The following is a 56536-nucleotide window of genomic DNA, read 5'->3' on the forward strand; positions in this document are numbered from 1 at the left end:
TAAGCGTTTTCTTCCAACAACGAATGCAACTCCACAAACTGCTGGGTCAGCTTGTGCCGTGGTTCCAGGTGAATCAGCGGCAAGCTGGCGTGGTGCGACTCGCGCATCTTCACCGAACTGCCCAGGTAAACCGGTAGCACCGGCAGGCCTTCGGCCAGCAGTTCGTCGAGCATCTGCTGGGGCAGGCTCGCGCGGGACTGGAACTGGTTGACCACGATGCCCTCGACCAGCAGGTCCTCATTGTGGTCATCTTTGAGCTCTTCGATTTCCGCCAGCAGGCCGTACAGGGCCTGGCGCGAGAAGCTGTCGCAATCGAAGGGGATGAGCACGCGATCGGCTGCGATAAGCGCAGAAACCGCATAAAAATTCAGCGCCGGCGGCGTGTCGATGTAGATCCGCTCGTAATCCTCGTCCAACTCGTCGAGCAACTTACGCAGCTTGTTGATCTTGTGCTTGGCCTCAAGCTTGGGCTGCAGGTCAGCCAGCTCGGCGGTGGCCGTCACCACATGCAGGTTGTCGAACGGCGTTTCGTAGATATCGACCTTGTTCTTCTTGCTGAAGGGCCCGCTGGACAGGCTTTGCTTGAAGAAGTCGGCGATCCCCATGGGGATATCTTCACCCGTCAGGCCGGTGAGGTACTGAGTCGAGTTTGCCTGGGCATCCAGGTCGATCAACAAGGTCCGATAACCTTCGCTGGCACTGACCGCCGCCAGGTTACAAGCGATGCTCGACTTGCCCACGCCACCTTTCTGATTGAACACCACGCGCCGCATGAGAGAACTCCGTGTATCAACGAATGCCCGAGTATGTGGTGGCTCGCCAGCTAAGGCCAGCGGCAATTGTCGGGTGATGATGGCGAACTGATCGCGATGCCCGAGCGTGCCTACGAAGGCTTCGTGACCTGCCCGGTCAACAGCTCGGCAAACGCCTTGGCCATCGCTGAGCTGCCGTGTTCGCGCTGCACCAGCCATACTGCGGTCATCGCGCCTTCATCCAGCAAGGTGCGGTACACCACGCCCTCGATGCGCATGCGCTGGAACGAGGCCGGCAATACCGAAACCCCTAGCCCCGCAGACACCAGGCCGATGATGGTCATCGCCTCCCCCGCCTCCTGGGCAAAATGCGGGCTGAACCCGGCGTGCCGCGCCAGGCTGAGCAATTGCGCATGCAGCCCACTGCCATAGCTGCGCGGAAAGAACACGAACGGCTCATGCGCCAGGGAGGCCATGTGCACCCCCTGCTCGGTGCCCACGGCCAAGGGGTGCGAAGCATTGATCACGGCCACCAGCGGCTCGCGAAACAGCTCAGTCGCCACCAGGCCCTCCGGCAACGGCATGGGCCGCATCAGCCCCACCTCGATGGACTCGTCAAACACCGCTTCAGCCACATCACGGCTACTCAACTCCTTGAGGTTCAGGTGCACGGCCGGGAAGCGCTGACGAAAGGCATGGATTGCCTTGGGGATTTTCGAGGTGAACGGCGCCGACGAGGTAAAGCCGATCTTCATTTCGCCAAGCTCGCCAAGTTGCGCCCTGCGCGCCACATCGGCTGCCTTCTCCACCTGTGCCAACACCTGGCGTGCTTCTTCCAAGAACAACCGCCCCGCCTCGCTCAATTCGACCCGACGATTGGTACGGTCGAACAAACGGGCACCCAGCTCCTGCTCCAGCGCCTGGATTTGTTGGCTCAACGGGGGCTGCGAAATACCCAGCTGCTGGGCCGCGCGGCCAAAGTGCAGCTCTTCTGCCACAGCAATGAAGTAACGCAGATGGCGCAGTTCCATGATCGGCTCCAAACAAGTCGCTAAACGTCTTAAATAGGTCGAACAATATATTGGATCTAATCATTAGCCAGCTATATGCTTTTTTCATTGCGCCAGAGGTACCCGCCCGTGAAAACTGCTGTAGCTCCCCTTCCTGTCGACCCAGAACCTGCCCCCCTTAACGAAATGTGGATCGAGAAAGGCACCCCCGCCTTCATGAAGACCGTGCTGGCCCTGTTCAGCGGCGGCTTTGCCACCTTCGCCCTGCTGTACTGCGTGCAGCCGATGATGCCCCTGCTGTCGCAGGAGTTTTCCATCAACGCGGCACAGAGCAGCCTGGTGTTGTCGGTGTCGACTGCCATGCTGGCGTTCGGCCTGTTGATCACCGGGCCGATCTCCGACCGCATCGGGCGCAAGCCGGTGATGGTGTTTGCGCTGGTGTGCGCGGCCCTGTCGACCTTGGCCAGCGCGGTGATGCCGACCTGGGAAGCGGTATTGGCGACACGTGCACTGGTCGGCCTGTCGTTGAGCGGCCTGGCGGCGGTGGCCATGACTTACCTGAGCGAAGAGATCCACCCGCAGCACATCGGCCTGGCCATGGGCCTGTACATCGGCGGCAATGCCATCGGCGGCATGTGCGGGCGCCTCATTACCGGGGTACTGATCGACTTCGTCAGCTGGCACACAGCGATGCTGACCATCGGCGGCCTGGCACTGGTCGCGGCGCTGGTGTTCTGGAAGGTCCTGCCCGAATCACGCAACTTCCGCCCGCAGGCCGTGAACCCACGCAGCCTGCTGGACGGCTTCGTCATGCACTTCAAGGACGCCGGGCTGCCTTGGCTGTTCCTCGAGGCATTCCTGCTGATGGGCGCCTTCGTCACGCTGTTCAACTACATCGGCTACCGCCTGCTGGCAGGGCCCTATCACATGAACCAGGCGTTGGTCGGCTTGTTGTCGGTGGTGTACCTGTCGGGTATCTACAGCTCTGCGCAGGTCGGCGCACTGGCGGACAAGCTGGGGCGGCGCAAGGTGTTCTGGGTCAGTATCGTGGTGATGGCGGGCGGCTTGCTGATGACCTTGGCAAGCCCGCTGCTGATGGTGATTCTCGGCATGCTGGTGTTCACCTTTGGCTTCTTCGGTGCCCACTCGGTGGCCAGCAGCTGGATCGGGCGGCGGGCATTGAAGGCCAAGGGGCAGGCTTCGTCGCTGTACCTGTTCTGCTATTACGCGGGGTCGAGTGTGGCCGGGACGGCAGGTGGGGTGTTCTGGCATGCATGGGGGTGGAATGGCATCGGGCTGTTCATCGGCAGCCTGTTGGCCGTGGCGTTGCTGGTGGCGTTGCGCCTGAGCAAGCTTCAGCCGAAAACGGCTTGAGGGCCATTCGCGGGTAAACCCGCTCCCACAGGTATGGCGCTGGCCTCAAGGGTAGTGCAATCCTGTGGGAGCGGGTTTACCCGCGAAAGGGGCCTCGGATCAGTTGATGATCTCGACGATATCCACATCCACTTCACGGCTCATCAGGTGCTTCTCCACCTCACCGGTCAGCTTGACCTTGGTCTTGTCGTTGAACGGGGTCGGTGGCAGGTCCTCATCGTCGATCTCGACGGTGATGGTGCCGGTGTTGTCCTTGAATTCGTACTTGTCGTCGTTGTTGATCTTCTTGGTCACATAACCCTGCAGCACCACCGGGGTGTCATCGGCTGCGTCGTTGGCGGCGGCGACAGTAGTGACCGACTGGGCACCTGGGCCGGTATAACCAGCGGCCAGTGCAGCGGTGCTGAACAAAGGGGCGAGGATCAGGGCGAGGTAACGAGCTTTCATGGGGATCAGGTCCTGTTTCGGTTTCGATGGGACCAGATTAACGACGATCGCTGAATTCAAACTTAATACAAAAAACCCGGCATCAAGGCCGGGTTTTTCGTGCAGTGCATCACATCACTGGTGGTATTGCGCCGACAACTCGTGCACGGCGTTGATGAACGCACCCGCGTGCTCTGGGTCGACTTCCGGGGTAATACCGTGGCCCAGGTTGAACACATGGCCGGTGCCCTTGCCATAGCTGGCCAGAATACGCGCCACTTCCTTGCGGATGGCTTCGGGCTTGGCGTACAGCACGGTCGGGTCCATGTTGCCTTGCAGCGCAACCTTGTCACCGACACGGCGGCGGGCATCGCCGATCTCGCAGGTCCAGTCCAGGCCCAGTGCATCGGCACCGGCTTCAGCGATGCTTTCCAGCCACATGCCGCCGTTTTTGGTGAACAGAATGACCGGCACCTTGCGCCCGTCGTGCTCGCGGATCAGCCCGCTGACGATCTTGCGCATGTAGGCCAGGGAGAACTCCTGGTAGGCCGCCGCCGACAGGTTGCCACCCCAGGTGTCGAAGATCTGCACAGCCTGGGCACCGGCCAGGATCTGGCCGTTGAGGTAGCTGGTGACCGACTGGGCCAGCTTGTCCAGCAACAGGTGCAGGGCTTGCGGGTTGTCGTAGGCCATGGCCTTGGTCTTGCGGAAGTCCTTGGACGAACCGCCTTCGACCATGTAAGTGGCCAGGGTCCATGGGCTGCCCGAGAAGCCGATCAGCGGGACACGGCCGTTGAGCTCGCGACGGATGGTGCTGACGGCGTCCATCACGTAGCCCAGGTCCTTTTGCGGATCAGGGATCGGCAGTGCCTCGATGTCGGCCGGGGTGCTGATGACTTTCTTGAAGCGCGGGCCTTCGCCGGTTTCGAAGTACAGGCCAAGGCCCATGGCATCGGGGATGGTGAGGATGTCCGAGAACAGGATCGCCGCGTCCAGTGGGTAGCGGTCCAGCGGCTGCAGGGTGACCTCGCAGGCGAACTGCGGGTTCATGCACAGACTCATGAAGTCACCGGCCTTGGCACGGCTGGCGCGGTACTCCGGCAGGTAACGGCCAGCCTGGCGCATCATCCAGACCGGGGTGACGTCTACGGGTTGCTTGAGCAGTGCACGCAGGAAACGATCGTTCTTCAGGGCAGTCATGTCGGCATCCGGCAAAAAAGTGCGGGCATTTTCTCAGACGCCAGCACAAAAGGCACGGCCAAGGCCATGCGTTTTGTCTATTGGGTGCCTTGGATCAAGCAATTTTGTATACAAAACGCCAAAGGGGCTGCTTTGCAGCCCATCGCGGCACAAGGCCGCTCCCACAGGGAAATGCATTCCTCCTGTGGGAGCGGCCTTGTGCCGCGATGGGCCGCAAAGCGGCCCCAGCATTCAATCAGACTTCCAGGTAATCCAGGATACCTTCAGCAGCCGTGCGGCCTTCGAAAATGGCCGTTACCACCAAATCCGAACCGCGCACCATGTCGCCGCCGGCGAAGATTTTCGGGTTGCTGGTCTGGTGCTTGAACTTGCCTTTTTCCGGTGCCACCACGCGGCCCTGGCTGTCCATCTGGATACCATGCTGCTCGAACCACGGCGCCGGGCTCGGGCGGAAACCGAAGGCGATCACCACGGCATCGGCCGGCAGGATCTCTTCAGAACCCGGGATCGGCTCAGGGCTGCGGCGGCCACGGGCGTCCGGCTCGCCGAGACGGGTCTCGACCACCTTCACACCTTCGACCTTGTCTTCACCGACAATGGCGATCGGCTGGCGGTTGTAGAGGAACTTCACGCCCTCTTCCTTGGCGTTCTTCACCTCTTTGCGCGAACCCGGCATGTTGGCCTCGTCACGACGATAAGCACAGGTCACCGACTTGGCGCCCTGGCGGATCGAGGTGCGGTTGCAGTCCATCGCGGTGTCACCACCGCCCAGCACCACGACCTTCTTGCCCTGCATGTCGACGAAGTCTTCCGGCGATTTCTCGAAGCCCAGGTTGCGGTTGACGTTGGCGATCAGGAAGTCCAGCGCGTCATGCACGCCCGGCAGGTCCTCGCCCGGGAAGCCGCCCTTCATGTAAGTGTAGGTACCCATGCCCATGAACACCGCGTCGTACTCGGCCAGCAGCTGCTCCATGGTGATGTCGGTGCCCACCTCGGTGTTCAAGCGGAACTCGATGCCCATGCCGGTGAAGACTTCGCGGCGGTTGCTCAGCACGGTCTTTTCCAGCTTGAACTCGGGGATACCGAAGGTCAGCAGGCCACCGATTTCCGGGTTCTTGTCGAACACCACCGGGGTCACGCCGGCGCGCACCAGCACGTCGGCACAGCCCAGGCCCGCCGGGCCGGCACCGATGATGGCGACACGCTTGCCAGTCGGCTTGACCTTGGACATGTCTGGGCGCCAGCCCATGGCGAAAGCGGTGTCGGTGATGTACTTCTCCACCGAGCCGATGGTCACCGCGCCAAAACCGTCGTTCAGGGTGCAGGCACCCTCGCACAGGCGGTCCTGCGGACAAACACGGCCGCACACTTCAGGCAGGGTGTTGGTCTGGTGCGACAGTTCTGCCGCTGCCAGGATGTTGCCCTCGGACACCAGCTTCAACCAGTTGGGGATGAAGTTGTGCACCGGGCACTTCCATTCGCAATACGGGTTACCGCAGCCCAGGCAACGGTGCGCCTGCTCCACGGACTGCTGCGGCTTGAAGGGTTCGTAGATCTCGACGAACTCTTTCTTGCGCTGGCGCAGCAGCTTTTTCTTTGGGTCTTTACGCCCCACTTCGATGAACTGGAAGTCGTTGCTCAGACGTTCAGCCATTTTTCAAAACCTCTTTACCGCAGTCGCAAGCTACAAGCCGCAAGCTGCAAGTCGATCACTTGGGTCCGGCAAACCTCGCACTGCGTTTACTCGCAGCTGAGGCTTGCCACTTGCAGCTGTTGTTACTGCGGGTTGGCACGGGTGCTGGACAGCAGTTGCTTGAGGTTGGCCGCCTTCGGCTTGACCAGCCAGAAGCGCCGCACGTAGTCGTCCAGGTTCTCGAAGAGCTCACGCCCCCACTCGCTGCCGGTCTCGTCCACGTATTCGCCAAGGACGCGCGCCAGGTGGCTGCGGTACGCCTCCATCGCTTCACCACTGATGCGCTGGATTTCCACCAGTTCATGGTTGAGCTTGTCGACGAAGCTGTTGTCCATGTCGAGCACGTAGGCGAAGCCGCCGGTCATGCCAGAGCCGAAGTTGTAACCGGTCTTGCCCAGGACGCAGACAAAGCCGCCGGTCATGTATTCACAGCAGTGATCGCCAGTGCCCTCGACAACAGCGTGGGCGCCAGAGTTACGCACAGCGAAGCGCTCGCCCGCGGTACCGGCGGCGAACAGCTTGCCGCCAGTGGCACCGTACAGGCAGGTGTTGCCGACGATGGCGCTGTGCTGGGTTTCGAACGGGCTGCCGGCAGGTGGCACGATGGTGACCTTGCCACCGGTCATGCCTTTGCCGACGTAGTCGTTGGCGTCGCCTTCCAGGTGCAGGTTCAGGCCACCGGCGTTCCACACGCCGAAGCTCTGGCCCGCAGTGCCCTTGAAGCGGAAGGTGATCGGCGCAGCGGCCATGCCCTGGTTGCCGTGCAAGCGGGCGATCTCACCCGAGATGCGCGCACCGATGGAGCGGTCGCAGTTGCAGATGTCGAGGCTGAACTCGCCACCGGACTGGTCGCGGATCGCCGGCATGGCCATTTCGACCATCTTCTCGGCCAGCTCGCCCTTGTCGAACGGCGGGTTCTTGTCGACTTCGCAGAACTGCGGCTTGTCCGCCGGAATGTGCGAACTGCCCAGCAGCGGCGACAGGTCCAGGTACTGCTGGCGCTCGGTGTCGCCTGGCAGGATGTCGAGCAGGTCGGTACGGCCGATCAGCTCGCCCAGGCTGCGCACACCCAGTTTGGCCAGCCACTCGCGGGTCTCTTCGGCGACGAAGGTGAAGAAGTTGATCACCATGTCGACGGTGCCGATGTAGTGGTCCTTGCGCAGCTTGTCGTTCTGGGTGGCGACGCCGGTGGCGCAGTTGTTCAGGTGGCAAATACGCAGGTATTTGCAGCCCAGGGCGATCATCGGCGCGGTGCCGAAGCCGAAGCTCTCGGCGCCGAGGATGGCCGCCTTGATCACGTCGAGGCCGGTTTTCAGGCCACCGTCGGTCTGCACCCGCACTTTGCCGCGCAGGTCGTTGCCGCGCAGGGTCTGGTGGGTTTCGGCAAGGCCGAGCTCCCACGGTGCGCCCGCGTACTTGATGGAGGTCAGTGGCGAAGCACCGGTACCGCCGTCGTAGCCCGAGATGGTAATCAGGTCGGCGTAGGCCTTGGCCACGCCGGCGGCGATGGTACCCACGCCTGCTTCGGCAACCAGCTTGACCGAGACCAGCGCCTGCGGGTTGACCTGCTTGAGGTCGTAGATCAGCTGGGCCAGGTCTTCGATCGAGTAGATGTCGTGGTGCGGCGGCGGCGAGATCAGGGTCACGCCCGGTACCGCGTAGCGCAGCTTGGCGATCAGGCCGTTGACCTTGCCGCCCGGCAACTGGCCGCCCTCACCCGGCTTGGCGCCTTGGGCTACCTTGATCTGCAGCACTTCGGCGTTGACCAGGTATTCCGGGGTCACGCCAAAGCGGCCGGTGGCCACCTGCTTGATCTTGGAGCTGCGCACGGTGCCGTAGCGCGACGGGTCTTCACCGCCCTCGCCCGAGTTGGAACGCGCGCCCAGGCGGTTCATGGCCTCGGCCAGCGCCTCGTGGGCTTCTGGCGACAAAGCGCCCAGCGAGATACCGGCGGAATCGAAGCGCTTGAGGATGGCCTCCAACGGTTCGATCTGCTCGATCGCCAGCGGCTGGTCAGCCACTTTGACCTTGAGCAGGTCGCGGATCATCGACACCGGGCGCTGGTCGACCAGCGAGGTGTATTCCTTGAACTTGGCGTAGTCGCCCTGCTGCACAGCGGCCTGCAGGGTGTTGACCACATCCGGGTTGTAGGCGTGGTATTCGCCACCGTGGACGAATTTGAGCAGGCCACCTTGCTGGATCGGCTTGCGCGCACTCCAGGCTTCGGCGGCGAGCAGCTTCTGGTCGCTTTCCAGGTCTTCGAAACGCGCACCCTTGATGCGGCTCGACACGCCCTTGAAGCTCAGGCCGACCACGTCCTCGGCCAGGCCGATGGCTTCGAACAGCTGCGCACCCCGGTACGAAGCGATGGTGGAGATGCCCATCTTGGACAGGATCTTCAGCAGGCCCTTGGAGATGCCTTTGCGGTAATACTTGAACACCTCGTCCAGATCGCCCAGCACTTCGCCGGTACGGATCAGGTCGGCCAGCACTTCGTACGCCAGGTACGGGTAGACGGCCGAGGCACCGAAGCCCAGCAGCACAGCGAAGTGGTGCGGGTCACGGGCGGTCGCGGTTTCGACCAGGATGTTGCTGTCGCACCGCAGGCCCTGCTCGGTCAGGCGGTGGTGTACGGCACCCACGGCGAGCGAAGCGTGCACCGGCAACTTGCCCGGGGCGATGTAACGGTCGCTCAGCACCAGTTGAGTCTTGCCACTGCGCACCGCTTCTTCGGCTTGGTCGGCGATGTTGCGGATGGCCGCTTCCAGGCCGACGCCTTGCTCGTAGTTGAGGTCGATCAGTTGGCGGTCGAAGCCTTCGCGCTCCAGGTTCATCAGCGAGCGCCACTTGGCAGGCGAGATGACCGGCGAGCTGAGGATGACCCGCGAGGCGTGCTCCGGGGATTCCTGGAAGATGTTGCGCTCGGCGCCCAGGCAGATCTCCAGCGACATGACGATCGCTTCGCGCAGCGGGTCGATCGGCGGGTTGGTGACCTGCGCGAACTGCTGGCGGAAGAAGTCATACGGCGAACGCACGCGCTGCGACAGCACAGCCATCGGCGTGTCGTCACCCATCGAGCCGACCGCTTCCTGGCCCTGCTCACCCAGCGGGCGCAGCACCTGGTCACGCTCTTCGAAGGTGACCTGGAACATCTTCATGTATTGCTTGAGCTGGTCAGCATCGTAGCTGGCCGCGCCCTGGTCGTCGGTCAAGGTCGCCTGGATACGCGTGGCGTGCTGACGCAGCCAGCGCTTGTACGGGTGGCGCGACTTCAGACGGTTGTCGATGGCGTCGGTGTCGAGGATCTGGCCGGTTTCGGTGTCCACGGCGAAGATCTGGCCAGGGCCGACACGGCCCTTGGCGATGACGTCTTCAGGTTTGTAGTCCCATACGCCGATTTCCGACGCGATGGTGATGTAGCCATTGGTGGTGGTCACCCAACGCGCCGGGCGCAGGCCGTTACGGTCGAGCAGGCACACCGCGTGGCGGCCTTCGGTCATGACGATACCGGCCGGGCCATCCCACGGTTCCATGTGCATGGAGTTGTATTCGTAGAAGGCGCGCAGGTCGGCGTCCATGGTCTCGACGTTCTGCCAGGCCGGCGGTACCAGCATGCGCACGCCGCGGAACAGGTCGATGCCACCGGTGACCATCAGCTCGAGCATGTTGTCCATGCTCGACGAATCGGAGCCCACGCGGTTGACCAGCGGGCCGAGTTCTTCGAGGTCAGGGATCTGGTCATTGGCGAACTTGGTGCGACGGGCCATGGCCCAGTTGCGGTTGCCAGTGATGGTGTTGATTTCGCCGTTGTGGGCGAGGAAGCGGAACGGCTGCGCCAGCGGCCATTTCGGCAGGGTGTTGGTAGAGAAGCGCTGGTGGAACACGCAAATCGCGGTCTGCAGGCGCTCGTCACCCAGGTCTGGATAGAACGCCGCGAGATCGCGCGGCATCATCAGGCCTTTGTAGATGATGGTCTTGTGCGAGAAGCTGCAGATGTAGTGGTCGGTGTCGTGGGCGTTGGCCACGGACGAACGACGACGGGCACTGAACAGCTTGATGGCGAATTCCTGATCGCTCAGGCCTTCACCACCGATGAACACCTGCTCGATCTGCGGCAGGCGCTCCAGCGCCAGGCGACCCAGCACGCTGGTGTCGATCGGCACCTTGCGCCAGCCAACCAGCTTCAGGCCAGCGGCGAGGATCTCGCGGTCCATGTTGGCGCGGGCGGCTTCTGCTTTGACCGGGTCCTGGTTGAAGAACACCATGCCGACGGCGTACTGCTTGGGCAGCTCGACGGCAAACTGTTCCTGGGCCACGGCCCGCAGGAATTGATCGGGCTTCTGCATGAGCAGACCGCAACCGTCTCCGGTTTTGCCGTCGGCGTTGATACCGCCGCGGTGGGTCATGCACGTCAGTGCCTGCATGGCGGTTTGCAGAAGGTGGTGACTTGGCTCGCCCGTCATATGGGCGATCAGGCCAAAACCACAGTTGTCCTTGAATTCTTCGGGATGGTACAGACCTGTTTTCATAGACACTTTCTCACCAGGTTCACCTCTCAACGGAGGCAAATCTCTTTTTTAACAACCACTTACCATCCACGCCGATCAAACGCCAGCTTTTTTGCGGTGGTCATGGAAAACCATTGTTGCACAGCGACAGCGATGCCCACAAATTTTCATGTCTCACCATTGAAAATTTATGTCGCAAATTTGAATGTTTTTGCGCCATGCGCCGTGATAGCGGCTTGGCTCGAGTCTGAAGCGTTTCAGCCATGACTGCAAGAGAGGCTTGTGGCCGGCAGCCTGGGACAGAAAAGCCTGCCGCGCTCGGGCGCAGCAGGCTAGTCGAAAGCTAGAATTCGCTCAGCAACTGGGCGGCGGGGTGGTGCCGCCCGGCAGGTATCAGCGGGCCGTGGCCAGCTCTTGTTGGACGCTGGCGACGGTACGTGGCCAAGGTTTACCAGCCTGGACCTTCGCTGGCAAGTTCTTGATTGCCGCAACCGCTGCGTCACGGTTGGCGAAGCTGCCGTAAGTCACGACATACAGCGGCTTGCCCTGCAGGTTTTTCTTGAAGTAGCGATAGTCGCCACCCTGGGCTTTGACGAAGGCCTGGGCCGAGGCTTCGGAGCTGGTGCCGAGGATCTGCACCACGTAATTGCCCGGCTTCTGGCCTGCATACCAGCCACCACCGCTGCTGCCGGTAGCCGCAGGCTTCTCGACAGGCTTGGCAGCTGGCTTGGCTGTGGCGACCTGGGTTGGCGCAGGCGCAGGCTTAGCAGGTGCAACCGGTTTTGCAGGCTGGGTTGCGACGGGCTTTGGCGCAGGCGCAACCGGCTGAACCGGTGCACTGGCAGTCGGCTTGGACAGCGTCGGTGCCGGGCCGGCAGGCACGCCTTGCGGCGGTGCGATGGTGGTCACGGTCGGCGGGTTGCCAGGCTGCAGCGCGGTATTGCCGGCCGGGCTGCCCTCTTCGCCATCCCCCATGCCAGCGGCCTGGGCCAATGGTTCGCGCATCACCGGCTGCGACTGCCCTACCAGCGGCAGTGGCATCGGCTGCGACGAGCCGGAGAACTCGATGGCCGGGTTGCCATTATTGGCCTGGGCGGCGCCCGGCTGGCCTTCACCTAATGGCAATTGAGCCTGGGCAGCCGGCACCTCGGCAGGTGCCTTGTCGCCTTTCTTGGGCATGAGAACCGCGGCAGCAACGGCGACCACAACCACAGCGGACAGCGCGAGCACATGTTTCTTAGGCATTTTCAACCCCATGGATGGTCGCTTGGCCGTCGAACGGCTGGCGATCATGGCTTCGATCAAAGTGTCACGGGCGACCTGGTTGATTGTGCCAGGCCAACCGTCGGAGTGTTCATGGATATCGACGATCTGTTCGCGGGTGAACACCTCGATGCCCCGGCCGGCGCCATCCAGACGCTGCTCCAGGTACTCGCGGGTCTCCTCTTCGCTGTAGGGGGCGAGCTCGATAACGTGGAAACGCTCTTCCTCGATACTCAGCTCATCCAGCCCGGCAATCAGCGACGGTTCGCCGAACAGGAACACGTGCGGGCGCCCTTCCGGAACACCCGCCGCCAGCTCCAGCAACGCTTGGAGTGCCGACTCGTCGAGTTGTTCCGCATCGTCCACCAGCAAATAGACTTCCTGCCCGGTCAGCGCCAGTTGCACCACCTTCGACAGTATGGCCTGGACCTCAGGCTGGGCGACCTCAAGCGACTGCGCGACCTGGGCGAGCACGCTGGCCGCATCGCTGGCGCCACGGGCAGAAACCACCACGCTCTGCACCGATTGCTTGTTGGTACTGGCCACCAGGGCCTGGCGCAGCAAGGTCTTGCCGCTGCCCAGGGGGCCGGTGACCACCAGCATCAGCTGGCTGTAACGGGCCAGGTGATGCAGCTGGCCCAGCACAGGCTTGCGCTGTGCCGGGAAGAATTTGAAGCCGGGCACGCGGGGCGCGAACGGATCGTGGCTCAACTGGTAATGGTCGAGAAAGGCCTCATCGGCATGCAAACTGGTCATTGCGCTGTCACAACCTCAAAGCTGGGCCACGATCGCGCGGTAATCCGCCGACAGCGTGGCCTGAAGAATCTCTTTCGGATAGTCGTCGGTGATCACGGCCTCGCCCATCTGGCGCAACAGCACCAGACGCAGACGCCCGTCGAGCACCTTCTTGTCGACCGCCATGTGCTCCATGAAATGCGCCGGGGTCATTTCCTGTGGTGGCACCACCGGCAAACCTGCATCCTGCAACAGGCGGATTCCGCGATCGCGCTCGGCCTGGTCGATCCAGCCGAGCCGCATGGACATTTCCAGGGCCATCACCGTGCCCGCCGACACGGCTTCGCCGTGCAGCCAAACGCCGTAGCCCATATGGGTTTCGATGGCATGGCCGAAGGTATGCCCAAGGTTCAGGGTCGCCCGCACGCCGGATTCGCGCTCATCGGCACCGACCACCGCAGCCTTGGCTGCGCAGGAACGGCGGATGGCTTCGGTCAGGGCCGTGGAGTCCAGGGCACGCAGGGCCTTCATATTGTCCTCGAGCCAACCAAGGAACGGCTTGTCGCAGATCAGGCCGTACTTGATCACTTCGGCCAGGCCTGCGGACAGCTCACGCGCCGGCAGGGTCTTGAGGCTGGTGGTGTCGATCAGCACCGCGTTGGGCTGATAGAAGGCACCGACCATGTTCTTGCCCAGCGGGTGGTTGATACCGGTCTTGCCGCCGACCGAAGAGTCGACCTGGGACAACAGGGTGGTCGGCACCTGGATGAAATCGACGCCGCGCTGGTAGCAGGCAGCGGCAAAGCCAGCCATGTCGCCAATCACACCGCCACCAAGTGCCACCACGGTGGTACGACGGTCGTGCCGGGCAGTGAGCAGGCCATCGAAGATCAATTGCAGCGTTTCCCAGTTCTTGTGGGCTTCGCCGTCAGGCAACACCACGGGCAGCACCGAATAGGCACCCAGGGTCTTGGCCAGGCGTTCGAGGTACAGAGGCGCGACGGTTTCGTTGGAAACGATGGCGACCTGCCGCCCGGCAATGTGCGGCGCCAGCAACTCGGGCTGGTCCAGCAGGCCTTCGCCAATGTAGATCGGGTAGCTACGCTCGCCCAGGTCGACCTTTAGTGTCTGCATGTATCCCCACAATGTACTTGGGCGCGGCGCCGCTTGGGCGACGCACGCGGTAAGTTGAACCTCGCCTCGGCGCTGGTGGCCGAGAATAGTCCCGGCTTATCGGGGCGGCAACTGCTGCAAGCGTTCGAGAATATCGATCACCACCATGCGCGGTGGCCGCTCGTCGGTTTCAACGACCAGGTCGGCGATCTCGCGGTAGAGCGGATCACGCGCTTCGAGCAGGGCGCGAAGGGTCGCTTCCGGGTTGGCGGTACGCAACAGGGGGCGATTGCGATCACGTGCGGTGCGACCGACCTGCTGCTCCACCGAAGCATGCAGGTAGATCACCCGGCCGCCCTGGCGCAACGCCTGACGGTTGGCATCGCGCATTACCGCGCCGCCGCCGGTGGCCAGGACCACGCCGTCAAGCCCGCAGAGCTCGGCGATCATCGCCTGTTCACGGTCACGGAAGCCCGGCTCGCCTTCCTTGTCGAAGATCCACGGGATGTTGGCGCCGCATCGCAGTTCGATTTCCTTGTCGGAATCTTTGAACAGCAGGCGCAGCTCTTTGGCCAATAGGCGTCCAATGGTGCTTTTACCAGCGCCCATTGGCCCCACAAGTATCAAATTTCGCACAGAATCAACGACTCACAGCAATCGCCTGGTCACTCATGATACGCGGAGTCAGGAAGACCAGCAGCTCGGATTTTTTCTCTTGTAATACATCGCGTCGAAACAGCCGCCCAACATACGGCAGATCGCCGAAAAATGGCACCTTGTCGACCACATTGTTTTGCGTGGTCGAGTAGACGCCACCGATCACGATGGTCTCGCCGTCCGCCACGCGAACCTTGGCATTGACCTCGTTCTTGCGGATCGGCGGTACGTTGTTCAAGGCATTGACGTAATCAGGCTCGTCCTTGGTCACCCTGACCGTCATGATGACCTTGTTGTCCGGGGTAATCTGCGGGGTGACTTCAAGCGACAGGGACGCTTCGCGAAACGACACGGACGTGGCGCCGCTCTTGCTGGTTTCCTGGTAAGGCACCTCGGTACCTTTGAGGATCCTGGCCGTTTCCTTGTCGGCCGTGACCACCTTGGGCTGCGAGATGATTTCGCCATTGCCGCTCTTTTCCATAGCGCTGAGCTCAAGGTCCAGCAGGATGCCGCCACGCAGCAGGCCCAGGCCGACACTGGAGCCGGCACGCTCCACCCCAAGGTCGACGAACAGCTCCTTGCCTGGCCTTACATTCTCACCGTACAAGGGCCCACCCCAACGCACCCCAAGGCTCTTTTCGTAATCGACATTGGCCTCGACGATGCGTGCCTCGATCGCCACCTGACGCACCGGCACATCCAGCTGCGCCACCAGGTGGCGCAGCTCGGCAAGGCGGTCAGCGGGCTGGTAGGCCACCAGGGTATTGGTGCGCGCATCCACGCTCAAACTGCCTCGCCCAGTGAGGATGCCGTCGTCTGCCAGGGTTGCCAGCAACAGCTCTGCGAGCTCGGAGGCTACGGCATGGTGGATCGGCATCAGTTCACGCTGCAGCGGTTGCAATTGCGCATCCAGCGCCTGGCCTAGTCGGGCGTCGAGCGATTGCCCAGCAAGCTCCGCCGCCGGCGCCACCAGCAGCACATTGCCCTCTTCACGCCGGGCCAGGCCCTTGCTGCGCAGCACCAAATCCAGCGCCTGCTCCCAGGGCACATCCTGAAGCCGCAAGGTGATATTGCCCTGCACCGAATCGCTGGCAACCAGGTTCACGCCGGCATGGTCTGCCAGCACCTGCAATACGGCGCGCACCTGCACATCCTGAAAGTTCAGCGACAGTGGCTCACCCCGAGTGGGCGCTGCCGTCGCTAGCGGGATCGACAAGACGAACGCCGCCGCCCCCATCCATAGCCTTTTCATCCTTGTCCATGACCTCCTTGTCCAGGGGTTTTCGGAGGGTGAGTACGGCTGTGCGCTCATGCCACTCACGCGCCACGAACCACCGCTCGCGCACGTCGACCCGCTGCTCGTCGATGTGCACCACAACACCCTCATCGCGCCCGAGCCGGTCGCCCAGGCGCACGCGATACAACTGGCCTGCAGACAACAACAGCGCTTCATGCGCGCCGCCTTGCGCCAGGCTCCCAACCATTTCCAGCTGCGCCAAGGGCACACGGCCCAATTCGCCAGGTGCCACTTTCGCCGGGGCTGCAGAGAACGGATCGACCAACGGCGGCACGGCCACTGCCCGAGCGGGCAAATGCGCCAATGACTCAACGGCCGGCGCCGCTGCATCGGCATGATGCGCGTGAACCCTTAGACGCAAGCGCAACAACCCTGGCCGCCCATCGACTTCGTTTATGCTCAAGTCACCGACACGCAGCAGCCGCAGCTGCCCAAGCCATTCGTCCAACCACAGGCGCAGTGCTGCATACCGGCCCACCACCTGAACATCGAGGGGAATGGTTCGGTAGTGCGCCTGCTCCACCGCCTCATGCACATCGAGCCGCTCGAACAGCAGGCCAAATTCATGCCCTGAGGCGGCAAGCGAATCGAGCAGGTCACTCATGCCCTCGCCTGCGGCCAGACGCCACCGGGCAACCTGCAGCGCCTGCTGTGCGGCGGCCAGCGCAGCGCGCATGCGTGCCAGCTCCCGCACCTGCGCTGCCTTGGCCGAATGTTCCTCGCTCAACTGCTCATGCTGCGCATTCACTTGCCCATGGGCGTGCCGCAACTCCGGCAGGCGTAGCCCACACCCCAGCGCCAATACCAACACTCCCAGACCGACCGAAGCGCCCCACCTGAAGCGAGCGGAACGTTCGGCCATGCCCTGCCAGCTCACCCACCAGGCTGCATTCACGACCAAAACGCCGACACACGCGCTGTCAGGACAAACTCATCGCCCGAAGGCAGGTGCTTCACATGCTTGAGCTCCAGGCCTTGCAGTACAGCGGACCGCTCGAGGTCGCGCATGAACTGAGCGACCACAGCACCGGACGCGGCCTGGCCGGTCACCTGCAAACGGCCGCCCGCCAACGTGAGCTCAGTGAGCTGCAGACCAGCAGGCAACGCGGCCTCCAGGTCGCTAAGCAACGCGGGGAATACACCTTGATCGGCGCGCAGGCTGGCCAACACCGCGGCCTGTACCTGGGCAGCATCGTGGGCGGCACGGACATCGGCATGCTGCTCCAATTGTTCATCCAGCAGCGCAACGGCGGATTGACGGCTAACAGTGCTCAACCCTTGCTGCTGCGCACGTTGGCGTGCCAGTTGATCGATCAGCATCACGGCGCACAGGGCCAGCGCCGCACTGCCAAGCAACATCCACTGAAAGCGCCGAAGCATCGACCGGCGCTGCCGCTCGCGCCAGGGCAAAAGGTTAAAACGCATCATGGCTGTATGCCTCCGAGCGCCAAGGCGCATGCCAAGAGCATCTCGCCCCCACCAGGCTCCAACCCCACAATAGAAGGCAGGGGCCGACAGGGCAGCTTCACCTCTGCACTCAGGTTATCCAGCCACGCTTGCTCGATCGGTGAACTGCCGGCGACCAGCACGCATTCCAGTTGACTGTCGTCGCCCAGAAGCGCCGGCCATTGGCCAAGTGCTTGGCCAAGGTGCACTTCGCGGCGCTGCGCGGGCATGCCCTGCCGCCAACAATGCAGCGTCGCGCCTTGCGCTTCGATGCGCAGCAATGCCGAACCCGCAAGCGCGCCCTGCGGCAGCATCCGCTGCAACGCGATACTGTCGACCTCCATCGCCTCGGCCTGCAGCCCGGCTGCATCAAGCAGGGCTTCAACGGGCTCCAGCGCACGCTGGCGACAGGCCGCCACCATGACCTCCTGGCAATCGGCCTGGGCCTCGGAGGCCCCGAGCAACTGAAAGTCCAGCGCCAGATCATCAAGCGGAAATGGAAACAGGCGATCCGCATCAGCCAGCAACTGGGCCTCGATATCGGCTTCACTCAGGCCCGCTGGCAGTTGGCACACCTTGCAGATCACCTGATTTGCCGGCAGCGCCACCGCAACGCGCCGCTGCCGACTGCCGCTGCGCCTGCAGGCACGGCGCAACGCAGCCACTAGCCGGGCAGGGTCGCTCGCCCAATCAGCCCCACTGTACGGTTCATACGGCTCGTGCGCCCAGGCCGCGACCTGGCAACGCCCCTTGCGTCGCTGCAGCTGCACAATCCGAACGGAGTCGGGGGCAATTTCCACCCCCAAGAGTGAACCGGCATCCATGCCGAAACGTCCAAGCATCGCTGTTCCTTTGCTGTATGCCGCAAACCCGCGTCAGCGCTAGGCCCCAGCGGCCAAACGGTTCGACGGGCCACCTGGCCGGTCACCCGGCAAGGCGAAAAAATGCTTATAATGCCCAGCGTTTTTGGTCCGCCGGACCCGTACGCAATTCACTTATCAACCTGGACGCCCAAAAGCCTTGATACGTCTGCTGAAGTTCTTCTGGTGGTCTTCCGTCGCAGTCATTAGCGCGCTCGTACTCGGTGTGAGCGGTGCGTTTCTGTATCTTAGCCCTAGCCTGCCCTCGGTCGAGTCCCTCAGAAGCATCCAGTTGCAGATCCCCCTCAGGGTGTACAGCAGCGACGGCAAGCTGATTGCCGAGTTCGGCGAAATGCGCCGCTCGCCGATCCGTTTCGCGGAAATCCCCCCACAATTTATCCAGGCGCTTCTGTCAGCCGAGGACGACAATTTCCTCAACCACTACGGCGTTGACCCCAGCAGCCTGATGCGCGCCGCGACTCAGCTGGTAAAAACCGGCCATATCCAGACGGGCGGCAGCACCATCACCATGCAGGTGGCGAAGAACTTCTTCCTCACCAGCGAGCGCAGCTTTTCGCGCAAGACCAACGAGATTTTGCTGGCCCTGCAGATCGAGCGTGAGCTGACCAAGGACGAAATCCTTGAGCTGTACGTGAACAAGATCTACCTGGGCAACCGGGCGTACGGCATCGATGCCGCCGCACAGGTTTATTACGGCAAGTCGATCCGCGACGTGAGCCTGGCGCAAATGGCGATGATCGCCGGCCTGCCCAAGGCACCTTCGCGCTTCAACCCCCTGGCCAACCCGGTGCGCGCCAAAGAGCGTCGCGACTGGATTCTTGGCCGCATGTACAAGCTCGGCAAGATTGACCAAGCCAGCTACCAGGCCGCCCTGGCCGAGCCGCTCAACGCCAGCTATCACGTGCCGACACCTGAGGTGAATGCCCCGTACGTCGCCGAGATGGCCCGCGCCGAGATGGTCGGCCGTTATGGCAGCGATGCCTACACCGAGGGCTTCCGCGTCACCACCACGGTGCCGAGCGACATGCAGGAGATGGCCAACAAAGCCATTCTCACGGGCCTTTCCGATTACGATGAACGCCACGGCTACCGCGGCCCCGAGGCACGCTTCCCAGGCAAGACCCACGCAGCCTGGCTGCTGGAACTCAGCAAGCAGCGCACCCTGGGCGGCCTTGAGCCGGCCATCGTCACTCAGGTCGACAAGACCGACCTCAAGGTGCTGACCCGCAGCGGCCAGGAAGAAACCGTCGCCTGGGACACCATGAAGTGGGCGCGCCCGTTCCTCAATAGCAATTCCCAGGGCCGCGCACCGCAAAGCCCCGCCGATGTTGCCCAGGTAGGTGACCTGGTGCGCCTGCAGCGCCTGGACGACGGCAAGCTCAAGTTCAGCCAGGTGCCGGGCGCACAAAGCGCGCTGGTCACCCTCGACCCATACAACGGCGCCATTCGTGCCCTGGTAGGCGGCTTCTCGTTCGAGCAAAGCAACTACAACCGTGCCATGCAGGCCAAGCGCCAACCTGGCTCGAGCTTCAAGCCCTTCATCTATAGCGCGGCGCTCGACAGCGGCTACACCGCAGCCAGCCTGGTCAACGATGCACCGATCGTGTTCGTCGACGAGTACCTGGACAAGGTCTGGCGGCCGAAGAACGACACCAACACCTTCCTCGGCCCGATCCGCATGCGCGAGGCGCTGTACAAGTCGCGCAACCTGGTATCGATCCGCCTGCTGCAGGCCATGGGCGTCGACCGCACCATCGACTACATCGCCAAGTTCGGCTTCAACAAGCAGGACTTGCCGCGCAACCTGTCGCTGGCACTGGGCACCGCAACCCTCACGCCGATGGAAATCGCCACGGGCTGGAGCACCTTTGCCAACGGCGGTTACAAGATCACCCCGTACTTGATCGACCGCATCGAGAGCCGCAGCGGCGAGACCCTGTTCACCGCCAACCCACCCCGCGTGCCGCAAGGCGCCCAGGACCAGGCAGGCCTTGCCGCGCCAGAGCAGCCGATCAGCACCGCAGCCATGCCGGGCGAGGCGCCGGCCGCCTTTGGTCAGGTCACGCCAGCACCGCAAACGCCGGCAGTGGCGGAACAGATCATCGACGGCCGCACCACGTACATCCTCACCAGCATGTTGCAGGATGTAATCAAACGGGGCACTGGCCGCCGTGCGCTGGCCCTGGGCCGCACCGACCTGGCCGGCAAGACCGGTACCACCAACGAGTCCAAGGATGCCTGGTTCTCCGGCTACAACGCCGATTACGTGACCACGGTATGGGTCGGCTTCGACCAACCCGAGACCTTGGGCCGCCGCGAATACGGTGGCACTGCGGCGCTGCCGATCTGGATGAGTTTCATGGGCGCCGCCCTCAAGGACAAACCCAACCACGTACCGGCTGAGCCGGAAGGCATCCTCAGCCTGCGTGTCGACCCGGTCAGCGGCCGCGCGGCCTCGCCGGGCACGCCGAACGCCTACTTCGAGTTGTTCAAGGCCGAAGATTCGCCACCATCGGGGGATGAACTGGGCAACGGCGCGGCACCGGGAAGCCCGCTGCCAGCAGACGAAGCAGCGCCGATGGACCTGTTCTGACCCCTGACAGGCTAGCGCCGCCTGTGTAGGAGCGGCCTTGTGTCGCGATGGGCTGCGCAGCAGCCCCTTGCGAGACCTTCTGCTTTCGAGATCCTGGGGCCGCTGCGCAGCCCATCGCGACACAAGGCCGCTCCTACAGGGATCTACGCTGCCGACAAACGCACAATAAAAAGCCCCGGCTCATACGAGCCGGGGCTTTTTTGTGTCACTTACGGCAATCAGCCGTTGAACACTTCATCCACGCTGTTCAGCGGGTAGTGCTTAGGATACGGCAGGGTCGCCACACCGGACTCGATAGCAGCCTTGGCGACAGCATCGGAAACAACGGTGATCAGACGGGCATCCAGAGGCTTCGGAATGATGTACTCACGGCCGAATTCCAGGCCTTCGACGCCGTAGGCTTCGCAAACTTCCTTAGGAACCGGCAGCTTGGCCAGGTCTTTCAGAGCGATGGCGGCGGCAATCTTCATTTCTTCGTTGATGCGCTTGGCACGTACGTCCAGGGCGCCACGGAAGATGAAGGGGAAGCCCAGTACGTTGTTGACCTGGTTCGGGTAGTCGGAACGACCGGTGGCCATGATCACGTCGTTACGGGTGGCGTGAGCCAGCTCTGGGGAGATTTCCGGATCGGGGTTCGAGCACGCGAACACGATCGGGTTGGCCGCCATCGACTTCAGGCCTTCTGCGCTCAGCAGGTTCGGGCCGGACAGGCCAACGAACACGTCGGCACCGTTCAAGGCGTCAGCCAGGGTGCGCTTGTCGGTCGCGTGGGCGAACTGCGCCTTGTACTGGTTCAGGTCGTCGCGGCCAGCGTGGATCACGCCGCTGCGGTCGATCATGTAGATGTTCTCGACCTTGGCACCCATGCTGACCAGCAGCTTCATGCAGGAGATAGCGGCAGCGCCGGCACCCAGGCAGACGATCTTGGCTTCTTCCAGCTTCTTGCCGGCGATTTCCAGGGCGTTGATCATGCCGGCCGCGGTGACGATCGCGGTGCCGTGCTGGTCATCGTGGAAGACCGGGATGTCGCACTGCTCGATCAGGGTGCGCTCGATTTCGAAGCACTCTGGAGCCTTGATGTCTTCGAGGTTGATACCACCGAAGGTGATCGAAATGCGGCGAACGGTGTCGATGAAAGCTTGCGGGCTTTCAGACTCGACTTCGATGTCGAATACGTCGATGCCAGCGAAACGCTTGAACAGAACACCCTTGCCTTCCATGACCGGCTTCGAGGCCAGTGGGCCGAGGTCGCCCAGACCGAGGATGGCAGTACCATCCGAAATCACCGCAACCAGGTTGCCTTTACCGGTGTATTTGTAGGCCAGCTCTGGATCACGGCCGATTTCGCGCACGGGTTCTGCAACACCTGGGCTGTAGGCCAGGGCGAGGTCACGGGCGGTGGCGGTGGGCTTCGAGAGCTCGACGCTCAGTTTCCCCGGACGAGGTTGAGCGTGGTATTCGAGAGCGGCGGTTTTCAGGTCTGACATGGTGGGCATTCCGCTATTTACTGTTCTGACGGACCGCCGAGGATACGCAAAGAGCCGGGGAGTCACAAGACTGGTCGGTCACTTGTGTCAAGGCCTTTAGCCTACGACTTTACGCTATAACCCACGGGGCATACGAATCACAGTGTGTACAATCTAATACCGAAATGTCTACATCTTTTCAGCCTGAAATGCGTTCTAACATGCTCGGATCGGTCAATGGCAACACCCAGCGTCGCTGCCCAGGCTTCAGGCCGCCCTTGCGGGAACGATCCAGCACCCAGCCACGCGCCTCGACTTGGCGCCCTTTGAGATTATCGAAGAAGCTGGCCGGGAAGTTGCGTTGCAGACGAGCGGGAACCTGCAGCACCACGGTGCTATCCAGGGTCAGCCAGACGCCGCCGCGGTTACGTTCGACCGCCTCGATTCGGCCACCGATGACAGCGAACCCAGACTGCCTGACATCCCGCGCGCGCAGCACCGGGGAGCTGCGCCACAGGCCGACACCCGCCTTGCGCGCCGCTTGCTCGGCCAATTGCTGGCACCCCACCAGGCGCACATTGGGGGCAACGGCAACGCGGTAGCCGAGCCCCTCGCTGAGCAGTTGTGCTTCCAGATTGTTGCCAGTGCGGCCGTAGATGTGCGCCAGTGTGCGGCCGTATTTGTCTTTGCCCTCAACGCCCTGCACCAGCCCTACACGCCCGTCACTGGCTTTGACCAAGGCCTGCAAACGCCGCTTGGCCGCCTCGGCATAGGGCTCGCTGGTCCGCCCTTTGCGACCAATCTCCGGGGCGTTGATGCCGATCATGCGCACGCTGCGGCCGTCGGTCAGGCGCAAGGTATCGCCATCCACCACCTGCCGCACTGCTACCTGCTGAGGATTGGCCGGCAGCGGGCAGAACGCCTGGGCAGGAAGATGCCAAATCGCGCCGACAAAAAAAGCGCCCACAAGGGGCGCTTTTTTTTGCAACAGCGCGAAACCCGAGGGATTCGCCATGCGCATTATTACTTCTTGGCACCGAACATGCCGAAGCGATCGGCAAACTTCTGTACGCGACCACCGGTGTCCAGGACTTTCTGCTTACCGGTGTAGAACGGGTGGCACAGGTTGCAAACGTCGATCGACAGGGTGCTACCCAGGGTCGAACGGCTTTCAAACTTGTTGCCGCAGCTGCAGGTGACTGCAACTACTTCGTAGTTCGGATGAATATTTGCTTTCATGGTCACTTCCTCGAGCTGCGTGCCGCCACCCAACACCAATTGTTGAATACCGCACGTAATTAGGCGGCGAATAATACCAGAGCCCAGCCTCAGCGCAAGTTGTCGCTTGCACCGACTGTCGTCTGCTAGGCTCGCCAGTCTTTGAAATGCCCTTGCGAGACCTTCCGCGTGTCCGACGTCATCCTGCGCCTTGCCCTGCCCTCCCCGCTGCGTCGCCTGTTCGACTACAGGGCGCCGGCGAGCATGGCGCGCCAGCCCCTCACACCGGGCATGCGCATTCGTGTGCCATTCGGGCGCCGCGAGATGATCGGCGTGCTGGTGGAGGTGTGCGACCAAAGCGAAGTGCCCGCCGACAAGCTCAAACCGGCCATTGCGCTGCTGGACCCGGTATCGCCGCTGCCGCCGGCCCTGCTCAAGCTGTGCCTGTGGACGGCCCAGTACTACCAGCACAGCCTGGGCGATACCCTGAGCTGGGCCCTGCCGACCCTGCTGCGCCAGGGCGAACTGGCCGAGATGCGCCAGGAACGCTTCTGGCACGTCGCCGCCGATGCCCGCCACGATGACCCCCGCATCGCCCGCGCACCGCGCCAGCGCGATGCCCTGAAAACCCTGGCGCAGCACCCACACGGCGTGGCCCACAGCCTGCTGGGCAAGCTCAACCTGAACAAGGACAGCCTCGACCTGCTGCTGGCCAAGGAACTGGTCACCGTCGAAGTACGCCGCCACCTGCCGACGCCGCGCCACGAGCACTGGCTGGCGCAGCCCGAACTGCCCCTCAACGAAGAGCAGCGCAACGCCTTCGATGCCGTGTGCCTGGGCCTTGGCAGTTTCAACGCGTTTCTGCTGGCCGGGGTTACCGGCAGCGGCAAGACCGAGGTCTACCTGCAGTTGATCCGCGAAACACTGGAGGCCGGCAAACAGGCGCTGGTGCTGATCCCGGAAATCAACCTCGGCCCGCAGACACTGGCGCGCTTCGAGCAACGCTTCAACGCCCGCATCGCCTTGCTGCACTCGGCGGTCGGCGACCGCGAGCGGCTGGACGCCTGGCTGGCAGCCCGTGACGGCGAGGCCGACATCATCATCGGCACCCGCTCGGCGCTGTTCACGCCGATGAAAAACCCCGGCCTGATCATCATCGACGAAGAGCACGACGGCTCTTATAAACAGCAGGAAGGCCTGCGTTACCACGCCCGCGACCTGGCCCTGGTGCGCGCCCACCAGGAGAACATCCCGATCCTGCTCGGCTCGGCCACGCCGTCGCTGGAAACCCTGCACAACGCCCAGACCGGCCGCTACACCTTGCTGCGCATGAACCAGCGCGCCGGCGGTGCGCGCCCGCCGCGCATGCTGCGCCTGGACGTGAAAAGCCTGCCGCTGGACAGTGGCATCAGCGGCCCACTGCAGCAGGCCATCCGCCAGACCCTGGAAGCAGGCCAGCAAGTGCTGGTGTTCCTCAACCGCCGCGGCTTTGCCCCGACGTTGCTGTGCCACGATTGCGGCTGGTTGTCCGAATGCCCTCGCTGCGATGCGCGCATGACCGTGCACCAGCGTTCCGGCGTGCTGCGTTGCCACCACTGCGGTTATGACGAACGCCTGCCGCACCAGTGCCCGCAGTGCAACCATGTCGACTTGCGGCCGGTGGGCGCAGGCACCGAGCGCGCTGAAGAGCGCCTTAAGGTGCTGTTCCCGGACTACCCGATCCTGCGCGTGGACCGCGACAGCACGGCGCGCAAAGACGCCATGCACAACCTGTTCGGCACCATCCAGCGTGGCCAGCCGAGCATCCTGGTGGGCACCCAGATGCTCGCCAAGGGGCACCACTTCCCACGCGTGACGTTGGTGGCCATCCTCGACGCCGACGGCGGGCTGTTCTCCGGCGACTTCCGTGCCAGCGAGCGCATGGCGCAATTGATCGTGCAGGTTGCCGGGCGTGCCGGGCGCGCCGAAGAGCCCGGCAAGGTGATCATCCAGACCCACCTGGCCGACCACCCCTTGCTGGTCCAGCTGACCGAACAAGGCTATTTCGCCTTCGCCGAGCAAGCCCTGGACGAGCGCCGCGCCGCCGGCCTGCCGCCTTTTTCGCACCTGGCCTTGCTGCGCGCCGAAGCGCACAAACCGGGCCAGGCCGAAGGCTTCCTCGACGAAGCCTGCAGCGCAGCAGAGCGCCTGGTGGCCGAACAGCGCCTGCCGGGCATTGAACTGTTGGGCCCCGTACCGGCTCCCATGGAGCGCCGAGCGGGCCGCTTCCGCGCCCAATTATTGATACAGGCCAACACCCGGGCACCCCTGCATCGACTGATCAGCGCCTGGTTGCTAGTGTTGGAGCAAATGCCGAGCGGCCGACAGGTTCGCTGGTCGCTGGACGTGGACCCGGTAGACCTCTACTGACACCCTGAGCCTTGGCAAAGGTTGGCAACCCGCTCCCGGCAACGGATAATGCCCAGTTTTTCCACCTGCGCATCGAAGCGCTCCACCGCGCTTGCGGTCGAAAAGAGAACCCCATGAAAGACACCATTCGCCAGCTGATCCAGCAAGCCCTCACCCAACTCGTCACCGACGGTGTGCTGCCTGAAGGGCTATCGCCGGCGATCCAGGTGGAAAACGCCCGGGACAAGACCCACGGCGACTTCGCCAGCAACATCGCGATGATGCTGGCCAAGCCTGCCGGCATGAAGCCGCGCGACCTGGCCGAAAAACTGATCAACGCGCTGCCCGCCAGCGACGACATCAGCAAGGTCGAGATTGCCGGCCCAGGCTTCCTCAACTTCTTCCAGAACACCAGCGCTCTGGCCGACCGCCTGGACGCTGCCCTGGCCGATGACAATCTGGGCGTGCGCAAGGCCGGCCCGAGCGAAAAGGTCGTGATCGACCTGTCGGCCCCCAATCTGGCCAAAGAGATGCACGTCGGCCACCTGCGCTCGACCATCATCGGTGACAGCGTGGCGCGCGTGCTGGAATTCCTGGGTGACAACGTCATCCGCCAGAACCACGTCGGCGACTGGGGCACCCAGTTCGGCATGTTGATGGCCTACCTGCAGGAAAACCCGATCACCAGCGACGAGCTGTCGGACCTGGAAAACTTCTACCGCGCCGCGAAGAAACGCTTCGACGAGTCCGAAGAATTCGCCACCCGCGCCCGCGGCCTGGTGGTCAAGCTGCAGGCCGGCGACCCTGAGTGCCTGGCCCTGTGGACGCGTTTCAAGGACATTTCCCTGTCCCACTGCCAGAAAACCTACGAGCTGCTCAACGTCAAGCTGACCATGGCCGACGTCATGGGCGAAAGCGCCTACAACGACGACCTGGCCAACGTAGTCAGCGACCTCAAGGCCAAGGGCCTGCTGGTCGAGGACCAGGGCGCGCAGTGCGTGTTCCTCGAAGAATTCAAGAACAGCGAAGGCGAACCCCTACCGGTGATCGTGCAGAAGGCCGACGGTGGTTACCTGTACGCCACTACCGACCTGGCCGCCGTGCGCTACCGCAGCAATGTGCTCAAGGCCGACCGTGCCCTGTACTTCGTCGACCAACGCCAGGCGCTGCACTTCAACCAGGTGTTCGAAGTGGCGCGCCGTGCAGGCTTCGTCGGCCACCCGATGCAAATGGAACACATGGGCTTCGGAACCATGAACGGCGCCGACGGCCGCCCGTTCAAGACCCGTGACGGCGGCACCGTGAAGCTGATCGACCTGCTCACCGAGGCCAAGGAGCGTGCCTACGCCCTGGTCAAGGAGAAGAACCCGAGCCTGGCCGAAGACGATCTGCGCCACATCGGTGAAGTGGTCGGGATCGGCGCAGTGAAGTACGCCGACCTGTCCAAGCACCGCACCAGCGACTACAGCTTCAACTTCGAGCTGATGCTCAACTTCGAAGGCAACACCGCGCCGTACCTGCTGTATGCCTACACCCGCGTGGCGGGCGTGTTCCGCAAACTGGGCAAGGGCTTCGACGAGGTCGACGGCAAGATCGTGCTGCAGGCCGAGAAGGAGCTGGACCTCGCCGCGCGCCTGGCGCAATTCGGCGAAGTGCTTAACAGCGTGGCCGACAAGGGTACGCCGCACGTGCTGTGCAGCTACCTGTACGACCTGGCTGGCCTGTTCTCGAGCTTCTACGAGAACTGCCCGATCCTCGCCGCCGAAACCCCGGAGCAGCAACAGAGCCGCCTGCGCCTGGCTGCCCTGACCGGTCGTACCCTCAAGCAAGGTCTGGAACTGCTCGGCCTGGAAACCCTGGAGCGCATGTAAGTTGGCTGCCAAGAAAAAACCTGCTCCAAAACGCGGCGCCAGCCGCCAACAGGCGCCGGCCAAGCAGCCGATCCCAGGTTGGGTATGGCTGGCAGTCGGGTTGACCGTGGGCGCTTTCATCGTCTTTTTGATGAAGCTCGAGCCAGGCGGTGCGGACATCAAGCGCACCAAGCCTGAACAGCAAAAACCGGAAAAGGTGGCCGAAGCCAGCAAGACCACCCCGGCCACCCCGCAGCAGCCGGTGAAGCCGAAGTATGACTTCTACACCCTGCTGCCGGAGTCCGAGGTCATCGTGCCGCCGGAAGCCGTGCCAGAGAAGACGCCACCGGTGCCTGCCCAGCCAGTGACCCCGGTTACCCCGGCAGAAGCAGCGAAGATCGACACGGCACGCGCCCAGGCCGCCTTGCTGGGCCAGACGCCACCACCGGCACCGCCGGTGATCAAGCCTGCGGCCACTACGCAGTTCTTCCTGCAGGCCGGCTCGTTCCGCAAGCAAGCGGATGCCGACAAGGTCCGCGCGCAGATCATCCTGCTCGGCCAGTCGGTGAAGGTGGAGTCGGGGACGGTCAAGGATGAAACCTGGTACCGCGTACTGGTCGGCCCGTTCAGCAACCGCGAACAACTGACCGGGGCGCAGAAACAGCTTGCCGGCGCAGGCTTCAGCAACCTGCTGCTGCAACAGCGCCAGACCCGCCAGTAAAACTCGGTAGGCGCAGCCTTGTGCTGCGAAGAGGCCGGTGCAAACACCAAGGATGTTAGGTGTTTGTACCGTCCTCTTCGCAGCACAAGGCTGCTCCTACACGATCTGCAATCAGCGACGATCGCTGTTGGCTTCGGAAATCTGACTGTTCAAGGTCCAGAAGTCGTACAGCACGCCGACCAGGAACAGGCCGCCCGTGAAGAAGTAGATGATCGCGGTGATCCACTTGCCCTGGTACAGGCGATGCAGGCCAAAAATGCCCAGGAAGGTCAGCAGAATCCAGGCGATGTTGTAGTCGATCCGACCGGACCGGAAGCGCAGGTCCGCCTCCTTGTCCATCGCCGGGATCAGAAACAGGTCGATCAGCCAGCCGATGCCCAGCAGGCCCAGGGTAAAGAACCAGATCGTCCCAGTGATCGGCTTGCCGTAGTAGAAACGGTGCGAGCCGGTGAAGCCGAAAATCCACAACAAGTAGCCGATGACCTTGCTGTGGGTGTCGTGAAGCGGCTCACCCTGTTGATAACTGTTCATTCATAGCCCTCGTGGGTTATCCGAAAATTTTCTAAGAAAAAATGTGACTTTCTCGTCGCAGGCCGACGTATGGCACCCTGCCAATCGACCAACGGATCAGAAATTGATCAAAAAGCTGTTATAAAGTTGCGCGCCTAACACATAACTATTCATAAAGAGCTTCATCTATGCCGCCTTTACTCAAGACATGGCTGACCCTCTGTCTATTATTGCCCCTGGCCGCCCACGCCACCAATCGTGAGCAACGTCTTCCCAATGGTTTCACCGGCTATACCACCAATGCCTCGGTGAAACACGCGCCTGCCAAGCACACCACGCTGCGCGCACGCCCAAGCAACGCGGCCAGCAGCCGTGGGCTGCCGGTTGCCTCCATGTCGCCGAAGCAGAGCAGCGATGTGCTCAGCCGTGCGGTGAATGTGCTCGGTACGCCCTATGTCTGGGGCGGCAGCAGCCCGAAAAAGGGCTTCGACTGCAGCGGGCTGGTGAAATACGCCTTCAATGATGTGGCCGATGTCGACCTGCCACGCACCTCCAATGCCATGGCCCAGGGCCACGGTGTGAAGGTGGCGAAGGGCGACCTCAAGCCTGGCGACCTGATCTTCTTCAACATCAAAAGCCGACGGGTCAACCACGTTGCCATCTACCTGGGCAACGACCGCTTCATCCATGCCCCCCGTCGCGGCAAGCGGGTGAGCATCGACACCCTCAGCAAGCCTTACTGGCAGAAGCACTATGTCGTGGCCAAGCGGGTGTTGCCGAAAGAACAGCAGCAGCTGGCCCTGGCCAAGCGCTGATAATTCCGCGCCATTCTGAACTGGCCTCTTCGCGGGCAAGCCCGCTCCCACAGGTTCTCCACAGCATTCAAAGGCTGTGGTGTATCTGTGGGAGCGGGCTTGCCCGCGAAGAGGCCGGAACAGACGCTACGGTAATTGGATCAATCCCATCACTTTCAGCCTTTGCATCGCCCCCTCCATCGTTCGCATCCCCTCCGCCGCCCCCGTCTGCATCACCGAACTCAGCTGCGCCATCCGCCCTTCGCGAATCAGGTTACGCACTGCCGTGTTAGCCACCAACACCTCCCGCGCCGCTACCCGCCCGCCGCCCACGCGCTTGACCAGCACTTGCGCCACCACCAGGCGCAGCGACTCGGCCAGCATCGCCCGCACCAGCGGCTTTTCCTCGGCGGCAAACACCTCCACCAGCCGATCAATGCTGCCTGCAGCCGAGCGCGTGTGCACGGTTGCCAGCACCAGGTGCCCCGTTTCTGCCGCCCGCAATGCCAGGCGAATCGTCTCAAGATCGCGCAACTCGCCGATCATGATCACATCCGGGTCCTGACGCAGCGCACTGCGCAACCCTTGGGCAAACCCGCGGCAATCGCGACCCATCTCGCGCTGATTGATAAGGCTCCGTTGGCTGCTGTGGATAACTTCCACAGGGTCTTCCAGGGTGATGATATGCAGTGACCGCTCGCGGTTGAGCTGATCGAGCAGCGCCGCCAAGGTGCTGGACTTGCCACTGCCGGTGGGCCCGCCCACCAGAATCAGGCCATCGGAACACTGCGCAACAGCTTGAAACACTTCCACAAGGTCGAGCTCGTCCAGTGTCGCAATGCGTCTGGGTATCAGGCGAAAGGTCGCCGCAACCCCATTCAACTGGCGGAACAGGTTCAGGCGAAAACGGCCTAACGCTGGCAGCGCCAACGCGAGGTCCAGCTCATCCTCCTGCGCCCATTGCCGGCAAGCGTCATCGCCCAGCAAGGGCGCCATGGCATCACTCAGCGCCGCTGCCGTCAGCGGCGGCAGGTCCATGCGTTGCAGCTCGCCATCCAGGCGCAGCATCGGTACCTGGCCCGCGGCCAGGTGCAGGTCCGAAGCCCGCGCATCCACAGCACGGGCCAACAGGTCGGTCACATCCATGAGACTCCCCAAAGGCGATCAAGCAGGTAGAATGCCGCAGACCCTTTCGCCGCCGGCATCGATCCATGTCCACCATAGCAGACAACCTATCCGCCCTTGCCGCCCGCATCGCCAGCGCCGCCCAGGCCGCCGGGCGGGACCCGGCCAACATCCAGTTGCTGGCTGTGAGCAAGACCAAGCCCGCCAGCGCCATCCGTGAAATCTACGCCGCTGGCGTGCGCGATGTCGGCGAAAACTACCTGCAGGAAGCACTGACCAAGCAGGAAGCGTTGCGCGACCTGCCCTTGATCTGGCACTTCATTGGCCCCATTCAGTCGAACAAGACCAAAGCCATTGCCGAGCATTTCGACTGGGTACATTCCGTGGACCGCCTGAAGATCGCCCAACGCCTCTCGGAGCAACGCCCTGCCGCACTGGCACCGCTGAACATCTGCCTGCAGGTGAATGTCAGTGGCGAAGACAGCAAGTCCGGCTGCGCACCGGCCGACCTGCCTGCGCTGGCAGAGGCCGTCGCGAAACTGCCCAATCTGCGCCTGCGCGGGTTGATGGCCATCCCGGAGCCCAGCGATGACCGCGCCGCCCAAGAGGCCGCTTTTGCCAGCCTGCGCACCTTGCAGCAGCGCCTGGGCCTTGGCCTGGACACCTTGTCCATGGGCATGAGCCACGACCTGGAGGCGGCGATTGCCCAGGGAGCGACCTGGGTGCGTATCGGCACCGCCCTGTTCGGTGCCCGCGACTACGGGCCCGTCTGATTCCATGCTTTACTCACTCTTTCCCACAAGGACCTGACATGAGCAAGACACGTATTGCCTTTATCGGCGCCGGCAACATGGCCGCCAGCCTGATCGGCGGCCTGCGTGCCCAGGGCCTGGAGGCTTCGCAGATCCGCGCCAGCGACCCGGGCGCCGAGACCCGTACCCGCATCCAGGCCGAGCACGGCATCGAAACCTTCGAAGACAATGCCCAGGCAATCACTGGCGCCGACGTGATCGTGCTGGCGGTCAAGCCGCAGGTCATGAAGGCCGTTTGCCAAGCCCTGCAAGCCCAGCTGCAGGAAGGCCAGCTGATTGTTTCCATCGCCGCCGGTATCACCTGCGCCAGCCTGCAGAGCTGGGTAGGCCCACGCCCGGTGGTGCGCTGCATGCCCAACACGCCAGCGCTGCTGCGCCAAGGCGTCAGCGGCCTGTACGCCACCCAGGAAGTCAACGCCGAACAGCGGCAACAGGCCGAACAGCTGCTGTCTGCCGTGGGCACTGCCCTGTGGCTGGACCAAGAGCAGCAACTGGACGCAGTGACCGCCGTCTCCGGCAGCGGGCCGGCGTACTTCTTCCTGCTGATCGAGGCGATGACCGCCGCAGGCGAAAAGCTCGGCCTGCCTCGCGAAACCGCCTCCCAGCTGACCCTGCAGACCGCGCTGGGCGCGGCGCGCATGGCCGTGGCCAGCGATGTCGACGCTGCCGAACTGCGCCGCCGCGTCACCTCGCCAGCCGGCACCACCGAAGCTGCGATCACGTCGTTCCAGGCTAGCGGCTTCGAAGCCATCGTCGAGCAAGCGCTGCAGGCTGCAGCGACGCGCTCCGCCGAGCTGGCCGAACAACTGGGCAAATAAGGAGCTTTAGATGAATGCACTGTCTGGCGCCGCGATCTTCGTGGTGCAAACCCTGGTCAGCCTGTACTTGGTGATCGTCCTGCTGCGCTTCGTGCTGCAACTGGTCAAGGCCAACTTCTACAACCCGCTGTGCCAGTTCGCGGTACGCGCCACCCAGCCGCTGCTCAAGCCGATCCGCCGCGTCATCCCCAGCGTTGGCGGCCTGGACACCTCGTCGCTGCTGCTGGCAGTGGTCATCCAGGCGCTGCTGATGGGCTTCGTGCTGATGGTCACCTACGGCACCTTCGGTGACGTGCTGCACCTGCTGATGTGGGCCATCATCGGCATCACCTCGCTGTTCCTGAAGATCTTCTGGGTGGCGATGATCGTCATGGTGATCGTCTCCTGGGTCGCGCCCAACAGCCACAACCCGGCGGCGGAGCTGGCCTACCAGATCAGCGAACCGGTGCTGGCACCGTTCCGCCGCCTCGTGCCTAACCTGGGCGGCATGGACATCTCGCCCATCTTCGCCTTCCTGGCGATCCAGGTGATCCAGTCGTTCGTCATGCCGCCGCTGGCTGCCTATGCCGGCATGCCTCAAGAACTGTGGCGGATGATCTGATCCAACGCCCTTGAACATCGACGCCCCCCTGCGGCAAGCCTTTGCTTGCCGCAGGGGGTAGCGCTCTTTAGACTTACGCCTCCGTCAAGCGTGAGCAGGGTCGATGTCCACTGTCCTTCCCGAAGATTCCGTCGGTCTGGTTACACCGCAAACAGCCCGGTTCGAAGCACCGCTGGCCCTGGCCTGTGGCCGCTCGCTGGCCAGCTACGAGCTGGTCTACGAGACCTATGGCACCCTGAACGCCAGCGCCAGCAATGCCGTGCTGATCTGCCATGCCTTGTCCGGCCACCACCATGCCGCCGGCTACCATGCCGCCACCGACCGCAAGCCGGGCTGGTGGGACAGCTGCATCGGCCCCGGCAAGCCAATCGACACCAACCGTTTCTTCGTGGTCAGCCTGAACAACCTCGGCGGCTGCAATGGCAGTACTGGCCCGAGCAGCGTCAACCCGGCTACCGGCAAGCCCTATGGCGCCGACTTCCCGGTGCTGACCGTGGAAGACTGGGTGCACAGCCAGGCACGCCTGGCTGACCGCCTGGGCATTGGCCAGTGGGCGGCCATCGTGGGCGGCAGCCTTGGTGGCATGCAGGCGCTGCAATGGACCATCACCTACCCCGACCGCGTGCGGCACTGCGTCGATATCGCCTCGGCGCCCAAGCTCTCGGCACAGAACATTGCCTTCAACGAAGTAGCGCGCCAGGCCATCCTCACCGACCCGGAGTTCCACGGCGGTTCGTTCCAGGACCAGGGCGTGATCCCCAAGCGCGGGCTGATGCTGGCACGCATGGTGGGCCATATCACCTACCTGTCCGATGATTCGATGGGTGAAAAATTCGGCCGTGAGCTCAAGAGCGACAAGCTCAACTACGACTTCCACAGCGTCGAATTCCAGGTCGAAAGCTACCTGCGCTATCAGGGCGAGGAGTTTTCCGGCCGTTTCGACGCCAACACCTACCTGCTGATGACCAAGGCCCTGGACTACTTCGACCCGGCCGCAGCCCACGGTGGCGACCTTGCCGCCACCCTGGCCTCGGTCACGGCAGACTACTGCATCATGTCGTTCACCACCGACTGGCGCTTCTCGCCTGCCCGTTCACGCGAGATCGTCGATGCGTTGATGGCCGCGCGCAAGAACGTGTGTTACCTGGAGATCGACTCACCTTATGGGCACGATGCCTTCCTGATCCCCACACCTCGCTACATGCAGGGTTTCTCGAACTACATGAACCGCATCGCCATCTGAGGACAGCATGAGAGCCGATCTGGAAATCATCCACGACTGGATTCCCGCCGGCAGCCGGGTACTCGACCTGGGCTGCGGCAGTGGCGAACTGCTGGCCTCGCTGCGTGACCGCAAGCAGGTCACCGGTTACGGCCTGGAGATCGACGCCGACAATATCGCCGCGTGCGTGGCCAAGGGCGTCAACGTCATCGAGCAGGACCTGGACAAGGGCCTGGGCAACTTCGCCAGCAACAGTTTCGATGTGGTGATCATGACCCAGGCCCTGCAGGCCGTGGAGTACCCCGACCGCATCCTCGACGAGATGCTGCGCGTGGGCCGTCAGTGCATCATCACCTTCCCCAACTTCGGCCACTGGCGCTGCCGCTGGTACCTGGCGACCAAAGGCCGCATGCCGGTTTCGGACTTCATGCCGTACACCTGGTACAACACGCCGAACATCCACTTCTGCACCTTCGCCGACTTTGAAGAGCTGTGCCACGAGCGCCACGCCAAGGTCCTCGACCGCCTGGCCGTCGACCACTTGCACCGTAATGGGTGGGGCGGCCGGCTATGGCCTAATCTTCTAGGTGAGATCGGCATCTATCGCGTCAGCAGCCCTGGCCTGCAGGAGCACCAGCTCGCGGTCTGACGCCCACCGGAGGAATCGCACCATGCGTCGCCTAGCCCTGTTCCTGATCAGCCTGTGCCTGGCCCTGCCTGTACTGGCTGCCGATGCCGCCCGTCCCGAGCGCAAGGAAGTGTTTGGCGACGTGACGGTACACTACAGCGCGTTCACCTCAAGCATGCTGACGCCGGAGGTGGCCGCGGCCACGGGCCTGGTGCGCAGCAAGAACCAGGGCGTGCTCAACATTGCCGTGATCAAGGCCAACAAGCCGGCCATGGCGGTCGTCAGCGGCACGGTGAAAGACCTGACCGGGCGCAGCAGCCCGTTGTCCTTCAAGCAGATCACCGAACCGGGCGCGATTTACTACATCGCCCAGTTCAAGATCGAACAGCCAGAAACCGTGACCTTCGACATCAATGTCGAAACCGGCGGCATCAGTAACTCTCTCAGCTTCAACCAGGAAGTGTTCCCAGGCGAATGATGAATTTCCAGCAACTCGTATTGGCCAGCCACAATGCCGGCAAACTCAAGGAACTCCAGGCCATGCTTGGCGCGTCCGTACAGCTGCGCTCGATCGGTGAATTCAGCCAGGTCGAGCCAGAGGAAACCGGCCTGTCGTTCGTCGAGAACGCCATTCTCAAGGCACGCAATGCCGCGCGCATCTCTGGCCTGCCAGCACTGGCCGATGACTCGGGCCTGGCCGTGGACTACCTCGGCGGCGCGCCGGGTATCTATTCTGCTCGCTATGCCGATGGCAAGGGTGACGCGGCAAACAACGCCAAGCTGCTGGACGCCTTGAAAGACGTGCCCGAGGCCGAGCGCGGCGCTCAGTTCGTCTGCGTGCTGGCGCTGGTACGTCACGCCGACGACCCGCTGCCGATCCTGTGCGAAGGCCTGTGGCACGGGCGCATCATGTTTGAGGCCAGCGGTGAGCACGGCTTTGGCTACGACCCGCTGTTCTGGGTGCCAGAGCGCAATTGCTCGAGTGCGGACCTCGCCCCTGTCGACAAGAACCAGCTCAGCCACCGCGCCCGCGCCATGGTCCTGCTGCGTCAACGCCTGGGCCTGGCATGATCGAAACGTTGTCCATCCAACCGCACCCGGTGGGTGCGGCTGGTTTCGCCGTGCTGCCGCCTTTGGCGTTGTACATCCACATCCCGTGGTGCGTACGCAAATGCCCTTATTGCGACTTCAATTCCCACGCGGCGGGCCCAGAGCTGCCTGAAGAGGCTTATGTCGACGCCCTGCTGACCGACCTCGATCAAGAACTGGCAGCCGTACAAGGCCGCCCGATCAGCTCGATCTTCTTCGGTGGCGGTACGCCGAGCTTGTTCAGTGCCAACGCCCTTGGGCGGCTGCTGCGTGGCGTTGAACAACGCATCCCGTTCGCGCCGGACATCGAAATCACCCTGGAGGCCAACCCCGGTACGTTTGAGCAAGAGAAGTTCAAGGCGTACCGGCAGACGGGCATCAATCGCTTGTCCATCGGCGTGCAGAGCTTCCAGCCCGCCAAGCTGGAGGCGCTCGGGCGCATCCACAACGGCGACGAAGCAATCCGTGCCGCCGACATGGCGCGCGCCGCCGGGTTCGACAACTTCAACATGGACTTGATGCACGGCTTGCCCGACCAGTCGCTGGACGACGCGCTGGGTGACGTACGCCAGGCGATCGCCCTAGGGCCGACCCACTTGTCGTGGTACCAGCTGACCGTAGAGCCGAACACGGTGTTCTGGAACCAGCCGCCCGAGCTGCCCGAAGACGACATCCTGTGGGATATCCAGGAGGCCGGCCAAAGCCTGATGGCCGAGCACGGCTACCGCCAGTACGAAGTGTCGGCCTATGCCCAGCCAGGCCGTGCTGCCAAGCACAACCTCAACTACTGGCGCTTCGGTGATTTCATCGGCATCGGCGCGGGTGCCCACGGCAAGCTGACCTTCGCTGACGGGCGCATCCTGCGCACCTGGAAAACCCGCCTGCCCAAGGACTACCTGAACCTGGCCAAACCGTTCAAGGCCGGCGAAAAGCGGCTGCCGGCGGACGAGCTGCCCTTCGAATTCCTGATGAACGCCTTGCGCCTGACCGATGGCGTCGAAGCCGAACTGTTCACCCAGCGCACCGGCCTGCCGCTGGCGCAACTGGCCGAGGCCCGTCGCGCGGCCGAACAAAAGGGCCTTTTGCAGGTCGAACCGGATCGATTGGTGGCCACGCCGCGCGGCCAGTTGTTCCTCAATGACCTGCTGCAGTATTTCTTGACCTAAGGATGACCCATGGACCTGGTACTTGATCTGCTTGCAACGGCTTCCCGCTGGAGCCGCAGCAACCTGTCGGAGATTTCGCTGGCCTTGGTAGGCTGCCTGCTGGTGCTGTTCGGCACCGATATCAAAGCCACGGTGGAACAACGCCTAGGCAGCCTGGCCGGCGCCCTGCGCGTGCCGTTCATGGCCCTGCTGGTGATGATCGGCAGCGGCGCAGCGCTGATCTATGCCACGCCGTGGGTGGTGAAGGGGCTGGGCCAGTTCAATAATTATGCGTTGGCACCGGTGCTGCTGGTGGTGCTGGTGTTGATCGGCGTGGTGGCTGATCGGCGGGGGTAAGGCACGACTGCAGCATTTCACTTTCCCTGTGGGAGCGGGTTTACCCGCGAACACGGGCGAAGCCCGTGCCATATACCGCGTCGCATTCTTCGCGGGTAAACCCGCTCCCACAGAATCCCTCGCGGACTTGAGTACAAACAAGATCCGAATGAGTTTCCATACGCGGCTCAGCGCATCAAGCAAACGCTTCATATGCCTTGGCCTCCGTGTTGGCGGGCCAATCTTCCAGCATCTAACCGGTACTTCGATGCCTTCGAAAACCCGTGCAGGTCTTTCAGTGAAGTGGCCGGACTAATGGCCCTTCGAGAGCAATCACCGGCACGGTTCTCAAGCCGTGTCGAAGGGGCCGGAAAGCAGAATTCTTCTTCTGACCGACCCATCACTGAACCGCCCCATACGTGAGCGACGCAATGATACTGCGATTGACGCGTTCAGACTGTTAACAACGCCGACACACGTGATGCCACATATTTCGGAACATTGACGCATCGCCAGGGGCTGCTTATGATCTTCAGACCGTGTGGGTCTTTCAGTGAAAGCCCGAAACGAAAGGGTCTCAGCCTTTTCGCTTCAATAAAAAACCGCCCTTCTCAAGGCGGTTTTTTTTCGCCTGCTTTTTCGCAAGCGCTTGTCGGTTGACTGGCTCAGACAGCCAATCAATCCACCTTCTCGAACTTCAAATCCCAAACCCCATGCCCCAAGCGCTCACCACGGCGCTCGAACTTGGTGATCGGCCGCTCTTGCGGACGTGGCACATACGCCCCATCCGCCGCCTGGTTACGGTAACCGGGCGCTGCGCTCATCACTTCCAGCATGTACTCGGCATACGGTTCCCAGTCGGTCGCCATGTGGAACACGCCACCCGGCTTGAGCTTGCGGCGTACCAGCTCTGCGAATTCCAGCTGCACGATGCGGCGCTTGTGATGGCGCGCCTTGTGCCAAGGGTCTGGGAAGAACAGCATCAAACGGTCGAGGCTGTTGTCGGCCACGCAGCGGTTGAGCACTTCGATGGCATCGCAGTCATACACCCGCAGGTTCTTCAGCCCTTGGGTCAGCACGCCATTGAGCAGCGCGCCAACGCCCGGACGGTGCACTTCGACACCGATGAAATCCTGTTCAGGCGCGGCAGCGGCCATCTCCAGCAGGGAGTGGCCCATGCCGAAACCGATCTCCAGGGTGCGCGGCGCCGAACGGCCGAACACCTGGTCGTAGTCCACCGGGCTGTCGGCCAGGGGCAGGATGAACAGGGGGCCACCCTGGTCCAGGCCGCGTTGCTGACCTTCGGTCATGCGCCCGGCGCGCATCACGAAGCTCTTGATACGGCGGTGTGGGCGCTCTTCGCCTTCGGCGGTGATCGGCGTTTCTTGCGATTCAGTCATCAGGAGCTCTTACTTGATCAGACCATCCAGCGGCGAAGAGGCGCTGGCATAGAGTTTCTTCGGCATGCGGCCGGCCAGGTAGGCCAGGCGACCGGCCACGATGGCGTGCTTCATGGCTTCAGCCATCAACACCGGTTGCTGGGCATGGGCGATGGCCGAGTTCATCAGCACTGCCTCGCAGCCCATCTCCATGGCGATGGTGGCGTCGGAGGCAGTACCCACGCCGGCATCGACCAGCACCGGCACCTTGGATTCTTCGAGGATGATCTGCAGGTTGTAGGGGTTGCAGATGCCCAGGCCGGTACCGATCAGGCCAGCCAGCGGCATGACCGCAATACAGCCCGCTTCGGCCAGCTGACGGGCGATGATCGGGTCGTCGCTGGTGTAGACCATCACGTCGAAACCGTCCTTGACCAACACTTCGGCGGCCTTGAGGGTTTCGATCACGTTGGGGAACAAGGTTTTCTGGTCGGCCAGCACTTCCAGCTTGACCAGGTTGTGGCCATCCAGCAGTTCACGGGCCAGGCGGCAAGTGCGCACGGCTTCGACAGCGTCGTAGCAGCCCGCAGTGTTCGGCAAGATGGTGTAACGGTCGGGTGGCAGCACGTCGAGCAGGTTCGGCTCGCCCGGGTTCTGACCGATGTTGGTACGGCGCACAGCGACGGTGACGATCTCGGCACCCGAGGCCTCGATGGCCAGGCGGGTTTCTTCCATGTCACGGTATTTGCCGGTGCCGACCAGCAGGCGCGACTGGAAAGTGCGCCCGGCCAGGGTAAAGGGCTTGTCGCTACGAACGTTGCTCATCGTTGTTCCTCGGGAAAAGGTTACTGGGCTTGCGTGTGAACCGCCGAGCCGCTATCAGCCGCCGCCGATGGCGTGGACCACTTCAACCTGGTCGCCTTCGTTCAGCGCAGTGCTGTCGTGCTGGCTACGCGGCACGATATCCAGGTTGAGTTCCACTGCTACCCGGCGCCCGGTGAGGTCCAGGCGCGTCAGCAGGGCCGCGACGCTTTCGCCAGCGGGCAGTTCGTAAGGTTCACCGTTCAGTTGAATGCGCATGCGCACGGCCACCATTGTGCTTTGGGGCACGCATTCTAGCGCCGAACACCCCGTTTACCCAAGGCCGGTGCACGCCATTAGTCGCGATTGTGGACCACTCGGTCAGCCCAGCCGCCAGGCTGCCAGGCCCAGGCACAGCCACCCTGCGAGGAAGCACAGGCCGCCAAAGGGCGTGATGATGCCGAGCTTGCTCACGCCTGTCAGGGTCAGCAGGTACAGGCTACCGGAGAACAGCAGGATACCCAGCGCGAACAGACCGCCGGCCCAGCCCACCAGGCGCCCCGGCAAATGCGCTGCCAGCACGGCGACACCGAAAATCGCCAAGGCATGCACCAGCTGGTAGGTCACGCCGGTGTGGAAGATGGCCAGGTAGTCTGGCGTCAGGCGGTTTTTCAGCCCATGCGCGGCGAAAGCGCCCAGGGCCACACCGGTAAAGCCGAAAAAGGCGGCAAGCATGAGGAAGCTGCGAAGCATGGGACGACTCCTTGTATCGGGTCTGTATAATGGCCCGTTCCACCCGCCCGGCCAAGCCATCGACATGCTGCCATCCCTTATCCGCCGCCTCACTCGCGCCCTGCTCTGGTTCGCTGCCGGCAGTATCGTATTGGTGCTGGTGTTTCGCTGGGTGCCGCCCCCCGGCACGGCGTTGATGGCCGAGCGCAAGGTCGAGTCCTGGCTGAATGGCGAGCCCATTGACCTGCAGCGCGACTGGGAACCGTGGGAGAACATCTCCGATGAGCTCAAGGTCGCGGTCATTGCCGGTGAAGACCAGAAGTTCGCCACCCATTGGGGTTTTGACATCCCGGCCATTCAGGCAGCGCTGGCCTACAACGAACGCGGCGGCAACATTCGCGGGGCCAGCACGCTGACCCAGCAGGTGGCCAAGAACCTGTTCCTGTGGTCGGGCCGCAGTTGGTTCCGCAAGGGCCTGGAGGCCTGGTTCACAGCGCTGATCGAGCTGTTCTGGTCGAAGGAGCGCATCCTCGAGGTCTACCTGAACAGCGCTGAATGGGGCAATGGCGTATTTGGCGCCCAGGCGGCGGCGCGCTACCACTTCGGGGTCGACGCCAGCCGGCTCAATCGGCAACAGGCCGCGCAACTGGCTGCGGTATTGCCCAGCCCGATCAAGTGGAGCGCCAGCCGGCCCAGCGCCTATGTGGCCAGTCGGGCCGGGTGGATTCGGCGGCAGATGAGCCAGTTGGGTGGGCCTAGCTACCTGATGCAGCTGGATGCTTCGCGCAGGCTTTGAATCATCGACGGGCTTTACGGGCCCTTTCGCAGCACAAGGCTGCGCCTACAGGTCCGGCGCTATACCTGTAGGAGCAGCCTTGTGCTGCGAAAGGGCCCGTAAAGCCAACACAAACAAAAAAGCCGCCAACCCTCTTCAGGCCAGCGGCTTTTTGATACAGCCAAGCGTGAATCACACCGTGATCAACGCCTTGACCTTGTTCATCGCATTCTTTTCCAGCTGACGAATACGCTCAGCCGACACGCTGTACTTGTCCGCCAACTCATGCAACGTCGCCTTCTCTTCCGCCAACCAGCGTTGGTAGAGAATGTCACGGCTGCGCTCGTCCAGGCCTTGCAGTGCCTCATGCAGGTTGCTGGTGGAGTTGTCGCTCCAGTCGGCATCCTCAAGCTGTACGGCCGGGTCGTAGCGGTGGTCTTCCAGGTAATGCGCAGGCGACTGGAACGCGCTGTCATCATCGGCTTCCGCCGCTGGGTCAAAGGCCATGTCCTGACCACTCAGGCGGCTTTCCATCTCGCGCACTTCGCGCGGTTCGACGCCCAGGCTCTCTGCCACACGATGAACTTCATCGTTGTTCAGCCAGGCCAGACGCTTCTTCTGGCTGCGCAGATTGAAGAACAGTTTGCGCTGGGCCTTGGTGGTCGCCACCTTGACGATGCGCCAGTTGCGCAGGATGAATTCGTGGATTTCGGCCTTGATCCAGTGCACGGCAAAGGACACCAGGCGCACGCCCATCTCTGGGTTGAAGCGTTTGACGGCCTTCATCAGGCCGACGTTGCCTTCCTGGATCAGGTCAGCCTGGGCCAGGCCGTAGCCTGCATAGCTACGGGCGATATGTACGACGAAACGCAGGTGGGCCATCACCATTTGCCGAGCGGCCTCAAGATCCTGCTCGTAGTAGAGACGCTCGGCCAGATCACGCTCCTGCTCGACCGTCAGCAGCGGGATGCTGTTGACCGTGTGCACATAGGCTTCCAGGTTTGCACCGGGCACCAGGGCATAGGCAGGTTGCAACGATGTGGTCATTCAAGAACCTCCGACTTACTAGACTCGCGCCTTGTGGGCACTGCCAACATTGACCGGAAACCGGTAAACAAGTTCCCAAAACGGTAATAAAGTCAATGCTGGCACGGGAAAAACTATCGTGGCGCCAGCTCGTTCAAATGGCGAGCGACCGCGATCCATGCACCGATATACCCCAACAGTACCGCTCCGATCAAGAGCGACAGACCATCGGACGCCGGCACCCCACCCAGGGCGAAGTCACTGCCATACAGCCCGGAGAGCCCGACGACCGCCTGGTTCAGCCAGTTCAGGCCGAATGCCAGGATGCCCCAGGCCAACAGCCCCGCGCCCAGGCCATACAAGGCGCCCATGTACAGGAATGGCCGGCGTACATAGCTATCGGTGCCGCCGACCAGCTTGATCACTTCAATCTCGGTACGGCGGTTTTCAATATGTAGACGAATTGTGTTACCGATTACTAACAGCAGCGCAGAAATCAGCATGACGGCCAGGCCGAAGACAAAGCGATCGCCCAGCTTCAAGATTGCCGCAAGGCGCTCGACCCAGACCAGGTCCAGCTGTGCCACTTCGACCTTTGGCAGCTCCGACAGGCGCTGACGCAAGGCTTCAAGTGCTGGCTTGTCGACCTCGGTCGGGGTCACCACCACCACGCCAGGCAGCGGGTTCTCGGGGAGCTCGCGCAACGCCTCACCCAGGCCGGACTGCTGCTGGAACTCTTCCAGCGCTTGATCGCGGCTGACATACAGCGCGTCGGCCACCCCAGGCATGTGCTTGATCTCGTCGCGCAGCGCTTCACCTTCCTTGCTGCCAGCGTCGAGCTTGAGGTACAGCGAAATCTGCGCGGCGCGCTGCCAGGAGCCGCCGAGCTTCTCGACGTTCTTCAGCAGCAACGACAGGCCCATGGGCATGCTCAACGCCACTGCCATTACCAGGCAGGTGAAGAAGCTGCCGATCGGCTGCTTGCCGAGGCGACGCAAGCTGTCGGCCATGCTCGCGCGATGGCTTTCCAGCCAGGCGTGCAACAGTGTGCGGAAATCTGGGCCGTCATCGTCGTCGCGCTTTTTCTTCGCCGGTTGCGGGTCGGCGGGTTTCGGCGCAACCCGTTCGGAAACCTTCGGCGTACGTGTAGTACTCATTGCCCGGCCTCCCCATCGCCGATCAAACGGCCGCGCTGCAGGGTCAGCATGCGATGCCGCATGCGCGCGATCAATGCCAGGTCGTGGCTGGCGATCAATACCGTGGTGCCCAGGCGGTTGATGTCTTCGAACACGCCCATGATCTCTGCGGCCAGGCGCGGGTCAAGGTTGCCGGTGGGTTCGTCGGCCAGCAACAGGGCTGGCTGATGGACGATGGCACGTGCGATACCGACCCGTTGTTGCTGCCCCGTGGACAAATCGGCCGGAAACAGTTCGCCTTTGTCGGCCAGCGAAACACGCTCCAAGGCCGAGTCGACGCGTTTGGTGATCTCGGCCTTGGACAGGCCGAGGATCTGCAGCGGCAAGGCGATGTTGTTGAACACCGTGCGGTCGAACAGCAGCTGGTGGTTCTGGAACACCACACCGATCTGCCGGCGCAGGAACGGGATCTGCGCATTGCTGATCTGGCCCAGGTCCTGCCCTGCCAGCAGCAGCTTGCCGCTGGTCGGGCGCTCCATGGCCAGCAGCAGGCGCAGCAGGGTGCTCTTACCGGCACCCGAGTGCCCGGTGACGAACAGGAATTCGCCCCGGCGCGCCCGGAAACTCAGCTCATGCAAGCCTACATGGCCATTGGGATAGCGCTTGGCAACCTGTTCGAATCGGATCATGGATGCTCTCGCTCGGCGAACAGCGCTTTGACGAACGGCTCGGCTTCGAAGGTGCGCAGGTCGTCGATACCTTCACCCACACCAATGAAACGGATCGGAATGCTGAACTGCTTGGCCAGGGCGAAGATGACGCCGCCTTTGGCGGTGCCGTCCAGCTTGGTCAAGGCCAGGCCGGTCAGTTCGACGCTCTGGTTGAAGTACTTGGCCTGGCTGATGGCGTTCTGGCCGGTGCCGGCGTCGAGCACCAGCAGCACCTCGTGAGGCGCTTCGGCGTCGAGCTTGCCGATCACTCGGCGCACCTTCTTCAGCTCTTCCATCAGGTTGTCTTTGGTGTGCAGACGGCCGGCGGTATCAGCGATCAGCACATCAACGCCACGGGCCTTGGCGGCCTGCACGGCGTCGAAGATCACCGAGGCCGAGTCGGCACCGGTGTGCTGGGCGATTACCGGGATCTGGTTACGCTCACCCCAAACCTGCAACTGCTCGACCGCCGCGGCGCGGAAGGTGTCGCCCGCAGCCAGCATGACCTTCTTGCCTTCCAGCTGCAGCTTCTTGGCCAGCTTGCCAATGGTGGTGGTCTTGCCGGCGCCGTTCACGCCGACCACCAGGATCACGTAGGGCTTGTTTTGCGCCTGGATCTTCAACGGCTGCTCGACCGGACGCAGCAGCGCGGCCAGTTCTTCCTGCAGCGACTTGTACAGCGCATCGGCATCGGCCAACTGCTTGCGGGCGACCTTCTGGGTCAGGTTCTGGACGATGGCCGAAGTCGCTTCCACGCCAACGTCGGCGGTCAGCAGGCGGGTCTCGATCTCGTCGAGCAGGTCGTCATCGATGACTTTTTTGCCCAGGAACAGGCTGGCCATGCCTTCGCCGATACTGGCGCTGGTCTTGGACAGGCCCTGCTTGAGGCGGGCGAAGAAGCCGGGTTTGGACTGTTCAGTGGCGACCGGCGCGGCAACGGGCTCGGGTTCGACCGGGGTCGGGGCTGGAGCTTCTGCAGCTGCAGCTGGAGCTGGAGCTGGAGCTGGAGCTGGAGCTGGAGCTGGAGCAGGCGCCACGACCGGGGCGGGCTCGGCAACCACCGGCGCTGGCTGGGGTGCGGCTGCCACCGGCGCGGCGGGCTCGACCGCTGGTCGCTCAGGAATGGCAGGCGGGGCCGTGGGCTCAAGGTCCGGCACGAGGGCCACAGGCTCTTCGGCAACTGGCAATACCAGATTGCTGACAGGCGGCTCGACGGCACGAATTATCGGGGCTTCGGGGGCAGTTACCACCGGCGCTTGGGGTTCGACCTGCGGCGCACTGGCTTGCGCGTTCGCGGGCATGCTCGCCGCCACAGGGGGCTGGGCAGGCTGAGAAGGCTCAGGATCAGCCATGGCCGGCACAGGTTGAGGCAGCTCGGGCGCAACAGGGGCTTGTGCGGCCACCGGCTCGGCCGGCGCCACAGCAGGCTGCTCGACGGCAGGCTGCGCTGCTACCGGCTCTTCAGCCTGTGGCTCGGGGGTTTGCGGCTGTTCGGCGACAGGTTGCTGCGGCTTCTTGCGAAACCAGCTGAACAGGCCTTTCTTTTCGCCAGACTCGGCCGGCGCTTTTTTGTCGTCGTTGGAACCAAACATGGAGGACGGCTATCTCAGGGTAGCGATGCGCCAGCAATGACGCATCGGGAATTCTCTATACGCAGAACAGACTATCTTGAAGCCGGCTGGTTCATGCGCAACGTTTTGTCTTAGTGTCCTGTGGGCCAGAACGGCGACAGGCATGGTCGCCAGGCAACCGGATCAGTATCCTAGCACCTCCTGGCCCGCCGACGCTAAACCCTGCGGGCCGCCGAACAGGTTAAACACCGTATGAATGCTCTAGCCCGCCGCGCCGCTGGCCTGTTGCTCGGCACGCTCTGCCTGCCGCTCGCGGCCTTCGCCGCCGATGTGCAACCGACCCACGAATTCATCCTCGACAACGGCCTCAAGGTGGTCGTGCGCGAAGACCACCGCGCGCCGGTGGTGGTCTCGCAGATCTGGTACAAGGTGGGCTCCAGCTACGAGACCCCGGGCCAGACCGGCCTGTCCCACGCCCTTGAACACATGATGTTCAAGGGTAGCGCCAAAGTCGGCCCCGGCGAGGCCTCGCGCATCCTGCGCGACCTGGGTGCGGAAGAGAACGCCTTCACCAGCGACGACTACACGGCCTATTACCAGGTGCTGGCCCGCGACCGCCTGCCGGTGGCCCTTGAGCTGGAGGCCGATCGCCTGGCCAGCCTGCGCCTGCCCGCCGACGAGTTCAGCCGCGAAATAGAAGTGATCAAAGAGGAGCGCCGCCTGCGCACCGACGATCAGCCCAATGCCAAGGCGTTCGAGCTGTTCCGCGCGATGGCCTACCCGGCCAGTGGCTACCACACCCCGACCATTGGCTGGATGGCCGACCTCGACCGCATGAAGGTCGAAGAGCTGCGCCATTGGTACGAATCCTGGTATGCGCCCAACAATGCCACCCTGGTGGTGGTCGGCGATGTCACCGTCGATGAGGTCAAGGGCCTGGCGCAAAAGTACTTCGCCGGCATTCCCAAGCGTGCAGTGCCGCCCGCCAAGCTGCCGCTCGAGCTGGCCGAGCCCGGCCAACGCCAGTTGACCTTGCACGTGCGCACCCAGTTGCCGAGCCTGATCTACGGCTTTAACGTACCTGGCCTGCCGACCGCCAAGGACCCGCGCACGGTGCATGCCCTGCGCCTGATCTCGGCCCTGCTCGATGGCGGCTACAGCGCACGGATGCCAGCCCGCCTGGAGCGCGGCCAGGAACTGGTGGCCGGTGCGTCGTCCAGCTACAACGCCTTTACCCGTGGCGACAGCCTGTTCCTGATCTCGGCCACGCCGAACGTGCAGAAGCAAAAAACCATGGAAGACGTGGAAAAGGGCATCTGGCAATTGCTGGAAGAACTCAAGACCACGCCACCCAGCGCCGAAGAACTCGAACGCGTGCGCGCTCAGGTGATCGCCGGCCTGGTTTACGACCGCGACTCCATCAGCAGCCAGGCCACCACCATCGGCCAGCTGGAGACCGTGGGCCTGTCCTGGAAGCTGATCGACAGCGAACTGGACGAGCTCAAGCGCGTGACCCCGCAAGACATCCAGAACGCTGCGCGCACCTATTTCACCCGCGAACGCCTGAGCGTTGCCCATGTATTGCCCGAGGAGTCCGCTCATGAGTGATCGCAGCGCACCACGCCACACCCTGCTGGCCACGGGCATCCGCGCCCTGGCGCTGGCGGCGGTATTGACGGCCCCGGCCCTGGCCGACAACGCGGCCAAGGCTGACAGCACCGCGGCCCGCCCGGCCAATACCCTGCAGTCGCTGGCCGAGCTGGACGGCAAGGCCCCCAGCCGACGTCAGCTGAACATCCAGCACTGGAACACCGCCGAAGGCGCCCGGGTACTGTTCGTCGAAGCCCGCGAACTGCCGATGTTCGACCTGCGCGTCACCTTCGCCGCCGGTAGCAGCCAGGACGGCGGCACGCCAGGCCTGGCCGCCTTGACCAACGCCATGCTCAACGAGGGCGTGGCCGGCAAGGACGTGACCGCCATTGCCGAAGGCTTCGAGGGCCTGGGCGCAGACTTCGGCAACGGCTCGTACCGCGACATGGCCGTGGCATCGCTGCGCAGCCTGAGCACCAAGGACAAGCGCGAACCGGCGCTCAAGCTGTTCGCTGAAGTGGCAGGCAAGCCGACCTTCCCCGAGGACGCCCTCAAGCGCATCAAGAACCAGATGCTGGCCGGCTTCGAATACGACAAGCAGAACCCCGGCAAGCTCGCGGGCAAGGCCCTGTTCGGCAAGCTGTACGGCGACCACCCGTACGCCCACCCGAGCGACGGCAGCGCCGAGAGCATCAACGGCATCACCCTGGCACAGTTGCGCGCCTTCCACGCCAAGGCCTACTCGGCCGGCAACGCGGTTATCGCCCTGGTCGGCGACCTCAGCCGCGCCGAAGCCGAAGCCATTGCCGCCCAGGTATCCGCCGGACTGCCGAAAGGCCCGGCGCTGGCTGCACCGGCCCAACCGGCCGACCCCAAGGCGGGCCTTACCCACATCGACTTCCCGTCCAAGCAGACCCACCTGATGCTGGCCGAGCTGGGTATCGACCGCCAGGACCCGGACTGGCCGGCCCTGTCGCTGGGCAACCAGATCCTCGGCGGTGGTGCGTTCGGCACCCGCCTGATGAGCGAAGTGCGTGAAAAACGCGGGCTCACTTACGGCGTCTACTCGGTGTTCAGCCCGATGCAGGTACGTGGTCCGTTCATGATCAACCTGCAAACCCGCGCCGAACTCAGCGAAGGCACCCTCAAGCTGGTCCAGGACATCCTGGCCGATTACCTCAAGAGCGGCCCGACCCAGCAAGAGCTGGACGATGCCAAGCGCGAGCTGGCCGGCAGCTTCCCGCTGTCCAATGCCAGCAACGCCAGTATCGTCGGCCAACTGGGGGCCATTGGCTTCTACAACTTGCCGCTGACCTGGCTGGAGGACTTCATGCAGCAGTCCCAGGCGCTCACCGTCGAGCAGGTCAAGGCAGCCATGAACAAACACCTGTCAGCCGATAAACTGGTGATCGTCACCGCGGGCCCCAAGGTGCCGCAAAAACCGCTGCCAGCCCCCACTGACAAGCCTTCCGAGCAACCGCTCGGCGTACCGGAGCACTAATGCCAAGATCCACCCCTCCCGCCCGCCCTCAACCGGGCCACAGCAAGGGCCAGGGCCACCTGCGCATCATCGCCGGCGAGTGGCGCAGCCGCCGCCTGGCGGTGCCTGAAGGCGACGGCCTGCGGCCAACGCCTGATCGCGTACGCGAAACCGTGTTCAACTGGCTCGCGCCCTACATCGAAGGCGCCCGCGTGCTGGACGCGTTCACCGGCAGCGGCGCGCTGGTGCTGGAAGCCTTGTCGCGCGGTGCCGAAGACGCCGTGGCACTGGACAGCAACCCCGCCGCCATCAGCAACCTCAAAGACAACCTCGAGCTGCTGCGCTGCCCTCGCGGGCAAATTCTGCAAACCGACGCGCTGCGCTACCTGCAGAACCCGGCCAAGCAGCAGTTCGACGTGGTGTTCCTCGACCCACCGTTCCACCAGGACCTGCTGGCCAACACCTGCAACCTGCTGGAACAGAACCAGTGGCTGCGGGAACAGGCGTGGATCTACACCGAGAGCGAGACCGCACCCTCGGCCTTGCAACTGCCGGGCAACTGGCGCCTGCACCGGGAGAAAAAGACCGGTCAGGTGCATTACGCGCTCTGGCAGCGGGGCTGACGGTCTGACACCTGGCGGGCGTACATAGTCAGCGTCCTGCGTTGACGTATATAGCTACCCCACCGCCACCGGCCCCATGGCTGAAGCTGCTCCTTCGTTAATAGCAGGAGCACTTCAGCCATGACGGAACACCCAAAGCCGGCACCTTCGGTACAGTTCTTCTCACTTGCCAATGGCCTGCGCGTCTACCTGCGCGAAGACCGTCGCGCCCCGCTGGTCAGCGTGCAGCTGTGGTACCACGTAGGTTCAAGCTACGAGCCTGACGGCCATACCGGCCTATCACATGCCTTGGAACACCTGCTGTTCGAGGGCAGCAGCAAACTGCCCAGTGGGCAATATTCGACCTTGATGACCCGCCTCGGCGGTGACCCGAATGCGTTCACGCTGCAGGAGGCCACGGTCTTTCCATTGACCTTGCCCGTCAGCCGGCTGGAGATCGCGCTGGAAGCCATGGCCGACACCATGGCCACTGCGACACTCAGCGATGCGCCTTTCGCCCGCGAGCTTGCCGTGGTCATGGCCGAGCGGCGTGCCGATGTCGACAACAATCCCTTGGCGCTCGCATTGGAACATCACCAATTGCTGGCCCATGGCAACAGCCGCTATGCAACACCGGTGATCGGCTACAAGACCGACCTCGCCCTCATGACCCCAGCCGCGGCCCGCACCTGGTATCAAACCTGGTATCACCCAAACAACGCCACCCTGTCAGTCGCCGGCGCCATTGATCTGCAAAAACTGCAGACACTGGTAGCAAGGCATTTCGCTGCGATCCCCGCCCACCGTCTGCCGCCCGAACAAACACCCGTCGCAGTTTCGGAGCTGGCTCGACGCTCGCAAACATTGCACCTGCAAGGCCTGAGACCTGGGGTGATCCTCAGCTTCAATCTGCCCAGTCAACGTACGGCCAAGAACCGCACGCAAGCCCTTGCTTTACAACTGCTGCCCGATCTCCTGAGCGAAGGCCAGGCCGCCACACTCCACAGTCGCCTGCTGATAACCGAACAGGTCCTGCAAGGGCTGAAGTCGACGTACGAGCCGTACCGACGCGGTGACAGCCTGCTGACCTTTTATGCCTACTGCAGCGCGCACGTCACGCCCGAGGCGGCCGCCGACAGGCTGATGGCCGAGATCGCTGACTTTCGCCAGCGATTGCCCAGCATTCAAGACCTACAGCGAGCCAAGGCACGCTGGCTGGCCAGGCAAGTGTTTGCCCAAGACGACATCGCGGAGCAGGCACATGTCATCGGCATGCAGGCGGTCTGTGGGCTGGCCCCCGGCGCGCTGGACGATGAGAGAGCAACCCTCGAAGCAGTGACGGCCGAGCAGATACACCAAGCTGCAGTCGACTACCTGACAGAGCCTCGTGCCGCGATCACCCTCATGCACAGCAAGGAGAGCACCGATGAATGACCGGATACTGGCACCCCTGGCGACACCTGGCATTTACGGCGGCCTGCTCAGCGCGCAAGGGCTAGACCTGCAGCGTTTCGAATCCATCCAGACCCAGGCATACACCTGGAGAACCGACGCTGGCACAGCAGTGACCTTCGTTGAAGCACGCGGTTTGCCGATCGTCGATGTGGTGCTGCGCTTCAAGGCAGGCACTGCTCAGGCTGACCAACCCAGCCTGGCGGCGCTGACGCTGTACATGCTCGACGAAGGCAGCCAGCATTTGGACGCCGTCGAGCATGCCAGGCGTATCGAACAGCTCGGGGCTATCGTCGAAAAAGAGATACGCCTCGAGTACACGACCCTGAGCCTGCGCAGCTTGAGCAACAGCGCCCTGCTCGAATCCGCCATCGAGCTGTTCACCAGCCTCGTTGCACAGCCAGCCTTTCCCGCACCCGCGCTGGACAAGGTCAAACGCCAGCTAGCGCTGCATGACACATACCAGGCCAGGCAACCAGTGCTCAGAGCACGCAACGAAGCGTATCGCCACCTGTTCAGCGGTCATCCCTACAGCAGCCTTCGGGGCGGTACTGCACAAGGGCTTGCAGCCGTCACGCCGGAACACCTGAAAGCGTTTCACAGACGCGCCTATTGCGCCACCAATCTGGACATGGTCATTGTCGGGGACCTTTCCCGGATAGAGGCACAGGACATTGCACAGCGCCTCAGCCAGGCATTGCCTCAAGACTGGGCTGCCGCCGAGCTGCCAGCCACGCCTGACACCCGCGGCGCAACGATCGACATCGAACAGGCCGGAGCGAGCACTACAGTCCTAATGGCGCTACCGATGAACGTACCGGCCAACGAGCCCGAGAGCCTGGCGCTGGTGTTGGCCTGCGAAGTACTGGGGGTGGGTACAGATTCCCGCCTGATGAAAGCGTTACGCCAACGTCGAGGGCTGACCTACGACATTCGCAGCCATTGGGTTCCCATGCGTGCAGGAGGCCTGTTCGCGATCGAATGGGAAATTGCCCCGGAACATGTAAACGGCTCACAGAACCTGGTAGACACTGTGCTGCGTGACTTTATCCAGAACGGGCCCACAGAAGCCGAGCTGCAACTGGCCCGCCAGCGGCTCGCAGGGCAGCTGCTGCGCGACGTTGCCCAGAACAAGCGCCTGGCAGCGCGGCTCATGAAAGCGACCCAACAACGCCTGCCTGCCGATCATCTGAACCTGTACGTCGAGCGCATGGCCGCCCTGACCCCAGGGGCGATTCGTGAAGTCATGCAGCGCCGATTCGACCTGACGCGCAAAGTGCTGGTCAGTGTCGGCCCGGCTGCCGATCAGCAACCGCTACCGGCCTCCGACCAATAGCGCAGGTACAGCGGCAGCGTTTCATGGCACTCTAGGCAGGCACATCACGAGTTGCCCAGCATGCCCAGTTTCACTGCCACGTTCCGCCCGGCCGTCGGCCTGTCCAACCCCCATCTGCAAACCCTGTGGGGGCCGCTCTGGCGCAAGCTGCCCGAACTGCAACGCGACCGCGAGCGGCTGTGGCTGGCCGATGGCGATTTCATCGACCTCGACTGGCACGGCCCGCACCAACCGGATGCACCGTTGGTGCTGGTCCTGCATGGCCTTACCGGTTCCTCCCACTCGCCCTATGTCAAAGGCTTGCAGCAAGCCCTGCAGGGCCGCGGCTGGGCCAGTGTGGCGGTGAACTGGCGAGGTTGCTCGGGCGAGCCGAACCTGCTGCCGCGCAGCTACCACTCCGGCGCCAGCGAAGACCTGGCAGAAATCGTCGCCCACCTGCGCGCCCAGCGCCCATTGGCGCCGCTTTACGCGGTGGGTTATTCGTTGGGTGGCAATGTGTTGCTCAAGTACCTGGGCGAAAGCGGACCGGCCAGCCAGCTGGAAGCGGCGGTTGCGGTCTCGGTGCCGTTTCGTCTGGACCAGTGTGCCGACCGCATCGGCCAAGGCTTTTCGAAGGTCTACCAGGCGCACTTCATGCGCGAGATGCTGGCCTATGTGCAACTGAAGCAGCGGCATTTTCATGAGAAGGGCCAGCATGAGCGGCTGGCGGCGCTGCAACGGCTGGGGCCGCTGACCAACCTGCGTACCTTCTGGGACTTCGACGGCAAGGTCACCGCGCCGCTGAACGGGTTCAACGATGCACACGACTACTACCGGCGCTCATCGAGCCGCTTCTTCCTGGGTGAGAATCGCACCCCAACCCTGATCATCCACGCCAGCGACGACCCGTTCGTCTCCAGTCACAGCTTGCCCCTGGCCAGCGAACTGGCGCCGCAGACGCACTTTGAACTGCACAACCGCGGCGGCCATGTGGGCTTTGTCGATGGCAGCCTGCGCAACCCGGGGTATTACCTGGAGCGGCGGATTCCGCAGTGGCTGGTAGAAGGCGCTTAGCGGCGGCCCGGGTCAATCCCCGGTAGCCACCCCGTGCGCCGGGTTGTTGATCCATTCGCTCCACGACCCCGCATACAGCCGCCCCAGCGGATAGCCCGCCAGTGCCAAGGCAAACAGGTTGTGGCAAGCGGTCACGCCCGACCCGCAGTAGGCCACCAGGTGCTCCGGCGAGCGTCCGGCCAGTTTTTCTGCGAACCGTTGCTTGAGCGCTTCGGCCGGCAGGAAACGCCCGTCGGCCCCCAGGTTGTCGGTGAACGCCGCGCACTGCGCGCCAGGGATGTGCCCGGCGATCGGGTCGATCGGCTCGACTTCACCCCGGAAGCGCGGCAGCGCGCGGGCGTCGATCAGCGTCAGCTCGGCATCGCCCAGGTGCTTGGCCAGGTGCGCGGCATCGATCAGCAGCTTGCTGTCCGGTTCGCCCTTGAAGGTCCCTTCGCGCTTGAGCGGTGGGTCCAGGCTCAGTGGCAGGTGCGCCGCATGCCATGCCTTGAGCCCGCCATCGAGAATCGACACGCCGCTGCGCTTGCCCAACCAGGCCAGCAACCACCAGGCACGAGCAGCAAACGCACCCGGGCCGTCGTCGTACAGCACCACCTCGCTGTCATTGTCCACGCCCCACTCACGCAGACGCTCGACCAGCCGCGCCGCATCGGGCAACGGGTGGCGCCCCGTACGCCCCTTGCTTATCGGGCCACTGAGGTCGCGCTCCAGGTCAGCGAAGTGCGCCCCGGCAATATGCCCCTCGGCATAGCTGCGTTGGCCATAATCCACATCCTCGAGGGCAAAGCGGCAGTCGAGGATCACCAAATCGGGCGAGCCCAGACGCTCGGCCAACGCTTCCGGGGTGATCAATTGCGCAAGGGGCATGACAATCTCCTGATCGATAGCACTCGGGCCCTGGTTTACAGTTCCAAGGCCTGGTTGAAGGGTACGTGGAATTCCTGGCACAGCGCGTCCACGGCGCTGCGGGCATCGGCGGTGACAAAGCCGAGCTCCAGCACCAACACCTGATAGACGCCCCGCTTGAAGGCTTCTTCACCCAGGTGCGCGGAATGCTCGCGCGTGGTGCTGAGAAAGCGCACCCACGAGGTCAGGACGATCCAGGCGTTGATGGTCAGCGACTCGATCTGCGCCGGCGCCATGGCCAGGATCCCGGCGTCGACGAAGCCACGGTAGATCGCCTGGCCCTGACGCAGGCAGCGTTCGGAAAACCGCCGGTAACGGGCGGCCAGCTCGGGGTCGCTGTCCAGCAAGTGCTCCAGGTCGCGGTGCAGGAAGCGGTAGTTCCACATCGCCGCGAGCAGGGCCTTGAGGTAGAAACGTTTGTCTTCCACGGTGGCGCAGCGCCCTTGAGGCGGGCGCAAAAAGCTGTCCACCAGCTCTTCGTACTGGCTGAACAACAGGGCGATGATCGCCTGCTTGTTGGGGAAGTGGTAATACAGGTTGCCGGGCGAAATTTCCATGTGCGCGGCAATGTGGTTGGTACTGACGCTACGTTCGCCCTGCTGGTTGAACAGCTCCAGGCTGTTCTGCACGATGCGCTCTCGGGTCTTCATGCGCGGGGCCATGCTCAGCTCCCAGTCTGCGGGCCTTGATCAAAGGGCCATCTTAAGGCGTATCCGGTGTGGAATACACCGCTCGACGCCAACGAAAAATTCGCACGATCGTTCGGATTAGAGTATAGGCTCTAGGGATTTCCTGCCCAGAGTCGAGCCGATATGTCCTCGCCCGTTGACGTGCCTCCTGTGCATTCCGACCTCGACCTGACGGCGAGGTTCGCCGCCCAACGCCTGGCCTTTGCGGGTAACCCCGCACCCCCGGCAGCCCAGCGCCGGCAATGGCTGAGGAGCCTGCGCGAGGCACTGCTGGCCGAGCAAACGCAGCTGATCGAAGCCATCGATCAAGACTTTGACGGGCGCAGCGCCGATGAAACCTTGCTGGCTGAATTGCTGCCCTCGGTCCAGGGCCTGCGCCACGCCGAAAAGCACCTGCGACGCTGGATGCGCGCCAGCAGGCGCCGCGTCGGCCTGGCCTTCCAGCCCGCCAGCGCGCAGGTGCGCTATCAACCGCTGGGCGTGGTCGGCATCATCGTGCCGTGGAACTACCCGCTGTTTCTCGCCATTGGCCCGCTGACCTGTGCCCTGGCCGCCGGCAACCGGGTCATGCTCAAGCTCAGCGAAGCAACGCCCGCCAGCGCCCTGGCCCTCCAGCAGTTGCTGGCGCGCGTGTTCCCCGAAGACCTGGTCAGCGTGGTGTTGGGTGAGGTCGAGGTTGCCCAGGCCTTTGCCCGCCTGCCGTTCGATCACCTGCTGTTCACTGGTGCAACCAGCGTCGGCCGCCAGGTGATGCTGGCCGCGGCGCACAACCTGACCCCGGTCACCCTGGAGCTGGGCGGCAAATCCCCGGCCATCGTCTCGGCCAGCGTGCCCCTGGACAGCGCGGCCGAGCGCATCGCCTTCGGCAAAACCCTGAACGCCGGCCAAACCTGCGTGGCCCCCGATTACGTGCTGGTACCGCGCGAGCGGCTGGGGGCCTTCAGTGACGCTTACCAGTCCGCCGTCCACCGCCTGTTCCCGCGTATCGCCGACAACCCCGACTACACCGCCATCATCAACCCGCGGCAGTTGCAGCGCCTGCAGCAGCTGCTGGACGACGCCCGCGACCAAGGCGCCCAGGTGCTCGACCTGTACCCAGGCGAGCCGCGCCAGGGCCGACGCCTGCCCCCTCACCTGCTGCTGCACGTGAACGACGAGATGCAGGTGATGCAGGACGAAATCTTCGGCCCGCTGCTGCCGCTGGTGCCCTACGACAGCCTCGACCAGGCATTGGCCTACATCAACCAGCGCCCTCGCCCACTGGCTCTTTACTACTTCGGCTACGACCGCAGCGAACAGGAACACGTGCTGCGTCACAGCCACTCCGGCGGCGTGTGCCTGAACGACACCCTGCTGCATGTGGCTCAGGACGACCTGCCCTTTGGCGGCATCGGGCCTTCCGGCATGGGCCACTACCACGGCCACGAGGGTTTTCTGACCTTCAGCAAGGCCAAGGCCGTGCTGGCCAAACAGCGCCTGAACGCTGCACGCCTGATTTACCCACCGTATGGCAAGGCCTTGCAGCGCCTGGTCTACAAGCTGTTCATTCGCTGAGCCCAAGCCCATGCAGCGTCGCGACTTGCTCCGCTTCAGCCTGGGCGCCAGCGCCTTCCTCGCCACCACCAGC

At 63.3% G+C, this 56536-nt stretch carries 52 protein-coding genes (2 of these 52 running past the window's edge); 24 read left to right on the forward strand and 28 right to left on the reverse strand.

Translation table 11 applies throughout. From position 1 onward, the window contains the following. Both AC5PZ0_RS15830 and AC5PZ0_RS15835 read right to left on the reverse strand, forming a co-directional pair. Positions 1-773 carry the 5' portion of a ParA family protein gene (locus tag AC5PZ0_RS15830; RefSeq protein WP_454242822.1) on the reverse strand. It extends 1 nt beyond the left edge of the window, so only the first 773 of its 774 coding nucleotides appear in the window; it begins with the start codon at positions 771-773; only part of the stop codon is in view: it crosses the left edge, with 2 bases visible at positions 1-2. Between the two features lie 110 nt (positions 774-883). Further along, complete coding sequence (locus tag AC5PZ0_RS15835) at positions 884-1783, reverse strand: LysR family transcriptional regulator (RefSeq protein WP_027592365.1); 900 nt, start codon at positions 1781-1783, stop codon at positions 884-886. A gap of 165 nt (positions 1784-1948) precedes the next feature. On the opposite strand from AC5PZ0_RS15835, the gene AC5PZ0_RS15840 reads away from it, so the two are divergent. Continuing rightward, positions 1949-3136: an MFS transporter gene (locus AC5PZ0_RS15840; protein WP_238215769.1), complete on the forward strand. Its 1188-nt coding sequence runs from the start codon at positions 1949-1951 to the stop codon at positions 3134-3136. A 99-nt stretch (positions 3137-3235) separates the two neighbouring features. On the opposite strand, the gene AC5PZ0_RS15845 is transcribed toward AC5PZ0_RS15840, so the two are convergent. The 11 genes from AC5PZ0_RS15845 to pilM form a co-directional block, all read right to left on the reverse strand. Then, positions 3236-3583 (reverse strand): YgiW/YdeI family stress tolerance OB fold protein, encoded by a 348-nt coding sequence (locus tag AC5PZ0_RS15845; RefSeq protein ID WP_099430675.1) that lies wholly within the window; start codon positions 3581-3583, stop codon positions 3236-3238. A 114-nt stretch (positions 3584-3697) separates the two neighbouring features. Beyond that, positions 3698-4762, reverse strand: a complete 1065-nt coding sequence (gene hemE / locus AC5PZ0_RS15850; protein WP_027592362.1) for a uroporphyrinogen decarboxylase — start codon at positions 4760-4762, stop codon at positions 3698-3700. Positions 4763-4997: 235 nt separating this feature from the next. Then, positions 4998-6416, reverse strand: a complete 1419-nt coding sequence (locus AC5PZ0_RS15855; RefSeq protein ID WP_099430676.1) for an FAD-dependent oxidoreductase — start codon at positions 6414-6416, stop codon at positions 4998-5000. Positions 6417-6538: 122 nt separating this feature from the next. Beyond that, on the reverse strand, positions 6539-10984 hold the full coding sequence (gene gltB, locus AC5PZ0_RS15860; RefSeq protein WP_099430677.1) for a glutamate synthase large subunit: 4446 nt from the start codon (positions 10982-10984) through the stop codon (positions 6539-6541). Positions 10985-11356: 372 nt separating this feature from the next. After that, positions 11357-12982: an SPOR domain-containing protein gene (locus AC5PZ0_RS15865; protein ID WP_027592359.1), complete on the reverse strand. Its 1626-nt coding sequence runs from the start codon at positions 12980-12982 to the stop codon at positions 11357-11359. A 15-nt stretch (positions 12983-12997) separates the two neighbouring features. Further along, positions 12998-14095, reverse strand: a complete 1098-nt coding sequence (gene aroB / locus AC5PZ0_RS15870; RefSeq protein ID WP_027592358.1) for a 3-dehydroquinate synthase — start codon at positions 14093-14095, stop codon at positions 12998-13000. A 96-nt stretch (positions 14096-14191) separates the two neighbouring features. Beyond that, positions 14192-14710 (reverse strand): shikimate kinase AroK, encoded by a 519-nt coding sequence (aroK, locus tag AC5PZ0_RS15875; RefSeq protein ID WP_027592357.1) that lies wholly within the window; start codon positions 14708-14710, stop codon positions 14192-14194. 4 nt (positions 14711-14714) lie between these two features. After that, positions 14715-15983, reverse strand: coding sequence for a type IV pilus secretin PilQ (locus AC5PZ0_RS15880; RefSeq protein ID WP_172960390.1), 1269 nt, complete (start codon positions 15981-15983; stop codon positions 14715-14717). Next, entirely contained in the window at positions 15907-16890 is a 984-nt protein-coding gene (locus AC5PZ0_RS15885; RefSeq protein WP_493855308.1) for a pilus assembly protein PilP, read from the reverse strand. The genes AC5PZ0_RS15880 and AC5PZ0_RS15885 overlap by 77 nt, the downstream gene beginning before the upstream one ends. Before the next feature lie 29 nt (positions 16891-16919). Further along, on the reverse strand, positions 16920-17456 hold the full coding sequence (locus AC5PZ0_RS15890) for a PilN domain-containing protein (protein WP_265970267.1): 537 nt from the start codon (positions 17454-17456) through the stop codon (positions 16920-16922). Then, positions 17453-18316 carry a type IV pilus biogenesis protein PilM gene (gene pilM, locus AC5PZ0_RS15895; RefSeq protein WP_493855309.1) on the reverse strand — a complete coding sequence of 288 codons (864 nt, stop codon included), beginning with the start codon at positions 18314-18316 and terminating at the stop codon, positions 17453-17455. The genes AC5PZ0_RS15890 and pilM overlap by 4 nt, the downstream gene beginning before the upstream one ends. 181 nt (positions 18317-18497) lie before the next feature. Between pilM and AC5PZ0_RS15900 the strand changes: the two genes are divergently transcribed. Beyond that, positions 18498-20948 (forward strand): penicillin-binding protein 1A, encoded by a 2451-nt coding sequence (locus AC5PZ0_RS15900; protein ID WP_371918104.1) that lies wholly within the window; start codon positions 18498-18500, stop codon positions 20946-20948. A gap of 218 nt (positions 20949-21166) precedes the next feature. Here the strand turns inward: AC5PZ0_RS15900 and AC5PZ0_RS15905 are convergent, their stop codons facing one another. The 3 genes from AC5PZ0_RS15905 to rpmE all read right to left on the reverse strand — a co-directional run bounded on the left by AC5PZ0_RS15905 (position 21167) and on the right by rpmE (position 23653). Beyond that, complete coding sequence (locus tag AC5PZ0_RS15905; RefSeq protein WP_027592351.1) at positions 21167-22435, reverse strand: malic enzyme-like NAD(P)-binding protein; 1269 nt, start codon at positions 22433-22435, stop codon at positions 21167-21169. A gap of 178 nt (positions 22436-22613) precedes the next feature. After that, positions 22614-23435: a thermonuclease family protein gene (locus AC5PZ0_RS15910; RefSeq protein WP_454242818.1), complete on the reverse strand. Its 822-nt coding sequence runs from the start codon at positions 23433-23435 to the stop codon at positions 22614-22616. 2 nt (positions 23436-23437) lie between these two features. Further along, a complete protein-coding gene (gene rpmE / locus AC5PZ0_RS15915; protein ID WP_027592349.1) occupies positions 23438-23653 on the reverse strand; it encodes a 50S ribosomal protein L31 in 216 nt (71 codons plus the stop codon). Positions 23654-23821: 168 nt separating this feature from the next. On the opposite strand from rpmE, the gene AC5PZ0_RS15920 reads away from it, so the two are divergent. The 3 genes from AC5PZ0_RS15920 (at position 23822) to AC5PZ0_RS15930 (ending at position 28591) form a co-directional block, all read left to right on the forward strand. Next, a complete protein-coding gene (locus AC5PZ0_RS15920; RefSeq protein ID WP_027592348.1) occupies positions 23822-26041 on the forward strand; it encodes a primosomal protein N' in 2220 nt (739 codons plus the stop codon). A 113-nt stretch (positions 26042-26154) separates the two neighbouring features. Next, on the forward strand, positions 26155-27891 hold the full coding sequence (gene argS / locus AC5PZ0_RS15925; RefSeq protein ID WP_027592347.1) for an arginine--tRNA ligase: 1737 nt from the start codon (positions 26155-26157) through the stop codon (positions 27889-27891). Between the two features lies 1 nt (position 27892). Continuing rightward, complete coding sequence (locus AC5PZ0_RS15930) at positions 27893-28591, forward strand: SPOR domain-containing protein (protein WP_027592346.1); 699 nt, start codon at positions 27893-27895, stop codon at positions 28589-28591. 111 nt (positions 28592-28702) lie between these two features. Here AC5PZ0_RS15930 and AC5PZ0_RS15935 read toward each other — a convergent pair whose 3' ends face one another. Continuing rightward, positions 28703-29122, reverse strand: a complete 420-nt coding sequence (locus AC5PZ0_RS15935; RefSeq protein WP_085272247.1) for an NINE protein — start codon at positions 29120-29122, stop codon at positions 28703-28705. 167 nt (positions 29123-29289) lie between these two features. Between AC5PZ0_RS15935 and AC5PZ0_RS15940 the strand changes: the two genes are divergently transcribed. Continuing rightward, positions 29290-29916 (forward strand): C40 family peptidase, encoded by a 627-nt coding sequence (locus tag AC5PZ0_RS15940; RefSeq protein ID WP_027592344.1) that lies wholly within the window; start codon positions 29290-29292, stop codon positions 29914-29916. A gap of 126 nt (positions 29917-30042) precedes the next feature. On the opposite strand, the gene AC5PZ0_RS15945 is transcribed toward AC5PZ0_RS15940, so the two are convergent. Next, positions 30043-31041: a type IV pilus twitching motility protein PilT gene (locus AC5PZ0_RS15945; RefSeq protein WP_493855310.1), complete on the reverse strand. Its 999-nt coding sequence runs from the start codon at positions 31039-31041 to the stop codon at positions 30043-30045. A 65-nt stretch (positions 31042-31106) separates the two neighbouring features. On the opposite strand from AC5PZ0_RS15945, the gene AC5PZ0_RS15950 reads away from it, so the two are divergent. From AC5PZ0_RS15950 to AC5PZ0_RS15990, 9 genes are all read left to right on the forward strand, one after another. Beyond that, positions 31107-31793 carry a YggS family pyridoxal phosphate-dependent enzyme gene (locus tag AC5PZ0_RS15950; protein ID WP_493855311.1) on the forward strand — a complete coding sequence of 229 codons (687 nt, stop codon included), beginning with the start codon at positions 31107-31109 and terminating at the stop codon, positions 31791-31793. Between the two features lie 38 nt (positions 31794-31831). Beyond that, positions 31832-32650, forward strand: coding sequence for a pyrroline-5-carboxylate reductase (gene proC / locus AC5PZ0_RS15955; RefSeq protein WP_493855312.1), 819 nt, complete (start codon positions 31832-31834; stop codon positions 32648-32650). A gap of 10 nt (positions 32651-32660) precedes the next feature. Further along, positions 32661-33251, forward strand: coding sequence for a YggT family protein (locus AC5PZ0_RS15960; protein ID WP_027592340.1), 591 nt, complete (start codon positions 32661-32663; stop codon positions 33249-33251). Between the two features lie 103 nt (positions 33252-33354). Then, complete coding sequence (gene metX / locus AC5PZ0_RS15965) at positions 33355-34494, forward strand: homoserine O-succinyltransferase MetX (protein WP_493855313.1); 1140 nt, start codon at positions 33355-33357, stop codon at positions 34492-34494. 7 nt (positions 34495-34501) lie between these two features. Further along, entirely contained in the window at positions 34502-35122 is a 621-nt protein-coding gene (metW, locus tag AC5PZ0_RS15970) for a methionine biosynthesis protein MetW (protein ID WP_008092977.1), read from the forward strand. Positions 35123-35144: 22 nt separating this feature from the next. Beyond that, positions 35145-35579 carry a DUF4426 domain-containing protein gene (locus tag AC5PZ0_RS15975; protein ID WP_274882729.1) on the forward strand — a complete coding sequence of 145 codons (435 nt, stop codon included), beginning with the start codon at positions 35145-35147 and terminating at the stop codon, positions 35577-35579. Then, entirely contained in the window at positions 35576-36172 is a 597-nt protein-coding gene (rdgB, locus tag AC5PZ0_RS15980) for an RdgB/HAM1 family non-canonical purine NTP pyrophosphatase (RefSeq protein WP_099430691.1), read from the forward strand. The genes AC5PZ0_RS15975 and rdgB overlap by 4 nt, the downstream gene beginning before the upstream one ends. Continuing rightward, positions 36169-37356 carry a radical SAM family heme chaperone HemW gene (gene hemW / locus AC5PZ0_RS15985; RefSeq protein ID WP_493855314.1) on the forward strand — a complete coding sequence of 396 codons (1188 nt, stop codon included), beginning with the start codon at positions 36169-36171 and terminating at the stop codon, positions 37354-37356. Before rdgB ends, hemW begins: the two co-directional genes overlap by 4 nt. Positions 37357-37365: 9 nt before the next feature. Further along, positions 37366-37692 (forward strand): DUF3392 family protein, encoded by a 327-nt coding sequence (locus tag AC5PZ0_RS15990; RefSeq protein ID WP_027592335.1) that lies wholly within the window; start codon positions 37366-37368, stop codon positions 37690-37692. A gap of 656 nt (positions 37693-38348) precedes the next feature. Here the strand turns inward: AC5PZ0_RS15990 and trmB are convergent. The 4 genes from trmB to AC5PZ0_RS16010 all read right to left on the reverse strand — a co-directional run bounded on the left by trmB (position 38349) and on the right by AC5PZ0_RS16010 (position 40604). After that, complete coding sequence (gene trmB / locus AC5PZ0_RS15995) at positions 38349-39071, reverse strand: tRNA (guanosine(46)-N7)-methyltransferase TrmB (protein WP_027592334.1); 723 nt, start codon at positions 39069-39071, stop codon at positions 38349-38351. 9 nt (positions 39072-39080) lie between these two features. Continuing rightward, positions 39081-39875, reverse strand: coding sequence for a thiazole synthase (locus tag AC5PZ0_RS16000; protein ID WP_027592333.1), 795 nt, complete (start codon positions 39873-39875; stop codon positions 39081-39083). Between the two features lie 54 nt (positions 39876-39929). After that, positions 39930-40130: a sulfur carrier protein ThiS gene (thiS, locus tag AC5PZ0_RS16005; protein ID WP_033693942.1), complete on the reverse strand. Its 201-nt coding sequence runs from the start codon at positions 40128-40130 to the stop codon at positions 39930-39932. Between the two features lie 102 nt (positions 40131-40232). Then, positions 40233-40604, reverse strand: a complete 372-nt coding sequence (locus AC5PZ0_RS16010) for a DUF423 domain-containing protein (protein ID WP_027592331.1) — start codon at positions 40602-40604, stop codon at positions 40233-40235. A gap of 64 nt (positions 40605-40668) precedes the next feature. Here AC5PZ0_RS16010 and mtgA point away from each other — a divergent pair, with 64 nt between their 5' ends. Beyond that, on the forward strand, positions 40669-41379 hold the full coding sequence (gene mtgA / locus AC5PZ0_RS16015; RefSeq protein ID WP_027592330.1) for a monofunctional biosynthetic peptidoglycan transglycosylase: 711 nt from the start codon (positions 40669-40671) through the stop codon (positions 41377-41379). 171 nt (positions 41380-41550) lie between these two features. Here mtgA and rpoH read toward each other — a convergent pair whose 3' ends face one another. From rpoH to ftsY, 4 genes are all read right to left on the reverse strand, one after another. Then, on the reverse strand, positions 41551-42405 hold the full coding sequence (gene rpoH / locus AC5PZ0_RS16020) for an RNA polymerase sigma factor RpoH (RefSeq protein WP_023378197.1): 855 nt from the start codon (positions 42403-42405) through the stop codon (positions 41551-41553). A gap of 113 nt (positions 42406-42518) precedes the next feature. Beyond that, positions 42519-43541 carry a permease-like cell division protein FtsX gene (ftsX, locus tag AC5PZ0_RS16025; RefSeq protein ID WP_085272240.1) on the reverse strand — a complete coding sequence of 341 codons (1023 nt, stop codon included), beginning with the start codon at positions 43539-43541 and terminating at the stop codon, positions 42519-42521. Next, a complete protein-coding gene (ftsE, locus tag AC5PZ0_RS16030) occupies positions 43538-44209 on the reverse strand; it encodes a cell division ATP-binding protein FtsE (RefSeq protein WP_027592328.1) in 672 nt (223 codons plus the stop codon). The genes ftsX and ftsE overlap by 4 nt, the downstream gene beginning before the upstream one ends. Further along, a complete protein-coding gene (gene ftsY / locus AC5PZ0_RS16035; RefSeq protein ID WP_493855315.1) occupies positions 44206-45822 on the reverse strand; it encodes a signal recognition particle-docking protein FtsY in 1617 nt (538 codons plus the stop codon). The genes ftsE and ftsY overlap by 4 nt, the downstream gene beginning before the upstream one ends. A 231-nt stretch (positions 45823-46053) precedes the next feature. Here ftsY and AC5PZ0_RS16040 point away from each other — a divergent pair, with 231 nt between their 5' ends. From AC5PZ0_RS16040 to AC5PZ0_RS16065, 6 genes are all read left to right on the forward strand, one after another. Then, positions 46054-47409 (forward strand): M16 family metallopeptidase, encoded by a 1356-nt coding sequence (locus tag AC5PZ0_RS16040; protein ID WP_186683357.1) that lies wholly within the window; start codon positions 46054-46056, stop codon positions 47407-47409. Beyond that, positions 47402-48892 carry a M16 family metallopeptidase gene (locus AC5PZ0_RS16045; RefSeq protein WP_493855316.1) on the forward strand — a complete coding sequence of 497 codons (1491 nt, stop codon included), beginning with the start codon at positions 47402-47404 and terminating at the stop codon, positions 48890-48892. Before AC5PZ0_RS16040 ends, AC5PZ0_RS16045 begins: the two co-directional genes overlap by 8 nt. Then, positions 48892-49494, forward strand: a complete 603-nt coding sequence (rsmD, locus tag AC5PZ0_RS16050) for a 16S rRNA (guanine(966)-N(2))-methyltransferase RsmD (protein WP_027592324.1) — start codon at positions 48892-48894, stop codon at positions 49492-49494. Before AC5PZ0_RS16045 ends, rsmD begins: the two co-directional genes overlap by 1 nt. 120 nt (positions 49495-49614) lie before the next feature. Then, positions 49615-50907 carry a M16 family metallopeptidase gene (locus AC5PZ0_RS16055; protein ID WP_493855317.1) on the forward strand — a complete coding sequence of 431 codons (1293 nt, stop codon included), beginning with the start codon at positions 49615-49617 and terminating at the stop codon, positions 50905-50907. Beyond that, positions 50900-52261 (forward strand): M16 family metallopeptidase, encoded by a 1362-nt coding sequence (locus AC5PZ0_RS16060; protein ID WP_493855318.1) that lies wholly within the window; start codon positions 50900-50902, stop codon positions 52259-52261. Before AC5PZ0_RS16055 ends, AC5PZ0_RS16060 begins: the two co-directional genes overlap by 8 nt. A 60-nt stretch (positions 52262-52321) precedes the next feature. Further along, positions 52322-53314, forward strand: a complete 993-nt coding sequence (locus AC5PZ0_RS16065; RefSeq protein WP_027592321.1) for a hydrolase — start codon at positions 52322-52324, stop codon at positions 53312-53314. A 12-nt stretch (positions 53315-53326) separates the two neighbouring features. Here the strand turns inward: AC5PZ0_RS16065 and AC5PZ0_RS16070 are convergent, their stop codons facing one another. Together AC5PZ0_RS16070 and AC5PZ0_RS16075 are read right to left on the reverse strand one after the other, a co-directional pair. Then, positions 53327-54181, reverse strand: coding sequence for a sulfurtransferase (locus AC5PZ0_RS16070; protein WP_099430698.1), 855 nt, complete (start codon positions 54179-54181; stop codon positions 53327-53329). A 35-nt stretch (positions 54182-54216) separates the two neighbouring features. Then, entirely contained in the window at positions 54217-54882 is a 666-nt protein-coding gene (locus AC5PZ0_RS16075; protein ID WP_027592319.1) for a TetR/AcrR family transcriptional regulator, read from the reverse strand. A 150-nt stretch (positions 54883-55032) separates the two neighbouring features. On the opposite strand from AC5PZ0_RS16075, the gene AC5PZ0_RS16080 reads away from it, so the two are divergent. Further along, positions 55033-56463: a coniferyl aldehyde dehydrogenase gene (locus AC5PZ0_RS16080; protein WP_493855319.1), complete on the forward strand. Its 1431-nt coding sequence runs from the start codon at positions 55033-55035 to the stop codon at positions 56461-56463. Between the two features lie 10 nt (positions 56464-56473). Then, positions 56474-56536, forward strand: the beginning of a protein-coding gene (locus tag AC5PZ0_RS16085; RefSeq protein WP_099430700.1) for a twin-arginine translocation pathway signal protein. 423 nt of this gene lie beyond the right edge of the window; the window shows 63 of its 486 coding nt (coding positions 1-63); the start codon lies at positions 56474-56476; the stop codon falls past the right edge of the window.

It is taken from the genome of Pseudomonas sp. 5.2, assembly GCF_059025405.1.

Excerpts from the sequence above, each read along its gene's own strand:
- AC5PZ0_RS15835 (WP_027592365.1), bottom strand. The coding sequence starts at position 1,783 with ATGGAACTGCGCCATCTGCGTTACTTCATTGCTGTGGCAGAAGAGCTG.
- AC5PZ0_RS15840 (WP_238215769.1), top strand. The coding sequence starts at position 1,949 with ATGTGGATCGAGAAAGGCACCCCCGCCTTCATGAAGACCGTGCTGGCC.
- AC5PZ0_RS15845 (WP_099430675.1), bottom strand. The coding sequence starts at position 3,583 with ATGAAAGCTCGTTACCTCGCCCTGATCCTCGCCCCTTTGTTCAGCACC.
- hemE (WP_027592362.1), bottom strand. The coding sequence starts at position 4,762 with ATGACTGCCCTGAAGAACGATCGTTTCCTGCGTGCACTGCTCAAGCAA.
- AC5PZ0_RS15855 (WP_099430676.1), bottom strand. The coding sequence starts at position 6,416 with ATGGCTGAACGTCTGAGCAACGACTTCCAGTTCATCGAAGTGGGGCGT.
- gltB (WP_099430677.1), bottom strand. The coding sequence starts at position 10,984 with ATGAAAACAGGTCTGTACCATCCCGAAGAATTCAAGGACAACTGTGGT.
- AC5PZ0_RS15865 (WP_027592359.1), bottom strand. The coding sequence starts at position 12,982 with ATGACCAGTTTGCATGCCGATGAGGCCTTTCTCGACCATTACCAGTTG.
- aroB (WP_027592358.1), bottom strand. The coding sequence starts at position 14,095 with ATGCAGACACTAAAGGTCGACCTGGGCGAGCGTAGCTACCCGATCTAC.
- AC5PZ0_RS15880 (WP_172960390.1), bottom strand. The coding sequence starts at position 15,983 with ATGAAAAGGCTATGGATGGGGGCGGCGGCGTTCGTCTTGTCGATCCCG.
- AC5PZ0_RS15885 (WP_493855308.1), bottom strand. The coding sequence starts at position 16,890 with ATGGCCGAACGTTCCGCTCGCTTCAGGTGGGGCGCTTCGGTCGGTCTG.
- AC5PZ0_RS15890 (WP_265970267.1), bottom strand. The coding sequence starts at position 17,456 with ATGATGCGTTTTAACCTTTTGCCCTGGCGCGAGCGGCAGCGCCGGTCG.
- pilM (WP_493855309.1), bottom strand. The coding sequence starts at position 18,316 with ATGCTTGGACGTTTCGGCATGGATGCCGGTTCACTCTTGGGGGTGGAA.
- AC5PZ0_RS15905 (WP_027592351.1), bottom strand. The coding sequence starts at position 22,435 with ATGTCAGACCTGAAAACCGCCGCTCTCGAATACCACGCTCAACCTCGT.
- AC5PZ0_RS15910 (WP_454242818.1), bottom strand. The coding sequence starts at position 23,435 with ATGCGCATGGCGAATCCCTCGGGTTTCGCGCTGTTGCAAAAAAAAGCG.
- rpmE (WP_027592349.1), bottom strand. The coding sequence starts at position 23,653 with ATGAAAGCAAATATTCATCCGAACTACGAAGTAGTTGCAGTCACCTGC.
- argS (WP_027592347.1), top strand. The coding sequence starts at position 26,155 with ATGAAAGACACCATTCGCCAGCTGATCCAGCAAGCCCTCACCCAACTC.
- AC5PZ0_RS15935 (WP_085272247.1), bottom strand. The coding sequence starts at position 29,122 with ATGAACAGTTATCAACAGGGTGAGCCGCTTCACGACACCCACAGCAAG.
- AC5PZ0_RS15940 (WP_027592344.1), top strand. The coding sequence starts at position 29,290 with ATGCCGCCTTTACTCAAGACATGGCTGACCCTCTGTCTATTATTGCCC.
- AC5PZ0_RS15945 (WP_493855310.1), bottom strand. The coding sequence starts at position 31,041 with ATGGATGTGACCGACCTGTTGGCCCGTGCTGTGGATGCGCGGGCTTCG.
- AC5PZ0_RS15950 (WP_493855311.1), top strand. The coding sequence starts at position 31,107 with ATGTCCACCATAGCAGACAACCTATCCGCCCTTGCCGCCCGCATCGCC.
- proC (WP_493855312.1), top strand. The coding sequence starts at position 31,832 with ATGAGCAAGACACGTATTGCCTTTATCGGCGCCGGCAACATGGCCGCC.
- AC5PZ0_RS15960 (WP_027592340.1), top strand. The coding sequence starts at position 32,661 with ATGAATGCACTGTCTGGCGCCGCGATCTTCGTGGTGCAAACCCTGGTC.
- metX (WP_493855313.1), top strand. The coding sequence starts at position 33,355 with ATGTCCACTGTCCTTCCCGAAGATTCCGTCGGTCTGGTTACACCGCAA.
- metW (WP_008092977.1), top strand. The coding sequence starts at position 34,502 with ATGAGAGCCGATCTGGAAATCATCCACGACTGGATTCCCGCCGGCAGC.
- AC5PZ0_RS15975 (WP_274882729.1), top strand. The coding sequence starts at position 35,145 with ATGCGTCGCCTAGCCCTGTTCCTGATCAGCCTGTGCCTGGCCCTGCCT.
- rdgB (WP_099430691.1), top strand. The coding sequence starts at position 35,576 with ATGATGAATTTCCAGCAACTCGTATTGGCCAGCCACAATGCCGGCAAA.
- hemW (WP_493855314.1), top strand. The coding sequence starts at position 36,169 with ATGATCGAAACGTTGTCCATCCAACCGCACCCGGTGGGTGCGGCTGGT.
- AC5PZ0_RS15990 (WP_027592335.1), top strand. The coding sequence starts at position 37,366 with ATGGACCTGGTACTTGATCTGCTTGCAACGGCTTCCCGCTGGAGCCGC.
- trmB (WP_027592334.1), bottom strand. The coding sequence starts at position 39,071 with ATGACTGAATCGCAAGAAACGCCGATCACCGCCGAAGGCGAAGAGCGC.
- AC5PZ0_RS16000 (WP_027592333.1), bottom strand. The coding sequence starts at position 39,875 with ATGAGCAACGTTCGTAGCGACAAGCCCTTTACCCTGGCCGGGCGCACT.
- thiS (WP_033693942.1), bottom strand. The coding sequence starts at position 40,130 with ATGCGCATTCAACTGAACGGTGAACCTTACGAACTGCCCGCTGGCGAA.
- AC5PZ0_RS16010 (WP_027592331.1), bottom strand. The coding sequence starts at position 40,604 with ATGCTTCGCAGCTTCCTCATGCTTGCCGCCTTTTTCGGCTTTACCGGT.
- mtgA (WP_027592330.1), top strand. The coding sequence starts at position 40,669 with ATGCTGCCATCCCTTATCCGCCGCCTCACTCGCGCCCTGCTCTGGTTC.
- rpoH (WP_023378197.1), bottom strand. The coding sequence starts at position 42,405 with ATGACCACATCGTTGCAACCTGCCTATGCCCTGGTGCCCGGTGCAAAC.
- ftsX (WP_085272240.1), bottom strand. The coding sequence starts at position 43,541 with ATGAGTACTACACGTACGCCGAAGGTTTCCGAACGGGTTGCGCCGAAA.
- ftsE (WP_027592328.1), bottom strand. The coding sequence starts at position 44,209 with ATGATCCGATTCGAACAGGTTGCCAAGCGCTATCCCAATGGCCATGTA.
- ftsY (WP_493855315.1), bottom strand. The coding sequence starts at position 45,822 with ATGTTTGGTTCCAACGACGACAAAAAAGCGCCGGCCGAGTCTGGCGAA.
- AC5PZ0_RS16040 (WP_186683357.1), top strand. The coding sequence starts at position 46,054 with ATGAATGCTCTAGCCCGCCGCGCCGCTGGCCTGTTGCTCGGCACGCTC.
- AC5PZ0_RS16045 (WP_493855316.1), top strand. The coding sequence starts at position 47,402 with ATGAGTGATCGCAGCGCACCACGCCACACCCTGCTGGCCACGGGCATC.
- rsmD (WP_027592324.1), top strand. The coding sequence starts at position 48,892 with ATGCCAAGATCCACCCCTCCCGCCCGCCCTCAACCGGGCCACAGCAAG.
- AC5PZ0_RS16055 (WP_493855317.1), top strand. The coding sequence starts at position 49,615 with ATGACGGAACACCCAAAGCCGGCACCTTCGGTACAGTTCTTCTCACTT.
- AC5PZ0_RS16060 (WP_493855318.1), top strand. The coding sequence starts at position 50,900 with ATGAATGACCGGATACTGGCACCCCTGGCGACACCTGGCATTTACGGC.
- AC5PZ0_RS16065 (WP_027592321.1), top strand. The coding sequence starts at position 52,322 with ATGCCCAGTTTCACTGCCACGTTCCGCCCGGCCGTCGGCCTGTCCAAC.
- AC5PZ0_RS16070 (WP_099430698.1), bottom strand. The coding sequence starts at position 54,181 with ATGCCCCTTGCGCAATTGATCACCCCGGAAGCGTTGGCCGAGCGTCTG.
- AC5PZ0_RS16075 (WP_027592319.1), bottom strand. The coding sequence starts at position 54,882 with ATGGCCCCGCGCATGAAGACCCGAGAGCGCATCGTGCAGAACAGCCTG.
- AC5PZ0_RS16080 (WP_493855319.1), top strand. The coding sequence starts at position 55,033 with ATGTCCTCGCCCGTTGACGTGCCTCCTGTGCATTCCGACCTCGACCTG.